This is a genomic window from Sediminibacillus massiliensis (genome assembly GCF_900156915.1).
GTDB lineage: Bacteria > Bacillota > Bacilli > Bacillales > Amphibacillaceae > Sediminibacillus_A > Sediminibacillus_A massiliensis.
This window is the reverse complement of the sequence record NZ_LT732535.1, coordinates 2,708,328-2,765,998: the sequence shown is the minus strand read 5'-3', so window position 1 is coordinate 2,765,998 and position 57,671 is coordinate 2,708,328. Positions and strand designations below refer to the sequence as shown.

53 protein-coding genes and 1 other annotated feature (2 of these 54 cut by a window edge) are annotated in these 57,671 nt (G+C 42.2%); of the genes, 39 read left to right on the top strand and 14 right to left on the bottom strand.

Annotation, left to right across the window (positions count from 1 at the left end; all coding sequences use genetic code 11):
• From CZ434_RS14315 to dnaA, 8 genes are all read right to left on the bottom strand, one after another.
• Window positions 1-273 carry the 5' portion of an HD-GYP domain-containing protein gene (locus CZ434_RS14315; RefSeq protein ID WP_179107279.1) on the bottom strand. Its footprint begins 825 nt before the window's first position, so 273 of the gene's 1,098 nt are visible here — the first part of the coding sequence; it begins with the start codon at window positions 271-273; its stop codon lies beyond the left edge, outside the window.
• A gap of 94 nt (window positions 274-367) precedes the next feature.
• Entirely contained in the window at window positions 368-2,935 is a 2,568-nt protein-coding gene (gene gyrA, locus CZ434_RS14310; protein WP_077623783.1) for a DNA gyrase subunit A, read from the bottom strand.
• 133 nt (window positions 2,936-3,068) lie between these two features.
• On the bottom strand, window positions 3,069-4,985 hold the full coding sequence (gene gyrB, locus CZ434_RS14305) for a DNA topoisomerase (ATP-hydrolyzing) subunit B (protein WP_077625202.1): 1,917 nt from the start codon (window positions 4,983-4,985) through the stop codon (window positions 3,069-3,071).
• A 43-nt stretch (window positions 4,986-5,028) separates the two neighbouring features.
• Complete coding sequence (gene remB / locus CZ434_RS14300) at window positions 5,029-5,313, bottom strand: extracellular matrix regulator RemB (protein ID WP_077623782.1); 285 nt, start codon at window positions 5,311-5,313, stop codon at window positions 5,029-5,031.
• A 16-nt stretch (window positions 5,314-5,329) separates the two neighbouring features.
• Entirely contained in the window at window positions 5,330-6,442 is a 1,113-nt protein-coding gene (recF, locus tag CZ434_RS14295; protein WP_077623781.1) for a DNA replication/repair protein RecF, read from the bottom strand.
• A gap of 73 nt (window positions 6,443-6,515) precedes the next feature.
• On the bottom strand, window positions 6,516-6,737 hold the full coding sequence (yaaA, locus tag CZ434_RS14290) for a S4 domain-containing protein YaaA (RefSeq protein ID WP_077623780.1): 222 nt from the start codon (window positions 6,735-6,737) through the stop codon (window positions 6,516-6,518).
• Window positions 6,738-6,984: 247 nt separating this feature from the next.
• Window positions 6,985-8,124 carry a DNA polymerase III subunit beta gene (dnaN, locus tag CZ434_RS14285; RefSeq protein WP_077623779.1) on the bottom strand — a complete coding sequence of 380 codons (1,140 nt, stop codon included), beginning with the start codon at window positions 8,122-8,124 and terminating at the stop codon, window positions 6,985-6,987.
• Between the two features lie 198 nt (window positions 8,125-8,322).
• Window positions 8,323-9,675, bottom strand: coding sequence for a chromosomal replication initiator protein DnaA (gene dnaA, locus CZ434_RS14280; RefSeq protein WP_077623778.1), 1,353 nt, complete (start codon window positions 9,673-9,675; stop codon window positions 8,323-8,325).
• A gap of 1,385 nt (window positions 9,676-11,060) precedes the next feature.
• Between dnaA and rpmH the strand changes: the two genes are divergently transcribed.
• The 12 genes from rpmH to CZ434_RS14215 all read left to right on the top strand — a co-directional run bounded on the left by rpmH (window position 11,061) and on the right by CZ434_RS14215 (window position 23,115).
• Window positions 11,061-11,195: a 50S ribosomal protein L34 gene (rpmH, locus tag CZ434_RS14270; protein WP_077623776.1), complete on the top strand. Its 135-nt coding sequence runs from the start codon at window positions 11,061-11,063 to the stop codon at window positions 11,193-11,195.
• A 175-nt stretch (window positions 11,196-11,370) separates the two neighbouring features.
• Window positions 11,371-11,712: a ribonuclease P protein component gene (gene rnpA, locus CZ434_RS14265; protein ID WP_077623775.1), complete on the top strand. Its 342-nt coding sequence runs from the start codon at window positions 11,371-11,373 to the stop codon at window positions 11,710-11,712.
• Between the two features lie 175 nt (window positions 11,713-11,887).
• Window positions 11,888-12,670, top strand: a complete 783-nt coding sequence (gene spoIIIJ, locus CZ434_RS14260) for a YidC family membrane integrase SpoIIIJ (RefSeq protein ID WP_077623774.1) — start codon at window positions 11,888-11,890, stop codon at window positions 12,668-12,670.
• The gene (jag, locus tag CZ434_RS14255; protein ID WP_077623773.1) at window positions 12,670-13,287 is read left to right on the top strand and encodes an RNA-binding cell elongation regulator Jag/EloR; all 618 of its coding nucleotides are present in this window, start codon (window positions 12,670-12,672) and stop codon (window positions 13,285-13,287) included. Before spoIIIJ ends, jag begins: the two co-directional genes overlap by 1 nt.
• A 413-nt stretch (window positions 13,288-13,700) precedes the next feature.
• Complete coding sequence (mnmE, locus tag CZ434_RS14250) at window positions 13,701-15,077, top strand: tRNA uridine-5-carboxymethylaminomethyl(34) synthesis GTPase MnmE (RefSeq protein ID WP_077623772.1); 1,377 nt, start codon at window positions 13,701-13,703, stop codon at window positions 15,075-15,077.
• A 60-nt stretch (window positions 15,078-15,137) separates the two neighbouring features.
• Window positions 15,138-17,027 carry a tRNA uridine-5-carboxymethylaminomethyl(34) synthesis enzyme MnmG gene (mnmG, locus tag CZ434_RS14245; RefSeq protein ID WP_077623771.1) on the top strand — a complete coding sequence of 630 codons (1,890 nt, stop codon included), beginning with the start codon at window positions 15,138-15,140 and terminating at the stop codon, window positions 17,025-17,027.
• 20 nt (window positions 17,028-17,047) lie between these two features.
• Window positions 17,048-17,764, top strand: coding sequence for a 16S rRNA (guanine(527)-N(7))-methyltransferase RsmG (gene rsmG, locus CZ434_RS14240; protein WP_077623770.1), 717 nt, complete (start codon window positions 17,048-17,050; stop codon window positions 17,762-17,764).
• Between the two features lie 154 nt (window positions 17,765-17,918).
• On the top strand, window positions 17,919-18,965 hold the full coding sequence (locus CZ434_RS14235) for an ATP-grasp domain-containing protein (RefSeq protein ID WP_077623769.1): 1,047 nt from the start codon (window positions 17,919-17,921) through the stop codon (window positions 18,963-18,965).
• Between the two features lie 297 nt (window positions 18,966-19,262).
• Entirely contained in the window at window positions 19,263-20,126 is an 864-nt protein-coding gene (noc, locus tag CZ434_RS14230; protein ID WP_077625201.1) for a nucleoid occlusion protein, read from the top strand.
• Window positions 20,127-20,277: 151 nt separating this feature from the next.
• Window positions 20,278-21,060 carry a ParA family protein gene (locus tag CZ434_RS14225; protein ID WP_077623768.1) on the top strand — a complete coding sequence of 261 codons (783 nt, stop codon included), beginning with the start codon at window positions 20,278-20,280 and terminating at the stop codon, window positions 21,058-21,060.
• Window positions 21,032-21,874, top strand: a complete 843-nt coding sequence (locus tag CZ434_RS14220) for a ParB/RepB/Spo0J family partition protein (RefSeq protein ID WP_077623767.1) — start codon at window positions 21,032-21,034, stop codon at window positions 21,872-21,874. The genes CZ434_RS14225 and CZ434_RS14220 overlap by 29 nt, the downstream gene beginning before the upstream one ends.
• Window positions 21,875-22,410: 536 nt before the next feature.
• Window positions 22,411-23,115 carry a DUF554 domain-containing protein gene (locus tag CZ434_RS14215; RefSeq protein ID WP_077623766.1) on the top strand — a complete coding sequence of 235 codons (705 nt, stop codon included), beginning with the start codon at window positions 22,411-22,413 and terminating at the stop codon, window positions 23,113-23,115.
• Window positions 23,116-23,142: 27 nt separating this feature from the next.
• Here CZ434_RS14215 and yyaC read toward each other — a convergent pair whose 3' ends face one another.
• A complete protein-coding gene (gene yyaC / locus CZ434_RS14210; RefSeq protein ID WP_077623765.1) occupies window positions 23,143-23,733 on the bottom strand; it encodes a spore protease YyaC in 591 nt (196 codons plus the stop codon).
• Window positions 23,734-23,818: 85 nt separating this feature from the next.
• On the opposite strand from yyaC, the gene CZ434_RS14205 reads away from it, so the two are divergent.
• The 9 genes from CZ434_RS14205 (at window position 23,819) to serA (ending at window position 31,954) form a co-directional block, all read left to right on the top strand.
• Window positions 23,819-24,838, top strand: a complete 1,020-nt coding sequence (locus CZ434_RS14205) for a YkvI family membrane protein (RefSeq protein WP_077623764.1) — start codon at window positions 23,819-23,821, stop codon at window positions 24,836-24,838.
• Between the two features lie 45 nt (window positions 24,839-24,883).
• The gene (locus CZ434_RS14200; protein WP_245830994.1) at window positions 24,884-25,765 is read left to right on the top strand and encodes a mechanosensitive ion channel family protein; all 882 of its coding nucleotides are present in this window, start codon (window positions 24,884-24,886) and stop codon (window positions 25,763-25,765) included.
• Between the two features lie 20 nt (window positions 25,766-25,785).
• Window positions 25,786-25,983 (top strand): DUF951 domain-containing protein, encoded by a 198-nt coding sequence (locus CZ434_RS14195; RefSeq protein ID WP_077623763.1) that lies wholly within the window; start codon window positions 25,786-25,788, stop codon window positions 25,981-25,983.
• Between the two features lie 232 nt (window positions 25,984-26,215).
• Complete coding sequence (ychF, locus tag CZ434_RS14190; RefSeq protein WP_077623762.1) at window positions 26,216-27,316, top strand: redox-regulated ATPase YchF; 1,101 nt, start codon at window positions 26,216-26,218, stop codon at window positions 27,314-27,316.
• Window positions 27,317-27,468: 152 nt separating this feature from the next.
• Window positions 27,469-27,759 (top strand): 30S ribosomal protein S6, encoded by a 291-nt coding sequence (rpsF, locus tag CZ434_RS14185; RefSeq protein WP_077623761.1) that lies wholly within the window; start codon window positions 27,469-27,471, stop codon window positions 27,757-27,759.
• A 12-nt stretch (window positions 27,760-27,771) separates the two neighbouring features.
• Window positions 27,772-28,242, top strand: a complete 471-nt coding sequence (gene ssb, locus CZ434_RS14180; RefSeq protein ID WP_077623760.1) for a single-stranded DNA-binding protein — start codon at window positions 27,772-27,774, stop codon at window positions 28,240-28,242.
• Between the two features lie 47 nt (window positions 28,243-28,289).
• Window positions 28,290-28,520: a 30S ribosomal protein S18 gene (gene rpsR / locus CZ434_RS14175; protein ID WP_077623759.1), complete on the top strand. Its 231-nt coding sequence runs from the start codon at window positions 28,290-28,292 to the stop codon at window positions 28,518-28,520.
• Window positions 28,521-28,662: 142 nt separating this feature from the next.
• On the top strand, window positions 28,663-29,145 hold the full coding sequence (locus CZ434_RS14170; protein ID WP_077623758.1) for an Hsp20/alpha crystallin family protein: 483 nt from the start codon (window positions 28,663-28,665) through the stop codon (window positions 29,143-29,145).
• A 208-nt stretch (window positions 29,146-29,353) separates the two neighbouring features.
• Window positions 29,354-29,588: a binding site (T-box leader), on the top strand.
• Window positions 29,589-30,367: 779 nt separating this feature from the next.
• The gene (gene serA / locus CZ434_RS14160) at window positions 30,368-31,954 is read left to right on the top strand and encodes a phosphoglycerate dehydrogenase (protein ID WP_077623756.1); all 1,587 of its coding nucleotides are present in this window, start codon (window positions 30,368-30,370) and stop codon (window positions 31,952-31,954) included.
• Window positions 31,955-32,547: 593 nt separating this feature from the next.
• Here the strand turns inward: serA and CZ434_RS14155 are convergent.
• The gene (locus tag CZ434_RS14155) at window positions 32,548-33,339 is read right to left on the bottom strand and encodes an HAD family hydrolase (RefSeq protein ID WP_077623755.1); all 792 of its coding nucleotides are present in this window, start codon (window positions 33,337-33,339) and stop codon (window positions 32,548-32,550) included.
• A 350-nt stretch (window positions 33,340-33,689) separates the two neighbouring features.
• On the opposite strand from CZ434_RS14155, the gene CZ434_RS14150 reads away from it, so the two are divergent.
• From CZ434_RS14150 to manA, 14 genes are all read left to right on the top strand, one after another.
• On the top strand, window positions 33,690-34,634 hold the full coding sequence (locus tag CZ434_RS14150) for a YybS family protein (RefSeq protein ID WP_077623754.1): 945 nt from the start codon (window positions 33,690-33,692) through the stop codon (window positions 34,632-34,634).
• A 31-nt stretch (window positions 34,635-34,665) separates the two neighbouring features.
• Window positions 34,666-36,639: a DHH family phosphoesterase gene (locus CZ434_RS14145; RefSeq protein WP_077623753.1), complete on the top strand. Its 1,974-nt coding sequence runs from the start codon at window positions 34,666-34,668 to the stop codon at window positions 36,637-36,639.
• Window positions 36,636-37,082, top strand: coding sequence for a 50S ribosomal protein L9 (gene rplI / locus CZ434_RS14140; protein WP_077623752.1), 447 nt, complete (start codon window positions 36,636-36,638; stop codon window positions 37,080-37,082). The genes CZ434_RS14145 and rplI overlap by 4 nt, the downstream gene beginning before the upstream one ends.
• A 123-nt stretch (window positions 37,083-37,205) precedes the next feature.
• Window positions 37,206-38,588, top strand: a complete 1,383-nt coding sequence (gene dnaB / locus CZ434_RS14135) for a replicative DNA helicase (RefSeq protein WP_077623751.1) — start codon at window positions 37,206-37,208, stop codon at window positions 38,586-38,588.
• A gap of 182 nt (window positions 38,589-38,770) precedes the next feature.
• Window positions 38,771-40,057 carry an adenylosuccinate synthase gene (locus CZ434_RS14130; protein WP_077623750.1) on the top strand — a complete coding sequence of 429 codons (1,287 nt, stop codon included), beginning with the start codon at window positions 38,771-38,773 and terminating at the stop codon, window positions 40,055-40,057.
• 299 nt (window positions 40,058-40,356) lie between these two features.
• The gene (gene yycF, locus CZ434_RS14125) at window positions 40,357-41,061 is read left to right on the top strand and encodes a response regulator YycF (protein WP_077623749.1); all 705 of its coding nucleotides are present in this window, start codon (window positions 40,357-40,359) and stop codon (window positions 41,059-41,061) included.
• Window positions 41,062-41,067: 6 nt separating this feature from the next.
• Entirely contained in the window at window positions 41,068-42,897 is a 1,830-nt protein-coding gene (gene walK / locus CZ434_RS14120) for a cell wall metabolism sensor histidine kinase WalK (RefSeq protein WP_077623748.1), read from the top strand.
• A complete protein-coding gene (locus tag CZ434_RS14115) occupies window positions 42,894-44,234 on the top strand; it encodes a YycH family regulatory protein (RefSeq protein WP_077623747.1) in 1,341 nt (446 codons plus the stop codon). The genes walK and CZ434_RS14115 overlap by 4 nt, the downstream gene beginning before the upstream one ends.
• Window positions 44,215-45,141, top strand: a complete 927-nt coding sequence (locus CZ434_RS14110; RefSeq protein WP_077623746.1) for a two-component system regulatory protein YycI — start codon at window positions 44,215-44,217, stop codon at window positions 45,139-45,141. Before CZ434_RS14115 ends, CZ434_RS14110 begins: the two co-directional genes overlap by 20 nt.
• A complete protein-coding gene (locus tag CZ434_RS14105) occupies window positions 45,141-45,938 on the top strand; it encodes an MBL fold metallo-hydrolase (RefSeq protein WP_077623745.1) in 798 nt (265 codons plus the stop codon). The genes CZ434_RS14110 and CZ434_RS14105 overlap by 1 nt, the downstream gene beginning before the upstream one ends.
• A 119-nt stretch (window positions 45,939-46,057) precedes the next feature.
• Entirely contained in the window at window positions 46,058-47,287 is a 1,230-nt protein-coding gene (locus tag CZ434_RS14100; RefSeq protein WP_077623744.1) for a S1C family serine protease, read from the top strand.
• Window positions 47,288-47,724: 437 nt separating this feature from the next.
• Window positions 47,725-48,885 (top strand): ROK family transcriptional regulator, encoded by a 1,161-nt coding sequence (locus tag CZ434_RS14095; protein ID WP_077623743.1) that lies wholly within the window; start codon window positions 47,725-47,727, stop codon window positions 48,883-48,885.
• Between the two features lie 19 nt (window positions 48,886-48,904).
• Entirely contained in the window at window positions 48,905-49,819 is a 915-nt protein-coding gene (locus CZ434_RS14090; RefSeq protein WP_077623742.1) for an ROK family protein, read from the top strand.
• Window positions 49,820-49,842: 23 nt separating this feature from the next.
• Window positions 49,843-50,799: a mannose-6-phosphate isomerase, class I gene (gene manA / locus CZ434_RS14085; RefSeq protein WP_077623741.1), complete on the top strand. Its 957-nt coding sequence runs from the start codon at window positions 49,843-49,845 to the stop codon at window positions 50,797-50,799.
• Window positions 50,800-50,845: 46 nt separating this feature from the next.
• On the opposite strand, the gene mgrA is transcribed toward manA, so the two are convergent.
• The 4 genes from mgrA to CZ434_RS14065 form a co-directional block, all read right to left on the bottom strand.
• Window positions 50,846-51,838, bottom strand: a complete 993-nt coding sequence (mgrA, locus tag CZ434_RS14080; RefSeq protein WP_077623740.1) for an L-glyceraldehyde 3-phosphate reductase — start codon at window positions 51,836-51,838, stop codon at window positions 50,846-50,848.
• A 116-nt stretch (window positions 51,839-51,954) separates the two neighbouring features.
• Window positions 51,955-52,314 carry a Lin0512 family protein gene (locus tag CZ434_RS14075; RefSeq protein ID WP_077623739.1) on the bottom strand — a complete coding sequence of 120 codons (360 nt, stop codon included), beginning with the start codon at window positions 52,312-52,314 and terminating at the stop codon, window positions 51,955-51,957.
• 107 nt (window positions 52,315-52,421) lie between these two features.
• Complete coding sequence (locus CZ434_RS14070) at window positions 52,422-53,999, bottom strand: Na+/H+ antiporter (protein ID WP_077623738.1); 1,578 nt, start codon at window positions 53,997-53,999, stop codon at window positions 52,422-52,424.
• Between the two features lie 123 nt (window positions 54,000-54,122).
• Window positions 54,123-54,482, bottom strand: a complete 360-nt coding sequence (locus CZ434_RS14065) for a Lin0512 family protein (protein ID WP_077623737.1) — start codon at window positions 54,480-54,482, stop codon at window positions 54,123-54,125.
• A gap of 127 nt (window positions 54,483-54,609) precedes the next feature.
• On the opposite strand from CZ434_RS14065, the gene rlmH reads away from it, so the two are divergent.
• From rlmH to CZ434_RS14045, 4 genes are all read left to right on the top strand, one after another.
• Window positions 54,610-55,089 carry a 23S rRNA (pseudouridine(1915)-N(3))-methyltransferase RlmH gene (rlmH, locus tag CZ434_RS14060; RefSeq protein WP_077623736.1) on the top strand — a complete coding sequence of 160 codons (480 nt, stop codon included), beginning with the start codon at window positions 54,610-54,612 and terminating at the stop codon, window positions 55,087-55,089.
• A gap of 217 nt (window positions 55,090-55,306) precedes the next feature.
• Window positions 55,307-55,825: a LysM peptidoglycan-binding domain-containing protein gene (locus CZ434_RS14055; protein ID WP_077623735.1), complete on the top strand. Its 519-nt coding sequence runs from the start codon at window positions 55,307-55,309 to the stop codon at window positions 55,823-55,825.
• 678 nt (window positions 55,826-56,503) lie between these two features.
• Window positions 56,504-56,788 carry a DUF4212 domain-containing protein gene (locus CZ434_RS14050; protein ID WP_077623734.1) on the top strand — a complete coding sequence of 95 codons (285 nt, stop codon included), beginning with the start codon at window positions 56,504-56,506 and terminating at the stop codon, window positions 56,786-56,788.
• A gap of 27 nt (window positions 56,789-56,815) precedes the next feature.
• A protein-coding gene (locus CZ434_RS14045) for a sodium:solute symporter family protein (protein ID WP_077623733.1) crosses the window boundary here: on the top strand, window positions 56,816-57,671 show its 5' portion. The gene runs 854 nt beyond the window's last position; the window shows 856 of its 1,710 coding nt (coding positions 1-856); its start codon is at window positions 56,816-56,818; its stop codon lies off the right edge, out of view.

Genomic DNA, 57,671 nt, shown 5'->3' with positions numbered 1-57,671 from the left:
TAACTCCATGAAGGATAGATTTTCTTGGGCCGCTTTTCTTTCATGTTTTTCCTGTGTGTTGCGGGAGTCAGTCGGATAATCTTCAGGAACAAAAGCGGTACCATCGGAAAGCTTGGAGGATACCTCTACTTCTTTAATTAAAAACCTTTGCAAAAATTCAATTAATTTTTCGTTTAAAACTGTTTTTTCAACAACTATCGGCCGGCCTGTTTTGCCAATTACATCTTTCGTGACAACACACCCCAGGACCAACTGCTCCGGATGCACTCTCATTTTCATCCCCCTTAAGATTCCTTACTGCTACTCGCCATGCAATTATAGATAGGGACTGGCCTTTGATCTAAGCCAGTCCCTAATTCGTTCCTAGTTATTCCTCGTCGTCCTCTTCCAATTCTTTCTCTTCTTGTTCATCCAGCAGTTCTTCTACCTTTTCTGGATCAACAGGAATTTGTTCATTCTCTTCGACCGTAGTTTCCGTTTCTTCCAAAACCTCTTCCAGTTCTTCTTCAGTTTCGATTTTGGCGACTGTAGCAACTTCTTCATCTTCTTGCAGTCGAATCAAGCGAACCCCTTGTGTATTTCTTCCGGTTACCGAAATTCCTTCGACAGGCATTCGGATAAGTACACCTGCTGCAGTAATGATCATGACATCTTCCTCACCGGTCACCGCTTTTACAGCAACGATTTTGCCGGTTTTTTCTGTTAAGTTGGAAGTGACAATACCCTTACCGCCACGATTGGTTATACGGTAATCAATCGCCGGTGTCCGTTTACCATAACCCTTGCTTGTAACATTCATTACTTGCAGCCCGTCTTCAATTATTTCCATCGATACGACTTTGTCATCGTCTCTTAATGAAATACCCTTAACGCCTGCTGCTGTCCGTCCCATCGATCTGATTTGATCTTCCGGGAACCTGATCAGATAACCATTTTGCGTACCGATCATGATATGTTGTTCACCATCGGTCAACCTGACGGAAATCAATTCATCTTCTTCCCGTAAGTTTAAAGCGATTAAGCCGCCTTTTCTTATATTGGCGAATTGGGATAACTTGGTCCGTTTGGAAATACCCTGTCTGGTCGTAAAGAATAAATACCAATCCTCGACAAATTCTTTGACGGTGATGACAGCATTGATCCATTCCTCTTTTTCTATTTCGATGAGGTTGATGACCGGTATTCCTTTTGCCGTCCTTCCGAATTCAGGAACTTCATATCCTTTCGCCCTATAAACTTTTCCTTTATTCGTAAAGAAAAGGAGGGTGTCATGGGTTGAAGTGGAAACCAAATGTTCGACAAAATCATCGTCATTCGTACCCATTCCCTGTATTCCTCTACCGCCCCGTTTCTGGGAACGATAAGTGGAAGAAGGAAGACGTTTGATATAGCCTTGGTGTGTCAATGTAATGACGACATTTTCCTCCGGTATCAGGTCCTCGTCCTCGATAAAGTCCGTACCGCCGATCGCTATTTGTGTACGTCGGTCATCGCTGAACCGCTCTTTGACTTCTGTCAGTTCTTCTCGGATGATTTCCAATACTTTCTCTTCATCAGCAAGAATTGCCTTCAGTTCGGCAATCAGTTTGATAAGGTCCTGATACTCTTGTTCGATTTTTTCCCTTTCCAATCCGGTCAGTCGTTGTAAACGCATGTCCAGGATGGCTTGTGCCTGTTTCTCAGAGAGTTCGAAGTTCGTCATTAATCCTTCTCTTGCAATGTCTGTTGTTTGAGATTGTCTGATAAGGGCAATGACTTCATCTAAATGATCAAGAGCAACACGCAGGCCTTCCAGGATATGCGCTCTCGCCTCTGCTTTTCGCAGCTCGTAAGCCGTTCTTCTCTTAATGACGACTTTCTGATGATCTAGATAATACTTTAGTGTTTGTTTCAGATTTAAAACTCGCGGATGACCGTCTACAAGTGCAAGCATGTTGATACCAAAAGATGTCTGCATAGCAGTCTGTTTGTAAAGGTTGTTTAATACCACATTTGGGTTGACGTCCCGGCGCAGCTCGATGACGACCCGCATGCCATTCCGGTCTGATTCATCCCGCAAATCTGTGATGCCTTCAATCCGCTTATCGCGAACAAGCTCTGCAATCTTCTCGATCAACTTTGCTTTGTTGACTTGATAAGGGAGTTCGTCAACGAGAATAGTGGATTTTCCGTTGGACTGCTCCTCGATCCGGGTCTTTGCCCTGATAGTAATCGATCCTTTACCGGTTTCGTAAGCTTTACGGATTCCACTTCTTCCAAGTATTTCACCGGCTGTCGGGAAGTCAGGGCCGAATATATGGTTTTCCATTAACTCTTCAATGGTGATATCTGGGTCTTTGCTCAGTGCCAGGACGGCGTCGATGGTTTCTCCTAGATTATGAGGCGGGATGTTGGTCGCCATACCTACCGCGATTCCCGATGCTCCATTCACCAGCAAGTTAGGAAAACGGGATGGAAAGACAATCGGCTCTTTTTCGGATCCGTCATAGTTATCGGTATAATCAATGGTATCTTTGTTGATATCTCTCAACAACTCCATCGATATTTTGGACATCCGCGCTTCTGTATAACGCATGGCCGCTGCAGAGTCACCGTCGACGGAACCAAAGTTTCCATGGCCGTCTACAAGCATATTCCGGTAACTGAAATCTTGAGCCATCCGGACCATAGCCTCATATACAGCCGAGTCGCCGTGTGGGTGGTATTTACCGATTACCTCACCGACGATACGAGCAGATTTCTTATATGCTTTGTCTGAATGCATCCCTAAATCATGCATAGCATAAAGAATTCGGCGGTGTACCGGCTTCAGGCCGTCTCTGACATCGGGCAGGGCTCTGGAGACGATGACACTCATCGCATAATCCAGAAAAGATGTTCTCATTTCTTGGCTAATATTCACTTCTTGTACTTGGGGACGTGGTTGATCCACCATAAGATTACCTCCTATCAGAATGAGGAAGAGAGACTGCAACAGGTGTCCCCCGGAATTTCGATCAGCTTCCGAAAGCCATTATAAACGGGCAGTCTCTGCATATTAATTTCATCAGATTTCTATTGTTAAAGAATTAAACATCCAGGTTTTTCACATACTGTGCATTGTCTTGGATGAAGTTTCTTCTCGGTTCTACTTTATCACCCATCAGGATATCGAAAATTTGGTCAGCATCCATGGCATCTTCCAAGCCTACTTGAAGCAGGGTTCTTGAGTCAGGATCCATAGTAGTTTCCCAAAGCTGGGTGGCATTCATCTCTCCCAAACCTTTGTAACGTTGAAGTCCTGGTTTAGGTGTTTTCGGAATCTCGTTAAGGATTCTGTCCATTTCTTTATCATTGTAGGCATAATAGGCTGCTTTACCTTGCTGTATTTTGTACAAAGGCGGTTGGGCGATATATACGTAACCATATTCGATCAATGGCCGCATGTAGCGATAGAAGAAAGTCAACAGCAGGGTTCGGATGTGAGCACCATCAACATCTGCATCGGTCATGATCACTATCTTATGGTAACGTGCTTTGGATATATCAAAGTCTTCGCCGATTCCCGTACCAAGAGCAGTAATGATGGTCCGAATTTCATTGTTTGATAAGATTTTATCCAAACGGGCTTTTTCGACATTGATGATTTTACCGCGCAATGGAAGAATTGCCTGAAAGTGACGATCCCTTCCCTGTTTTGCAGAACCGCCTGCAGAGTCACCCTCAACAATATAAAGTTCACTGATATTGGCATCTTTTGAAGAACAATCAGCGAGCTTACCAGGAAGGTTGGAAACTTCAAGCGCGCTTTTTCGCCTGGTAAGTTCTCTTGCTTTCTTCGCTGCTATTCTTGCTCTGGAAGCCATCAAACCCTTTTCGACAACAATTTTGGCTGTATCAGGATTTTCAAAAAGGAACTTGGAGAACAATTCACTGAAGGCTTGGTCTGTAACGGTCCGTGCCTCGCTGTTTCCCAATTTCGTTTTTGTCTGTCCTTCAAACTGCGGGTCTGGATGTTTGACGGAAATGATCGCTGTCAGGCCTTCCCGGACGTCATCTCCCGAGAGATTTGGATCTGTTTCTTTAAACATATTATTTTTACGGGCATAATCATTGATGACTCTGGTAAGTCCCGTTTTGAAACCTGATTCATGGGTTCCGCCTTCATAAGTATGAATATTATTGGCAAACGAGTAGATATTACTAGCAAAGCCATCGTTGTATTGCAAGGCAACTTCGACAGTCAGCTGTTCTTCTTCCTTTTCTGCGAAGAAAGGCTCATGCAGTACTTCTCTCGTGCGGTTTAAATGTTCCACATAGGACTTGATTCCACCTTCATAGTGGAATTTCTCGGGCTCTTTGTCTTCCCTTTTATCCTGGACACTGATTGTAAGTCCTTTGTTCAGAAACGCCAATTCCCGCAGCCTTTGGGCTAACGTTTCGAAATTGTATGTTGTTTCTTCGAATATTTCCGGATCGGGCTTGAAATGAGTTTTGGTCCCTGTCTTATCTGTTTCTCCGATTACTTTCAAATCCTCATTCGGCACGCCTCGTTTAAATCCTTGGTGATGGATCTTCCCATCCCGGTATACGTACACATTCAACTCACTAGACAAGGCATTTACAACCGAAGCACCTACACCGTGCAGTCCCCCGGAAACTTTGTAGCCGCCGCCTCCGAATTTGCCTCCTGCATGGAGGACCGTCATGATTACTTCAACCGCAGGCCGGCCTGTCTTTTCCTGGATACCAACAGGAATACCGCGTCCATTATCTGTGACGGTAATGCTGTTATCTTTCTCGATAATGACTTCGATTAGGTCACAATAACCTGCAAGTGCTTCATCGATACTGTTATCGACAATTTCCCATACCAGGTGGTGCAAACCTTTTACGTTCGTTGAACCTATATACATTCCTGGTCTTTTCCGGACGGCTTCCAAACCTTCCAATACTTGAATTTGACTTTCATCATACGATTGTTCGTTTAGTATATTGTCTGCCAATTCTTTCACCTACACTTCTTATTAAGGGTTATTACCTAGCGATTTATTCATCAAAAGACTCTGAGTAGTCTTCTAGTTTGCTTATGGTGGAAATCATACTGGCCCGTTTCTTTAGAGTAAGGACCGAGAGGGGACTGTAATAGATATACTCCTTCGTGATGACCAAGGATTTTACGGCTTCATCGGAAGGATCAAGTACCTTTTTGTTTTTCCGTTGATTGAACAGCATCTGTTCGTTAATAGTGGATGAAGATACCAGTTGATGGTCAATAATAGCCACTACATCTTCTGAACGGATAACATTGTCTGCCCCAATATGAATAAACACGTTTTTTCCCCCATTTCTATTTGACGATTCGTCCTTTTTCAATCCTGAACAATTCAGCTTTCTCAAGTGTCTCATGTTTGATTCCGTCCACACTTGTTGTGGAAACGAATGTCTGGACCTTTCCCTGAATGGTATGCAGTAAATGTGACTGCCTGAAGTCATCCAATTCACTCAAAACATCGTCTAAAAGGAGAATCGGATATTCGCCTACTTCATTATTGATCAACTCTATTTCCGCAAGTTTCAATGACAATGCCGTTGTCCGCTGTTGTCCCTGGGAACCATAGGTCTGTACATCTTTTTGATTTACCAGGAAAAACAAGTCATCCCGGTGGGGACCGATCAATGTATTCCCCCGTTCTACTTCTCTATTTTCCATTTCAGAGAATTTCTGGGTATATATACTAGTTATTTTCTCCCTATTCCACTCTTCTGATACCTCTACAGACCCATCATAATGAATTTCCAGTTCTTCCAGCCCTCTGCTGATCCCTTTATGGATCGGTGCTGCCCAATTTCTCAACAGCTTGAGAAAAGCAAATCGTTTTTCGACAATAATCGACGCATGCTGAATCAACTGGTCGGTAAGAACTTGGAGCATCGTCCGGTCAGATTGATGTTTCCTTTGAAGATCTTTCAGCAAGTGGTTCCTCTGTTTCAGGATTTTTTGATACTGACCAAGGTGGTATATATAAACAGGTTGTATCTGTCCTATTTCCATGTCAATAAAACGTCTTCGGACCTGAGGACTCCCTTTTACTAGGTTTAAGTCCTCTGGAGCAAACATGACAATGTTCAATGCTCCAATGTAATCGCTAAGACGCTTTTGTTCTAAGTGATTCAGCTTTGCTTTTTTGCCTTTGGAAGAAATGATGATTTCGAGTGGGAATTTCCTGTTTCTCTTGAACACACTTCCCTCTATTTTAGCATATTCTTTCTCCCATTGAACAAGTTCTTTATCTCTTGGTGTACGATGTGACTTGGAAAAGCCCAAAACATAGATAGCTTCCATCAGGTTGGTCTTGCCTTGGGCATTTTCTCCGATAATGACATTGATTTTATCATCGAATGTTAGCTCTAAATGATCATAATTACGGTAATTCTTAAGGGTTAGCTGATTAATATGCATCTAAATTCCCTTTCTTCCTACTATCCCCCGATAGCACGAGTACATCTATCTCTGCTAACAAGCTCCTTTAGAATCAAGGAGACTTAGCTACTGTAAAACTACCTACTTCTTCTATATCCACTGAATCCCCAGGGTAAAGCTTTCGTCCCCGGCGGCTCTCCAACTCACCGTTGACATATACTTCATACTCTGCAAGGAACAATTTCACCATTCCGCCTGTTTCCAAAACATTGGCCAGTTTCAAAAACTGACCCAATTGAATGTATTCTGTAGATATTTCGATTTGTTCGCTCATTTTATCACCTTATTTTTTTGCCTTCTATTTATTTTACTAAAGATTGGTTGAGAAGAAAAGGAAACGGTATAAAGATAAAACACATTTGCTCTTTTATTATTTATTTTACAATGCAGCTTATACAAGATTATTACCGGCCGGATTTTCCAACAGGTAAAAACTCTTACCGATGCTTAAAACGGTAAGAGTTTTGTCTGGAAAAGTTGATACTTTTATTAATATATGCTCACGCTCAACAAAGGGACGATTAATAAGTTCTGACCGGAAGAATCAGCTGTAGTATTTGATCATTATCTATTGGTCTGATGATAAATGGTCTCATTGCCCCTGTGAATTCAATTCTGACTTGTTCATTTTCGACAGCTTTTAAAGCATCCATCATGTATTTGGCACTGAACGAGATTTTCAATTCCTCACCCTCGATCGATTTAGCCGTTACTTCTTCTGTCACATTCCCGACTTCAGGCGAGTTACTGCTGATTTCCACTTGTGCATTTTGTTTTGTCATCAACCGGACGACGTTGTTTCTGCTTTCTTTCGCAAGCAAGGATGCCCTGTCGATTGATTGGAGCAATTCTTTGGTTGCACTGTGGACGATCGTTTTGCTTTGTTCAGGTATCAACCGTGAAGTTTCCGGGTAATTTCCATCCAACAGACGGGAAAGGAAGTACAGATGTTTCGTACGGAAAAGAACTTGGTTTTCCGTTACGCTTATTTCAATATTCTCCTGCGTGTCTTCAAGAATTTTATTCAGTTCATTCAAGCTTTTCCCCGGAATGACCACGCTGCTGAACTTCAAATTGGCTGGATCGATATCCAAAGGTATTTTTCTAGAAGCGAGCCGGTGACTGTCCGTTGCTACAAAGTTTAAGAAGCCTTCTTCGACTTTAACGTTGACTCCTGTAAGGATCGGTCTTGTTTCCACTGTGGATACGGCAAAAACGGTCTGCTTGATCAAATTTTTCAGTAAATCTGTGGGTAAATCAAAACTGTCTTCAGTATGAAGTTTGGGCAGTTGTGGATATTCATCCGCATCTTGTCCATTCAGATGGAATTCAGATCCACCCGAACGGATGGTTACTTTTAATCCGTCAGATTCGATTTCGACTGTCTTTTCTGGAAGTTTTTTAATAATATCAGGGAAATATTTGGCTTGTAAGACAATGCTACCAGGTTCGATTTGTTCGACATATACTATTCCGTCTTCTTCTGCAGGAATGAAAGATTCGATAGAGATATCGGAATCACTCCCTGTCAGGGTTATTCCATGGTTGGTTGCTTCCACTTTCACTCCGGTAAGAATAGGAATCGTAGTTCTGGGCGATATGGCTTTCATTACATTCTGCAAACTGTTCATTAACTCATCGCGTTGAATGACAAATTTCATAAAAATAAATCCTCCTAAGGGAAGTATATTATATATTTATTATTAATAAAAAAATAGTAGTAATAGTAATAGGGCATGTGATTATGTGGATAACTTTACAACAACCAGGGAAACAAAGCCTATCCGGCTGTGGATAGACTGTTAGTAAGTGTGGACGGGTTATTCACGTTATACACATGTGGAAAAGGCCGTTTCGTTTTAAATAGACTTCAATCTTTCCTTAATTTCTTCTATTTCTCTTTGCAGTGCATTATCCTGACTGACCATTTTCGAAATTTTTTCATGAGCATGAATGACGGTGGTATGGTCACGTCCCCCGAATTCTTCCCCAATTTTAGGAAGGGAATAATCCGTAAGTTCCCTAGTTAAATACATGGCGATCTGGCGCGGAAAAGCGATCGATTTCGTCCGTTTCTTTGCCGCAAAATCCTCCAGTTTCACATTATATTTTTCCCCGACTATCTCCTGTATTGCATCTATCGTAATTACTTTCGGTTTGGAGCTCGGAATTATATCTTTCAGTGCTTCTGCAGCCAGAGAAGCGTCAATATCCTGATTTGTCAGGGAAGAGTAAGCGACTACCCGGATTAAGGCTCCTTCAAGTTCCCGAATATTTGTGTCGATTTGGTTGGCAATATAAAGCATGACTTCGTTTGGTATATCTAATCCTTCCGCCTTTGCCTTCTTTCTTAAAATGGCAATCCTTGTTTCTAAATCAGGAGGAGTAATGTCGGTAATTAATCCCCATTCAAATCGTGAACGCAGCCTGTCTTCCAAAGTAGGAATTTCTTTCGGCGGCCGGTCACTTGAAATGACGATTTGCTTGCTTTCTTCATGCAAAGTATTGAATGTATGAAAAAATTCTTCTTGTGTTTGTTCTTTCCCGGCCAAGAACTGAATATCGTCAATTAGTAAGACATCGACATTTCGATATTTATTGCGAAAATTGACAGCTTTGTTATCACGGATCGAATTGATGAATTCGTTAGTGAACTTTTCCGACGACAAATAAACCACTTTCGCATTTGGATTATGATCGAGTACATAATGGCCGATTGCATGCATAAGGTGGGTTTTACCTAAGCCAACCCCTCCATAAATGAATAAAGGGTTGTAAGCTTTTGCCGGAGCTTCTGCGACGGCCAGCGACGCTGCATGGGCGAATCTATTTCCAGAACCGATGACGAAAGTATCAAATGTATATTTGGAGTTAAGCATCGATTTTGGCGATTCACCGTTGTCTGTTTTCTTCTTATCAGGAACTTTTTTCACCGGTGGTTTGACTTCATCAATTTCATTCATCGTTTCCGGTATGATGAATTTCGTTTTGAGTTCAGCACCAGTGACCTCGAATAAAGCATCTGAAATTAAATTTGTATAACGGCTTTCCAGCCAATCACGTGCGAACTCATTCGGTGCCGAAATGATCAGTGTGTCTTCCTGGAGTGCATCAGCTTTTGTGTTTTTCAACCAGGTGTCATAGCTTGGTTTACTGATCTTTCCTTCGATGGTTTTCAGCGTGTTTGTCCATAATTCTTGTATGTTTTCCAACCGGTCGTCACCCCTCCCAAACGGAATATAATTATCAATGAGCGGACTAATTAAAGCCCTTTTTTTAAATGCTGCAGATCAGACAATGTATGTTCTTAAAGTGCACAGAAATAAAAAACCTCTCGCAATCTTTCCTGGTTTCACTAGAAGAAAGATCGAAAGGTGTGAGAATTTACCAATAAAAGATGTGGATAATATAATACGGTCATATCGGGGTATGAATCAGGTTATCGAAGTATTCCACAACATTGTTGATAACTTTAAAAACAGGGTTGTGTGTAAATGTCCACAGACTATCCACAATCTGTGGATAATGATAATCGGCCAATATAGTTTTCAACTGTTAAAACACAAATATGATATCAAATAAAAACGGATGACGCAATGGTTTTTCGACAGTTATCCACAAAAACTACAGGTTGTAGACAAAGAATATCCACAGCACTATATTTTGTGATTAAATTGTCGATAGGTGTTGTGGAAAAATAAATGTGGATGGAAAAAATGTATACATGCCCTGTGGATAAAAAATATGATATAGTAATTCGTAGTTCTAGTCGATCTTCTTTTTACTTTTTAAGAAACGAAATTAAATTGACTGTTGAGGGAAAATGCGATAGTAACAATTCTATTTTGTGAAGATTTCTCTTCTTCTGATGTTAATTGAGTAACCCGACGCTGCGGAAAAATACTCGCTTTCCGTGGGGAACGCTTCAGTTCGGTGCAAAAAACGCCCCTGCGGGATCTTCAGACTGTTCCTTTCCCACTGGAGTCTCGCATTTTTCCTCCGCTTGGATTGGCATTCTGTTTAAGCAAGAGGAAATACCAGTTGAAGAGTTATAGAGATTTTTCTACTTAAAATACAGAAACCCACAGGATAAGGAAGGCTTCGTCAGCATTACATCGCACGAAGAAAAAATTGATTTGTATCTTCGGGGAGACTACGTGTTCTGACTCCGTTGTTAGGTGCTTTCTGAATTTTGTTTAGGGGGATACGTCATATACGCAAACTAAACATATTTTAGGGCCACTTATCGCCTAATCAGATATCTATCCAAAGCGGAGGAAAAATGCGACACTCCTGGGGAAAGAGCAGCTTCCGAAGACCCCGCAGTGAGCGCTTTTTGCTCAAGAGGAGGCTGAGGTGCTGCCCCCGGAAAGGGAGTATTTTTCCGTAGCGCTGGACTACCACTCAATTCCAAAAGAATGGAAGAAAGCCATAAAAAGTGATGTCGTAGTTTATGGATATTATGTACAAGCAACAATCATTAAATAACGGTCTTCTTTCTAAATCGAGTTGACAGAAGAAGTGTTTATTACTTATAATAAGTTGGACTGTCTTTTGAATAATTGAATTTTTAAATCCTCAGGGAGGTGTATTATAGATGAAACGTACATTTCAACCAAATAATCGTAAACGTAAAAAAGTTCACGGCTTCCGTAAGCGTATGAGCACAAAGAACGGACGTAAAGTTCTAGCTCGCCGTCGTCGTAAAGGAAGAAAAGTATTATCTGCATAGGCCACTGACAATTTCAGTGGTCTTTTTTTTCGTATCAGTATCTTGCTGGCTGTTACGATCGTACAAGCAATCAGTCGGTCCAATAGAGATTGCATATTAATGCAGTTAATAGATAAGATAAATTTATGCTCTGTTGGCTAAGAGGGCTGTATTCTCAAATGGAGGGAATCCACCCATGAAAAAAGCTCATCGGATGAAGAAAAACGAAGAGTTTCAACATGTATTTAAAAAAGGAAAATCGTTTGCTAATCGTCAGCTTGTGTTATATTTTTTGAAAAAAGAGCAACAACCTCATTTTCGGATTGGCCTGTCGGTGAGCAAGAAAATAGGGAATGCTGTGGTCCGCAATCAGGTAAAGCGCTATCTCAGACAAGCTTTCCTTGAACTTGAAGATCAAATCCATCATCAGTATGATTTAATTATCATCGCAAGAACCCCTGTCAAAGACATGGATTACCATCAAATCAAGAAAAGCCTCATCCATGTTTTGTCGAAATCCAGGCTGCTTTCGAAATAGTTCCTAATTTATATAGAAACTAGAAGAGTATAAATGGTAGAATACAACTTAGAGGCTGTTCAACGATGGAGAATGGATTGCTGGTCCAGCAATATCAGAAGATAGCATTCTTATTTAAGTTTATGAACAAAATCTTTAATATATCCACCAGGAAGTCGAGTAAGGAGGAAGTAAATTGCGCAAAAAGGTCTTTTTATTGATGGCCTTGACCTTAGTACTAGGCCTGCTTTCCGGTTGTACGGAAGTGGACCAAGATATTACGAGTGAAAGTGAAGGAATTTGGAACGTTTATTTCGTTTATCCTTTATCTTGGTTAATTACTTATGTAGCTGAAATGTTTAATGAGAATTATGGATTGTCCATTGTCATTGTTACTATTTTAATTCGTCTGGTGTTGTTGCCTTTGAACATCAAGCAATTGAAAAGTTCCAAAGCAATGCAGGATATCCAGCCTGAATTACAGAAAATAAGAGAGAAATATAGTTCCAAAGATGCTAATACACAGCAAAAGTTACAGCAGGAAACGATGGCGCTTTTCCAAAAAAATGGTGTAAACCCGCTTGCTGGTTGTTTGCCATTGATCGTGCAGATGCCGATATTGATAGCCTTTTACCATGCAATCATGAGGACTGCAGAAATCAAAACGCACAGTTTCCTATGGTTCCAGTTGGGAGATCCAGATCCTTTCTTCATCCTGCCGATTGTTGCTGCAGGGGCGACTTTCTTGCAGCAAAAATTGATGATGGCTGGCACCAATACAACGCAAAACGCCATGATGCCGCAAATGACGATGATGCTTTATATGATGCCGATCATGATTGGCGTCGTAGCTGTGTTCTTCCCGTCAGCATTGGCGCTATACTGGGTAGTCGGTAACATCTTTATGGTATTGCAAACACTATTTATTCGTAAACCGATGATGAAAAACACTGATCCTGAAACAGGAGGAAGCAAATAGTGAGACAAGTAACTGCTACTGGCCAAACAGTTGAAGATGCGGTCCAATCAGCATTGAAGCAGTTAAACACCATAAGGGACCAAGTTGATGTCGAGATTATTGACGAAGGGAAAAAAGGCCTGCTAGGTTTGTTTGGTTCCAAGCCGGCAATCGTCAAAGTCTCTGTTCTGCAAAACCCGATTCAGAAAGCTGAAACGTATATAAAACAGGTAACCCAACAATTGGGTGCAGATGTCGAAGTGTCTTCGTTTGTGAATGGGAAAGAAGTGACATTCGAACTAACAGGCGACAAAATAGCCATTTTGATAGGAAAAAGGGGACAAACCCTCAATGCTCTGCAATATTTGCTGCAGCTTGCATTGAATAACAGTGCGGATAAGTATTATACCGTCCATTTAGATGCAGAAGGATACAGGGGGCGGAGGAAAGAAACATTACACAACCTAGCCAGCCGATTAGCGGAAAAGGCAATCAGTACGAGAAAAGAAGTCTCTTTAGAACCGATGCCTTCGTATGAAAGAAAAGTCATTCATACTGCTCTTCAGCATCACGATAAAGTAACAACACACTCTGCTGGGGAAGAACCTAACCGGCATGTTGTCATAAAACCATCTTAAATAAAGGTTTTTGAAGAAGTCTCTTACCCAGAGGCTTCTTTTTTTGTGCCTATTGCTGTATGTATATTTGAATATCCTTGCTTGGGAAAGGAGACAATGAGGGAATAAGCCAAACTCATGTAAAAATAATGACCGATTCCAGGTTTCCATTCTATATATTATCCACAAAAAGTGGTAAAATATTTTTTTGGATGCAAATGTGGATATTGCTATTTTCGACCGCATCCCTTTATTCACATGTGGATAACTTTTTTGTTTTAACATAAAACAGTGTGTGGATAATTAGTTTTTCAAAATAGCGGATGTGTGGTATTCTAATACGTTAGTGGTTGATTAAAAGCACTAGCAAACAAATGAATGAACAGAAATCATTTATATATAAATCATTTTTTTAATAAGTGGAGGTGAAACGCATGGATACAGATACAATTACTGCCATCTCGACCCCGATTGGAGAGGGAGCAATCGCGATTGTCCGTTTAAGCGGTCCTGAAGCTATTTCAACTGCTGCAAAGCTTTTTGACGGAAAAGATTTGACCACGGTAGATTCCCATACCATTCACTATGGAAAAATCATTGATCCGTCTACCAACGAAGTGGCTGAAGAAGTCATGGTAACAGTCATGAAAGGACCTAAGACATTCACCAGGGAAGACGTGGTCGAAATCAATTGCCACGGCGGACTGGTTTCTGTCAATCGGTTATTGGAAATTGTCCTGCAACAAGGAGCAAGACTGGCAGAACCCGGTGAATTCACCAAGCGGGCGTTCTTGAATGGCAGGATCGATCTGTCTCAAGCCGAGGCTGTCATGGATTTAATCCGGGCCAAAACCGATAAAGCCATGAATGTAGCACTAAAGCAAATGGATGGCAGGCTTTCTCAACTGATTCAAAAGTTAAGACAGGAATTATTGGAAACAGTCGCCCATGTGGAAGTGAATATCGATTATCCCGAATATGACGATGTAGAAGAAATGTCCAATAACATGATGATGGAAAAAACAAGAGAGGTCTATCGGGAAATTGAACGTTTACTAGAAGTAGCCAAGCAAGGTAAGATTCTAAGAGAAGGATTAGGTACAGCTATTATCGGACGTCCCAATGTAGGGAAATCTTCTCTGATGAATGCGCTTGTACATGAAAACAAAGCAATCGTAACCGAAATTCCCGGCACAACAAGAGACGTAATAGAAGAGTATGTCAATGTCCGGGGCGTTCCGCTAAGACTGGTTGATACGGCTGGAATCAGGGAAACAGAAGATATAGTGGAAAGAATCGGTGTCGAGAGATCGCATCAAGTCCTGAAGGAATCCGATTTGATTTTGCTTGTCTTGAACAACGGGGAAGAGTTGTCCGAGGAAGACCGCAATTTGTTTAAGGCTGTAGAAGGTTTGGAAGTCATTGTAATTGTCAACAAGACGGATTTACCAAGGAAAATCGATGTTGACGAAGTGAAGAAACTGGCTGGTGACCAGCCGGTTATAACAACGGCCCTTATAGAAGAGAAAGGGATAGATGATTTAGAAAAAGCTATTTCTGAGACTTTCTTTGAAGGGGATTTAGATGCTGGTGACTTAACGTATGTTTCCAATGTCAGACATATACAGTTGTTGAAGCAGGCACTTGAAGCTCTGAACGATGCAATGAATGGAATGGAAGCGCAGATGCCGATTGATTTAGTGCAAATTGATGTAACAAGGACATGGGAAATACTCGGAGAGATAATTGGGGATACGGTTCACGAAAGCCTCATTGACCAGTTGTTTTCCCAGTTCTGCTTAGGAAAATAGACGATAGGATGAAGGATTATATACCTGATTGCTATCTTTAAATAAAAGGAGAGACAGCAAATGACTTATGATGCTGGACATTATGACGTAATAGTAGTCGGGGCCGGCCATGCTGGTTGTGAAGCTGCAGTGGCGTCCGCCCGCCGTGGTGCTAAAACATTGATGTTGACGATGAACCTGGATATGGTCGCTTTCATGCCGTGCAACCCTTCAGTCGGTGGCCCTGCCAAAGGTGTTGTTGTTAGGGAAATAGACGCATTGGGTGGAGTAATGGGTAAAGTGATCGACAAGACGTATATCCAGATGAGGATGTTAAATACCGGCAAAGGCCCTGCAGTCCGTGCATTGCGTGCACAAGCGGATAAACCTCTGTATCAAATGGAAATGAAAAAAACGCTTGAAAACGAACCGAATTTGACCATGAGACAAGGAATGGTTGAACGATTGATCGTGGAAGATGGTGAATGTAAAGGAGTAGTTACAGAAACAAAGGCTGCTTACTATGCAAAGTCCGTAGTGGTAACCACCGGAACATTCATGCGGGGACGTGTCATCATTGGTGACCTTTCCTATGAAAGCGGACCTAACAATCAACGTGCCTCAACAGCCCTTTCCGAACATTTGGAGGAACTGGGAATCAAACTTGTCCGATTCAAGACAGGAACTCCACCAAGGGTGAACAGTCATACGGTTGATTATTCCAAAACGGAAATACAGCCTGGAGACGAAAATCCACAACATTTTTCATATGAGACAACAGAAGCTATTCAGGAGCAGATACCTTGCTGGCTGACTTACACGAACGAATTCACTCATAAAATCATTGATGACAATTTAAGCTTGTCAGCAATGTATTCCGGTATGATCAAAGGAACCGGCCCGCGTTATTGTCCTTCTATCGAAGACAAAGTGGTTCGGTTCAATGATAAACCCCGCCATCAAATATTCCTTGAGCCAGAAGGAAGGAACACGGAAGAAATTTATGTGCAGGGACTATCGACCTCGCTTCCTGAATATGTACAGAAAGAAATGCTCAGAACGATTCCCGGATTGGAAAAAGCTGAAATCATGCGTGCCGGTTATGCGATAGAATATGATTCCGTCATACCTACACAGCTATGGCCAACTTTGGAATTGAAAGAAATACCGGGATTGTTTACAGCTGGCCAAATTAATGGCACATCAGGTTATGAGGAAGCATCCGGACAGGGAATCATGGCAGGAATCAATGCAGCTGCGAAAGCACTTGATATTGACACCTTGATTTTGGACCGCTCCCAGGCATATATCGGTGTATTGATAGATGACCTTGTTACAAAGGGAACCAATGAACCATATCGTCTTTTGACTTCCAGAGCGGAATACCGTTTGCTTTTGCGGCATGATAATGCCGATCTGCGGTTGACTGACATTGGTTACAAATTAGGCTTGATCAAACAAGACCGTTACGATTTGTTCAATGAAAAGAAACGCCTGATTGAGGAAGAAAGAAAAAGACTAAGCAAAGTCATTTTGAAACCGGAAGACCATGTGCAAGAAGTGATCAGTGAGGCTGGGGGAACACCGTTGAAAGAAGCGGTAAAAGCTTCTGATCTTCTAAAACGGCCGGAAATGACTTATCGACTGATCCAAAAACTGACCAAGGCAGAGAAAGAATTGCCGGAAGGTGTAAAGGAACAGGTCGAAATACAGACAAAATATCAAGGATATATCGAGAAATCGAACCAGCAAGTCGAAAGAATGCAGAAAATGGAAAACAAAAAAATTCCGGAGAACATCGATTACGACGCAATTGGCGGAATAGCCACAGAAGCGAAAGAAAAGTTGAAACAAGTCCAGCCGCTTTCTGTTGGGCAAGCTTCCCGCATTTCCGGTGTAAACCCGGCTGATGTTTCCATTTTACTCGTTTATATCGAACAGGGAAATGTAACCAGAGTATCTAATCAATAAGCATGTGAAAGGATTATTGAATGAATATACAAACCTTTCTGAACCATCTAAAAGAACAAGGCATTGAATTGAACGACAAACAACTGCAACAGTTCGACACTTATTTCCGTACCCTGGTAGAGTGGAATGAAAAGATGAATTTGACCGCTATCACGGACAAAGAAGAAGTTTACGCCAAACACTTCTTTGATTCTGTTTCAGCAGCGTTTCACTTTGACTTTTCAGGTCCTCTGCAAGTTTGCGATGTCGGTGCAGGAGCGGGCTTTCCGAGTATTCCTTTGAAAATTTGTTTTCCTGACTTAAAAATCACCATTGTCGATTCATTGAAGAAAAGAATTGCCTTTTTGAATCATTTAGCTGCCCAATTGGAGTTGAGTGACGTTGCTTTTTATCATGACCGGGCAGAAACATTCGGGAAAAACGCGAAGTTTCGGGAACAGTACGATGTTGTTATGGCAAGAGCTGTGGCAAGAATGTCTGTATTGAGTGAACTTTGTCTGCCGCTTTGTAAAACGAAAGGAACTTTCATTGCAATGAAAGGTCCTAATTTAGCCGAAGAGCTGAAGGATGCTGAAAGTGCCATCCAGTTGCTTGGCGGTGAGCTGCAGGAAATCCACACCTTCGAGTTGCCAGAAGATAATGGAGAGCGAAATATAGCGACTATTACCAAAAATAGAAAGACCCCGAATAAGTACCCGAGAAAACCTGGAGTGCCTAATCGGACGCCAATAGAATAGATTTTAAGAGCTGCCTGTCACAGGCAGCTCTTTTATTATGACAACCTTTTATACTACATTTGTTTAACTATTTTATTACAAAGGTTTGCAACCTTTCCCAGGTGGGGATACAAGTAGTACTAAAAACAAATAACACAAGGTTGGAGGAGCTATTATGAATATATTAATAACGACTGGTGCTAGAAGGATAGATTTCATCGAGTTTTTTAAAAATGCATTAAAGGAAGCAGGCATATCCGGAAACATTGTTGTGGTTGATTCCGATTACAACGCCCCTTCACTCCAGGCGGCAGATTACGCATACGTCGTACCGAAACAAGCCGATGATGATTATATAGATGAATTGTTGAAAGTATGTAAAGAAAGAGAAGTCGACGTTTTAGTGCCTCTCAATGACTTAGAAGCACCAAAAATAGCCGCAAGTAAGCAGCTTTTTACAGACAAGGGAATCACAGTACTTGCCCCTGATCAGGATATCGTCGACAAAGTAAGGGATAAAGGGAAGTACACGCAGCTGTTGGGACCATTCGGTTTGAAAACACCAAAGACATACTTCACTGTGGAGGAAACGGAAAAGGCCATCAAAAACAACGAGGTGGATTTTCCATTTATTGTAAAACCAAGGAATGGTTCGGGGTCGATTGCTATGGAAATCGTGCATAACCTTGATCAGTTAAATTCAGCCTATAAGCTGGCAGTACAACGATTGGAGGAATCTGTACTGGATACAGTCACTGATAAAAATTCAGAAGACAATGTACTGATTCAGGAAGTTATCGAAGGAGAAAAATATAGTCTCGATGTCGTCAATGACCAGAATGGTAATTATTTAACCTCTTTTGCAAGGAAACAACTTGCGATGAGGGGAGGAGACATTGATAAAACAATTACGAGCAATAATGAAGATATTCTGTCCCTGGGCAGGAAATTAGGTGAAAATCTCAAACATGAAGGTTATTTAAATACCGATGTTTTTTATGATGGCAAAGAATATTATGTTATTGATATAAATCCACGATTTGGTGGTGGCTATGCCTTCTCACATGCTGCGGGGGCGAATATACCTGCAGCATATATCGCCAGTCTGGCCGGGAAGGAAATTAAACAGGAATGGCTGGAATCAACCCCTGATGTAGAACTTGCCAGATATGATGTTGTCACACAAATAGATGAAACAAAGGTTAAATACAAAAATTCATAATGCTAGATTGTTGGAGAACCTGGCCTGATTTCAGATAGGCCAGGTTCTTAATTGCCCGAAGGTTTGCCTTTCTATGAATTTGAGTTTCTTACATAACAGGGAAATTTTAAAAAATTACAAACAACAACCATACTTTTCCCGATAGATATATGATAAAATGATAGAAGAAACTGAGATGGCTAATAATGCGCAGCAGCTTCTGTCTGCAGCGCTTTTTTCTGTCTCCATTTGATTGTTTCACGTGGAACAGGTCATCTGAGACAGCCAAGGATCGTTTAATAAAGGTGGTGTCTGATGGTGTTACACCCTTTCAGCCGTATATTCGGACTAGGAGATAAATCAGATTCAGAAGTGCAAGAAGAGTATCATCCGGATGAAGTAATCCAACTTCCCGTAAAACAAATTGAACCTAACCGTTATCAGCCTCGCTCCATTTTCAGCCAGGAAAAAATAGAAGAGCTGGCACAAACCATCCATACCCATGGAATGATTCAGCCAATCGTTGTTCGTAAAATAGAACAACAGGAGGACAGCTATGAGCTGATTGCCGGTGAAAGAAGATGGCGTGCTGTTCAATACTTGGAGTGGGAAAAGGTTCCTGCTATTATTCGGGAAATGAGCGACACCGAGACAGCTTCTGTGGCATTAATCGAAAACTTGCAAAGAGAAGAGTTGACGGTTATTGAAGAAGCCAGGGCATATGAGCGTTTATTGGAACTTCATGGACTCACGCAGGAAGCATTGGCACAGCGTCTTGGAAAGAGCCAATCCACTATTGCGAACAAAATGAGGTTGTTGAAACTTCCGGAGAAAGTTCAAGTTGCTTTGCTGGAAAAAAAGATTACAGAGCGCCATGCCAGAGCGTTGATTGTATTGAAAGAATCGGAAAAACAAGAAAAAATTCTAGAGGAAATCATTGAAAAGAGTTTGAATGTCAAACAGACGGAAGAACGGATTGCCAAACTATTTGATGATAAGCCTAAAAATAAAAAGCCAAGATTGAAAGGCGTCAATAAAGACATGCGGATTGCGATGAATACGATCCGCCAGTCTCTGAATATGGTATCTGATACGGGTATCAATTTGGAAACCGATGAAGAAGATTATGAAGATTATTATCAAATTACCATAAAGATTCCAAAGAAAAATACGAAAGAGTAAATCCCCATCTGTTCCAGGTGGGTATTTTAATACCGTGTCAGACAGAAAAGATTACAATCTATTAACAATTCATAAAATGGAGAAATAGCTCGTCCAGAAAAATGAAAAAATGGTAAAATAAAATAGTATTTAGTCTTAGGTAGGTGACACCATGGGAAAAGTAATCGCCATTGCGAATCAAAAGGGTGGCGTAGGAAAGACTACTTCAGCAGTTAATTTAAGTGCATGTCTAGCATATTTAAACCATAAAGTGCTGCTTGTCGACATCGATCCTCAAGGAAATGCGACTAGTGGAGTGGGGATAAATAAAGCTGACGTGGAGCATTGCATCTACAATGTGCTGGTTGATGACTTGGAAGCTGAAAAAGTACGCGTTCCTACAACCGTAGAAAACTTGGATATCATTCCTGCAACAATTCAACTAGCCGGTGCTGAAATTGAATTGGTGCCGACAATATCGAGAGAAGTTCGTTTGAAGAAAGCAATTGATAGTGTGAAGGATCAATACGATTATGTAATTATCGATTGTCCACCCTCCCTTGGGTTATTGACGATAAATTCATTGACTGCATCTGACACTGTCATGATCCCAGTGCAGTGTGAATATTACGCGTTGGAAGGGCTCAGCCAGTTATTGAATACGATAAGACTTGTTCAAAAGCACCTTAACAAACAACTGATGATAGAAGGCGTTTTATTGACTATGCTGGATGCCAGGACCAATTTGGGTATTCAGGTAATTGAAGAAGTGAAAAAATACTTTCAAGATAAAGTCTACCAATCTATTATTCCAAGAAATGTAAGACTTGGAGAAGCGCCTAGCCATGGCCAGCCAATAATTATATATGATCCGAAGTCTCGCGGGGCGGAGGTTTATTTAGATTTAGCAAAGGAAGTGATCGCTAATGGCGAGAGGGTTGGGGAAAGGTATTAATGCTTTTTTTCCTGAGTTAGATACAAAAAAGGATGAGTCGGTCCAGGAAATTCCTGTGAAAGAGTGCAGGCCGAATCCATATCAGCCACGAAAAACTTTTCATACCGAGTCGATTGAGGAATTAAAGGAATCGATTATTGAGTATGGAATTCTTCAACCTTTAATTGTTAGAAAGAGTATAAAAGGTTACGAAATCGTTGTCGGGGAGCGGCGTTTTCGGGCTGCAAAAGAAGCTGGGCTTGCTCATATCCCTGTTATCATAAAAGAATTGAACGATGACAAAATGATGGAACTCGCTTTGTTGGAGAATTTACAGCGAGAAGATTTATCGCCGATCGAGGAAGCGACAGCTTATGCCAATTTGATGAAAGAGTTGAAAATTACTCAGGAAGAATTAGCAAAACGGCTTGGCAAGAGCAGGCCGCATATAGCTAACCTGGTCCGATTGTTGACCTTGCCGGAAGAAGTGGCGAATCTCATTAATAATGGAGAATTGTCCATGGGACATGGACGAGCCTTACTTGGATTGAAAGATAAGGAAAAGTTGTTGTCATTGGTGGAAAAAATTCAAAAAGAATCGTTGAATGTACGTCAGGTTGAACAACTTATTATCCAGATAAACGAAAAGGTTCCTCAAAAAAAGAAACGGGAAAAATCAAAAAAAGACGTGTTTCTATCTGAAAGAGAAAATCTCTTAAGAGAGCATCTCGGAACAGGAGTGACCATCCAGAGAGGGAAGAGGAAAGGGAAAATAGAGATTGAATTTTTCTCCAACGAAGATCTGGAAAGAATCTTAGGTAAGTTTCAATCATAAATAAACGGCCGGGCTTGAGCATTGGATACTAATTCCTTTGGTTCAGGCTTTTTTTATGCTATATTTTTATAATCTTAAATTTATTTTCTCTTTTTAGATAAACTACGACATAATTTGGTGTGGCTTCCTCCCATCCTTTTCGGATTGAGTGGTGAGCCGTCGCTGCGGAAAAATACTCCCTTTCCGGGGGCAGCACCTCAGCCTCCTTGAAAATACAAAGCCATTTTCTGCGTGCGATGATTCGCTGTCGAAGCCTTACTTGTCCTCGTGAGCAAAGTGCTTTCACTGCGGGGTCTTCGGAAGTGGCTGAGGCCGTGCCCATGGAAAGCGAAGTGTTCTGCCGCAGCGAGTACCAACACTCAATGAACATCAGAATGAGAGAAAACGTCACAAAAGTAATTTTCACTAGTTCGCAGTTTCTCTCAACTATGAAATGAAAACAACAATGTACATAGAAAGAGTCAATTTGAAAAGTGTTTTTTCTTTCTTCGTTTCACATGAAACAGCAGTAAAATTACATAGATGGAGATGTAACAATGGTACTTCTTGGAACAATCATAAATGGCATATGTATCATCTGTGGATCAACGATCGGGTTGTTTTTCACAAAGATTCCTGAACGTCATAAAGAAACAGTCATGCACGGCATCGGCTTAGCAGTGGTATTAATTGGAATGCAAATGGCTTTTGAGACAGAGAACATCGTGGTTGTACTGCTCAGTCTGTTATCAGGGGCGATCATCGGTGAATCACTTTATTTGGAGAAGAAACTAAATGATGCAGGACAGTGGATTGAAAGCAAATTTCAATCCAATAAAGAGGTAGGAGTTGCCCAAGGCTTTATCACAGCTTCCTTGATTTTCGTGATAGGGGCTATGTCTGTAATCGGTGCGTTGGACAGTGGTATCCGCGGTGATCACGAAGTATTGATTACTAAATCTATTATTGACGGCTTTGTGGCCCTGGTTTTGACAACGACTTTAGGTTTCGGAGTTGTATTTTCCGTTATTCCTGTGGTTCTTTATGAAGGCAGTATAGCCCTTCTTTCCACCCAGATCGACCGCTGGCTCCCGGCAGAATTTCTGGAAGGGTTTATTGCAGAAATGACAGCAACAGGGGGCTTGATGATTGTCGCTATCGGTTTGAACCTCTTGAAGTTGACTCATATCCGAGTGGCGAATTTGTTACCTGCTCTTTTGACAGTCGGTTTTATCTACTACTTATATGGTTTATTCCTGTAAAAGAAGCCAGCAGCAAACTGCTGGCTTTTAACGTGCTTCCAATGGATAGACTTTTGCCTGGGTCAACTTTTTATCCAATTGATAGAGTACGTCAGATAGTTTGCGGGCCATTTGCATGACAGTATTCAGCCGTGTGTTCTGCAAAACAAAGAATTCCATATAGCCACTTACATTGACCACCCCTGTCAAATGAATATCTCCGACGTCGGGAAGTGGCTTTTTTAAGGCAGCTCCAGGTTTTAAAGGTCCTGGCGCCAAGACGATTGAACCGATCGAGTTCACACGGCCGAGGCATGCATCGATGGCTATAATAAAGGCTTCGGGATGTTCTTGATGAATCAATGCCATCTTTTCTTCTAAATTTACGGCATGAATCGGTTCCTCAAGGGTGCCATAAACAGAAATCATTTTCGTGTTTTTTTCATTAAGTAAAGTACCTGTCAAAGGGCCTAGTGAGTCACCGGTGGAACGATCGGTACCCACACACACTATGACAATTTCTTTCACATCTTCGGGTAGTAAATTCCATATACCTGTTCCGAGTTGTTTATTTATCCCCTCGTCATTAAAGTGAAAACGTCCTTCTTTTTTGCCGGAAAATCTACTTTTTAGATTCATAGCTTATCCTCCAGAAACATATTGGTATTAGTATACGGATTTTTCTTGATTTCTATACCTAACAAGAAAAGAAGGTGGCAGAAATATGTGGAGCGCAGGCTTGAAGTGGATGTTTTTAATAGTAGGCACAATGATTGGCGCGGGATATGCTTCGGGCCGGGAATTATGGCAGTTTTTCGGAACAGAAAGCGGACTGGCTATCCTGTTGTTTACTATATTATTTACACTCAGTTGTTATGTAGTCCTGAAAATTTGCTATGAGAGTGAGTCTACCCATTACATACCCGTGCTGAGGATGATCGTAGGAAAACGATTATCTATTCTTTATGATGGGATGATCATTTTGTATCTGTTCTCTACCACTGTTATTATGCTTGCCGGCAGCGGAGCCACCTGGCATGCATTCAACTTTCCTTATTGGTTGGGAATTATGGCGATATCCATTCCGTTGGTCGGAGTGTTCATTTGGGATATAAAAGGGGTTCTATCGTTGAACAGCATCATCCTCCCCTTATTGATAACCGGTTTACTGTCCGTATTACTCATTTTTTCCATCCAACATTCATTGACCTTCATTCCGGACATAGCCAAACAAAGAAATTGGCCAGCCGCATTCCCCTTTACTGCCTTGAACATTTTGCCGTTGATCGCCGTACTTGGCGCTATCGGAAACCAAATGAAAAGCAAAGGGGAGGTATGGATTGCCAGTATTGGAAGTGGTTTGGTATTAGGTGTCATTTCCTATATTTACAACAACAGCCTCGTCCAAATATCGGATGAAGTACTCCTGTATGAGATTCCTTTATTCGCCATTCTGAAACATTATCCATATGTGATGTTTTTGTTTTTGTCGATATTACTCTGGCTTGCAATTTTCACCACGGCAGTGTCTGGTACTCTGGGACTTATAACCAGATTCCGTGACAAGCTCCATACACCTCTTTGGATCCTGGCTTTTGTAACCGTCCTGTTCATGCTACCTCTTACCACGATTGGTTTTTCAACCTTAATAGAATATCTATACCCGCTCTATGGGCTATTAAATCTCTATGTTTTATCCTCGATTATTTTGTATCCGGTCGTAAATCGCTACAAAAATCCTTAAAAAATGATAAAATGACTAGTATCAAAATCTGTTGGGGGAGAGAACGTGGACGTTTTAAAGACCGAATGGAGCAAACTTGTAGAAAAAGTCTCGGGTCCGGAACTTTGGATGACATTGGGTAAGGGTTTTTTGCAAATCATTGTCATTTTAATCCTTGCTACACTTATTGTCCGGGTAGGATCTTCTTTGGTCGTGAAAATTTTCAGCAGACGTGATACTGGCCCGTTCCGAATTTCGGAACGAAGAGAAAATACACTGAGAAAATTAGTTCAAAATACATTGAAATATGTTGTTTATTTCACTGCTTTTGTGATGATTCTGGATACATTGACAATTCCGATCGGGGCGCTGCTGACCGGCGCCGGGGTAGCGGGACTTGCGATAGGCTTTGGGGCCCAAAACCTTGTCAGAGACATTATTTCCGGTTTTTTCATCATTTTTGAAGACCAATTTTCCGTCGGAGATTTCATTCGTACTTCCGGGGCTGAGGGCTTTGTGGAAGAAATAGGTCTCCGGACAACAAAGGTCCTAAGCTGGACAGGAGAATTGAATATAATCCCGAATGGAAATATTACGCAGGTTATTAATTATTCGATCCATAACAGTATTGCAGTAGTGGATGTGAATGTACCATATGAAGCAGATATTCCATTTGCGGAGAAGGTCATTCTCGATTTGATCGAGGGAATGCCTCAGCAATATCCCCAGCTTATCGCAACCCCTGAATTGCTGGGTGTACAGACATTGGAAACCTCCCATGTAGTATTGCGGGTAATTGCCGAGGTAAACCCTATGGAACATTGGGAAATGGCACGGATATTACGTAAAGAAATCAAGGGACGGTTCGATCAACACGGTATAGATATACCTGCACCTCGGATGGTAATGTATTCTGGGGAAAAGCAGCAGGGCGATCATAATAGATAAAAATCGTGAGGTGGACAATAATGCAGGAAAAGGAATATCAATTGAATGATGTCGTCCAAATGAAAAAAGCACATCCTTGTGGGGAAAACCGTTGGAAAATCATCCGGATGGGAATGGACATAAGGATAAAATGTGAAGGCTGCGGACACAGTGTGCTCATTCCGAGAAAGAAGTTCAATAGTAAGTTGAAGAAGGTATTGGAACGAACAGAAGAGTAATAGTGTGGAATGCAGCATTGTATAGACTGGTTGTTTCACGTGGAACAATTTCATGCAATCAAGACAGTCATCACTAGTTGTTTATAATAATATAGATGGATCAACCAAAAACAAGGAGAATCAGCCTCCTTGTTTTTCAATTATGATAACTTGTCATTTGGAAAAAGTGTATCTATAATTGGAATGACTGAAACGTTCATATGAGCGATATCCTTAAGGAGTGGAAGTTTTTATGGCTTTAACAACAGGAATTGTCGGTTTACCGAATGTGGGCAAATCAACGTTATTTAATGCGATAACCCAAGCTGGAGCAGAATCGGCAAATTACCCATTTTGTACAATAGATCCTAACGTAGGAATAGTAGAAGTACCGGACCATCGTCTTACTAAATTAACAGAGTTGGTGAATCCCAAGAAAACTGTGCCGACTGCTTTTGAATTCACTGATATTGCAGGTATTGTAAAAGGGGCGAGCAAAGGGGAAGGTTTAGGAAACCAATTTTTGTCCCATATTCGCCAGGTGGATGCCATCAGCCATGTTGTCCGTTGTTTTCAGGATGAGAATATTACACACGTTTCCGGGACAGTAGATCCAATTTCAGACATTGAAACGATTAATCTGGAATTGATCCTCGCTGACTTGGAGACAGTGACGAAGCGCTTGCAGCGTGTTGAAAAAATGGCCAGACAAAAAGATAAAGAGGCAGTAGCCGAATTCGAGGTGCTTTCTAAATTGAAAGACGCTTTGGAAGAAGAAAAACCGGCCAGAGCAGTGGAATTCACAGAAGAGCAGCAGAAGTTGGTCAAAGCCTTGCATTTATTGACTAACAAACCAGTTCTTTATGTGGCAAATGTAGGAGAAGATGAGCTGCTTGAAGCGGATCAGAATGAATACGTTAAACTAGTCCGGCAGTTTGCTGCAACAGAGAATGCCGAAGTAATCGTCATCAGTGCAAAAGTCGAGTCAGAAATTGCAGAACTAGAAGGGGAAGAAAAGGCTGAGTTTCTTGAAGAGCTTGGAATTAAGGAATCCGGTTTGGATCAGTTGATCAAAGCAGCTTATCAGCTGTTGGGACTAGCGACTTACTTTACTGCCGGTGAACAGGAAGTCCGTGCGTGGACATTCCGAAAAGGAATTAAAGCTCCACAAGCAGCAGGCATTATCCACACAGACTTTGAAAGAGGCTTTATTAGAGCAGAGACGGTTTCCTATGATGATTTGGTTGAGGCAGGTTCGATGAACGCCGCGAAAGAAAAAGGGAAAGTTCGATTGGAAGGTAAAGACTATTTGGTGAAAGACGGGGATGTCATCCATTTCCGCTTTAATGTGTAAGGAAGGATACTTCTTTGAAAGCACAGTTTTTATCGGTGCTTGCGCATTCTATTTATCTTTGATATAATACAGCATTGTGAGTAATGAAATGATATTACTCCTTGCTCCTTTTAAAAAAAGGAGCCGCTAAGTCCAAAAGGAGGTGCAAACGGATGAGAAACTATGAAATCATGTACATCGTCCGCCCAGACATCGAGGAGGAAGCTCAAACAGCTTTGATTGAGCGTTTTAACAACATTCTTACTGATAATGGAGCGGAAATCGATAAAGTTGACGAGAAAGGCAAGAAACGTCTTGCTTATGAAATCAACGACTATCGTGATGGCTACTATGTATTGATTAACTTTAAAGGCGACCAAAACGCCATTAACGAATTCGATCGTCAAGCGAAGTTCTCTGATGACATTATTCGTCACATTGCTATTCGTGAAGACGAACAATAAGGAGTGGTTCTGATGTTAAATCGTGTCGTACTTGTCGGCAGGTTGACGAAGGATCCAGACTTACGCTATACACCAAATGGAGTAGCAGTGGCTAATTTCACGTTAGCCGTCAATCGACCTTTTTCTAACCAGCAAGGAAACAGAGAAGCCGATTTCATTAATTGCGTTGTATGGAGGAGAGCCGCTGAAAACCTGGCAAACTTTATGAGTAAAGGAAGCCTAGTTGGAGTGGACGGACGCCTTCAGACCCGCAGCTTTGATGGACAAGATGGTAAGAGAGTGTTTATTACCGAAGTCGTGGCAGATACTGTTCAATTCCTTGAAACCAAAGGTTCTTCCCAAGGTGGAGGACAAGGTTCATCTGGATTCCAGCCGAATCAGAACCAATCAAACAACAATGACTATTCAAGACAGAACCAAGAGGATCCGTTTGGAGACAGCGGAGAACCTATTGATATATCAGATGATGATCTACCGTTCTAACGGTAAAACGGTAGCTTAAAACAAATAATCTAAAGGAGGTAATAGCTATGGCAGCTCGTCGTGGTCGTGCAAAACGTCGTAAGGTTTGTTATTTCACAGCGAATGGTATCACGCATATCGATTACAAGGATGTTGATTTGCTAAGACGTTTCGTTTCTGAGCGTGGAAAAATTCTTCCTCGTCGTGTAACTGGAACTTCTGCAAAATACCAACGTAAATTGACTAGAGCAATCAAACGCGCTCGTCAAATGGCTCTTTTGCCATACGTGACTGAGTAATAGAGAAGGAATCCCCATAACCTGAGGTTATGGGGATTTTTCTTGTCTAGGGGTAGATGTCGGGTCATTCGTCTGCACCTGTTTCCCTTCACCGTCATAGTTTATATAGGGAATATATCATGATTGGGGAAGGGGGATTATCATGGAAGACCAGCATAATAAAAGAGACAGGGACAGGGAACTGAGGCGACCTGCCATGAACAATCCAATGCAGCAAATGGAAGAATTCTTTATGAATGCCTCACAAAACAGGCTATTGGATTCCATTGATTCATTTTTGCAAAGGCCTTTTTTTGGAAAGGGCAGTATCCCGATTGACTTGTTCGAGACTGAAACGGAATGGGTTATACAGGCAGACCTTCCCGGGGTGAAAAAAGAGCAAATCAATATCGAAGCTTTCAATGAACAAGTCAAAATAGCAATTACAGATACACGGGAAAAGGAAGAAATAAACGAAAAAGGCAATTATTATCGCAGAGAGAGACGCATGCAGGGCGCAGAAAGAATTGTACAACTGCCCTATACGGTCCGGAAACAGAAAATAAAGGCAAAATATAGGGATGGCATTCTGGAAATCAGAGGGCCGAAAGAAGAAAGAAAGTATAACCAGATAGAAATTGACTGATATTACCCGACACTTCTAAACCAGAGATTAGAAGTGTCTTCTGTTATTTTTCATTGCTTTTTTACAACATACGGAAAAAACACTGTTACCAACGAAGAGAACGTTTGCAAGTCGTGTTGTTTGTCTTCAAGCCAAAAATTAAATTGACGAAATATATTGACAATAATGATATTTCTGCTATGATAAATTCAAAATTCAACTTAATACATAAACTATGTAGAAGAAGACAATGCCGTTATGTTACGAAACTTCAGAGAGCTGGTGGATGGTGTGAACCGGTGTTTCTACTTAACAGATAGCACTTTGGAATAGATAGATTGAAGCACGAGTAGATCTGTCCGGTTCATGCCCGTTACCCATGGCGCCAATGAAGGCTGTCCTTGCAAAAAAGGGCAGTGAAAAAAGGGTGGTACCGCGTGAACTATAAACTTTTCGCCCCTTGCCAAAGCAAGGGACGGGAAGTTTTTTATTTTGGCTGTAAAAGCTTTGATAAGCTTCGGCTTAGAGGCAAATTGCGACATAACTCTCAGTGTGGCTTTCTTCCACCCTTTTCGAATTGAGTGGTAGTCCAGCGCTACGGAAAAACACTCCCTTTCCGGGGGCAGCACCTCAGCCTCCTCTTGAGCAAAAAGCACTCACTGCGGGGTCTTCGGAAGCTGCTCTTCCCCCATGAGTGTCGCATTTTTCCTCCGCTTCGTTAGATTTTCTGAATAAGTGAGAAGTTGTTCTAAAGTATGTCTAACATAAGTATTCCTAACATCAAAATTCAGAAAATCCCTACCAGCGAAGGCAGAACATGCAGACTCCTGTGGGAACAGCAAGGGTTTTAGATGGGACGAATAATCGCAGTCCCACGAGTCCGAACACCCCGAGTGATGGGTCTGCGTCTTCCAGTTCAGCTTCGTAGCGAATTCCTCGACCCAAGGGAGCAGGGAAGCTTATTCAAGTAGCCCCCTGGCTGAGGCCGTGCCCGCGGAAAGCGAAGTGTTCTGCCGTAGCGGTCGTGCAGCAGTCGACTGATTAGGATGAGGCCAGTTATGTCGCAGTTTATGGTTTATACGCCCCACGCAAAAATAAAAAATGGGCTTTTGGTTGTAAAGAGGAAGGAGCGTGGTTATTTGTCAGGTGTCTTATAAATGGGTAGTATAGAACGATAGAAAAGAAACTGAAAAACGAAAACGAAAAAAGAAATTCGTAGGATAAATACTTAGGAGGTCTAACCATGGCGTTTAACATACTAATCAGCGATCCACTTAGTGAAGAAGGCATTCAGCCGCTTCGGGCAGCAAAGGATATGAATGTCGTAGTAGAAACAAACTTGACTCCAGAGCAACTTGGCAGCAAAATTGGAGATTTTGATGCATTGATTGTCAGAAGCCAGACCCAAGTCACAAGGGATATCATCACAAAAGCCACTAAATTGAAAATCATCGGAAGGGCTGGTGTCGGAGTCGATAATATCGATTTAGAGGCAGCCACAGAGCATGGAGTAATTGTCGTAAATGCACCGGATGGAAACACCAACTCAGCAGCAGAGCATACAATGGCCATGATTATGTCGCTTGCTAGAAATATTCCACAGGCGTACTACTCATTGAAGAACCAGAAATGGGATAGAAAAAAATATGTAGGGGTGGAGTTGAAAAATAAAACCCTTGGTATTGTAGGGCTCGGCCGGATTGGCGCTGAAGTTGCTTACAGAGCGAAAGGGCAGCGTATGAATGTAGTTGCGTATGATCCGTTTTTGACCGAGGAAAAGGCCGAAAAGATGGGCATCGGGTACGGAACATTGGAAGAAGTGCTGCAAGCAGCTGATTTCATTACCGTCCATACACCACTATTGAAGGAAACAAAGCATCTGATCAACGCGGAGGCTTTTGAAAACATGAAGGAAGGCGTGCAAATCGTCAACTGTGCGCGGGGCGGCATAATTGATGAAGATGCTCTCTATGAAGCCATATTATCCAAGAAAGTAGCAGGAGCGGGCTTGGATGTTTTTGAAGAAGAGCCTGTTTATGATCATAAGTTGTTGGAACTTCCCGAAGTGATTGCCACTCCTCATCTAGGGGCCAGCACGGTTGAAGCACAGGAAAGTGTCGCTGTAGATGTCAGTTACGATGTGGTCAGCTTCTTAACCGGGGGTCTTGCCAAGAACCCTGTCAACCTGCCATCTGTACCGAAGGAAATCATGACAAGGATAGAACCATACTTCAATTTGGCAGAAAAACTGGGCCGGTTCTTGACCGATTTGACCGAGGAGGTTACAGAAGAGATTACAATCTATTATTCTGGCGAGCTTTCTGAGCTGGAAACGGCTCCTCTGACACGAAACACAGTAAAAGGGATATTGAAACGCCATCTGGGCGAGCATGTTAATGATGTCAACGCTTCTTTCCTTGCGGAGAAAAAAGGAATCCGGATTAATGAACACAAAACGACAACCACCAAAGGTTTTACCAATTTGCTGACCGTTGAAGCCAGAACGAAATCAGGAACCAGGCAGGTGTCAGGGACCCTTTTGAACGGGCTTGGTCCAAGAATCGTCAAAGTGGATGATTACATCGTGGATGTCACCCCGGAAGGACACATTGTGTTTATCCATCATAAAGACCAGCCGGGAGCGATTGGAAGAGTAGGAAGCCTTCTTGCAGAGCAGGATATCAATATTGCAACCATGCAGGTGGGAAGATCGAATGTCGGTGGGGATGCAATCATGATGCTGACCATTGATAAACAATTGGAAAAAGAAGGACTGGAACAGCTCCAACAGTTGGCGGACATATATGATGTCACCGGAATTGACTTATAAAAAAAGACTGTTTTCAAAAAGATCGTTTTTTCTGGATTACCATAAACTGCGACATAACTTGAGTGTGGCTTCCTATCATCCTTTTCGGATTGAGTACTGAGCCGGCGCTGCGAAAAAACACTCGCTTTCCGTGGGGAACGCTTCAGCCAGGGTACTACTTGAGTAGGCTCCTTTGCTCCCTTGGGACTGCGATTACTCGTCCCACCGAAAACCATGCGCCGAGGAATCTTACTACGAAGCGATACTAGAAGACGCAGGCGCATCACTGCGGGGTCTTCAGACTGCTCCTTTCCCACAGGAGTCTCGCATTTTTCCGCAGCTCGGTAAAGTTTTCTGATTAGGTGAGAAGTGATCTTAAAAGTATGTCTAACATGTGGTATTCCTTAACAAAACTTTCAGAAAGCCCCTGACAGCGAAGTGTTCTGCCGCAGCGAGTGCATGCGCTTAACAATCATTAGAATAACAGGAAATAAAAATGTCACTATGTCGCAGTTTCCCTCAAGATGAAATTAATAAGCAATAATACTTACGAAAAGATTCTAAAAAAACAAGCACTCCACATGGCGGAGTGCTTGTTTTTTTATGTGTAGAAGTCATTCCTGGTTAATTTTATCAAGAATGGGAAAAAGCTCATTGAGATGGTTGATTTCAAAGGTAGGCGTCACATCACCTGCAGCCTTGTGGTTGCGGTTGATCCAGACGGACCTGATTCCGGCACGGGAAGCACCGAGTATATCTGTCATCAAGTTATCGCCGACCATCACTGCTTCCTCCTTATGGATAGATAAACTCTCAAGGGCATGCTCGAAAATGGAAGGATCGGGTTTGCCTTTACCGAAACCACCGGAGATGATGATGCTGTCGAAGTAGGGACCGATTTCCGGTGTGAGCTCCAGCTTCGTATTTTGCAAATCTGGCGAACCATTGGTTAGCAGCAAAAGCTTGTATTTCCCATGAAGGTTATCAAGAACCTCAAAAGTTTCTTCATATGTAAAAGGATGTTTCTTCCTTTCGACAGGGAACCTTTCTGCCAATTCATAGGCGAATTCCCGGTCGTCGATTCCAAGGGATTGCAGTCCCTTTCTCCAGGCGTCTTTCCGGTAGATGGGAACGATTTCTTTCATTTTGCGAAAATTGTCTTCCTCGTCGAGAAAGTTTCCCCATAAACCTTCAAACGGATTGATGCCTATCATTTTGGTGAACTCATAGGTTTCATAGGAAGCATATAACTCCCTCGCGTGTTCCCTTACGGCTTGTTCCAATTGTCCGGGATCAATGTCATATCTCTGAGCTGCTAACTGGCACGTTGCAGAAAATGCAGCTTCCACACTTTTTTTGTCCCAAAGCAGCGTATCATCCAAATCAAAAAGGATTGCTTTCAACATGTCTGCTCCCCATCCTTTCTACTTTTTAAGATAACGTTAGCTTACTAAGAATCGACAAATAAGTAAATGGAGAAGCGGTCTTTTTCGGATATATTTCCAGTCATCGTTTTTTCATATCTATTGGAGATAGAATAAGTATGATTTGTAAATGTCCGTTTGTATCGTTTATAATCGGTTAGTAGACGAAAGGAAAAGTAATGCCGGATATGTATCCAGGCATCCTGATAATCTAGTCAGCACAGCACACAGGAGCTGTGCTTTTTCTGAAATAAGGATGTTGCTTGAAAGAGAACTGGAAGGTTTTCTTTTTTAGGTAGCAGAATGAGTTGAACGAACGAGGTGCCACATAAGTGAAGAATCAAACATTATTAAAACAGGGTGCAGTATTAACTGCTCTTTATTTACTATTATTATTTATCACTATCTTCGTCCCCTTTCTGGAAATGATTGCTCTATTTATTCTTCCTTTGCCATTTCTCCTCTTTGCGTCGAGACAAGGCTGGAAACCCGCAGCCATGATGGTGGTCGCAGCCGCCATGGTTTCTTCCTTGTTTGTCACAGTTGTTTCTTTCCCCCTAACCGTTATGGCTGGATTGGGAGGAGGACTGATCGGGAGTGCCATTCACCAAAGGTTGAGTCCATATGAAACGTGGGCTAGAGGCAGTATTGGCTTTGTAATAGGGCTGGTTACAACTTTCATCTATATTCAATGGTTGTTTTCCATCAATATTGTCCAGGAAATCAATCAGTCTGTAGAGGAATCGATGGAGACAAGCCAGCAATTATTGACCGATTTGGGCATGAATCTAACGGAACAGGATATGAGCATGATCACCGATCAGATGAATCAAGTGATCAATCTGCTGCCGGTAATTCTGGTTGTCATTGCTGTTTTCTTTGGTTTTCTAACCCAGTGGATTGGATATAGACTGATTAACCGCTTGGACAAACAAGAGCTGAAGTTTCCGCCATTCCGGAACTTCAGACTTCCACTGGCCGTCCTATGGATTTATTTTGGCGGTCTTTTGGTCACCTGGATAATGTCGGAACCTGGTTCTGCTCTCTATACAGGGGCTGACAACGTTGTCCATTTGGCAGGATTGTTTATAGCTTTGCAGGGGTTGTCTTTTGTATTCTTTTATGCAAAAAACAAAAAATCAACGAAGGCACTACCAATTATTGCTATTATAATTGTTATTCTTTTTCCTATTATAGGACTGTATCTTATGAGAATCTTAGGTATAATTGATTTAGGATTCCAATTAAGAGATAGATTGAATAATAATCAAAATTAAGCTCAGAAAAGAGATTTAGGAGCTGACTTTTATGCCGGAACAATTTAAAAAGCCAAAAATGGGCAGTCATCTGCTGGTGATTTATTCTTTGTGCTTAGTATTCCTTGTACTGATTTGGTATTATCAATGGATGCTGGGCATTATCATGACTGTTTTTTTGGCGGCCTCTTTGTTTTATAGCATTAGGCAGGAACAAGTATTGATCAATGAAACAGAGGAGTATATTTCGACGCTTTCCTACCGGGTCAAAAAGGTCGGGGAAGAAGCATTGCTCGAAATGCCGATTGGGATTGTGCTGTTCAGTGAGGATTATCTTATTGAATGGACGAATCCTTATATGAACCGGTTGAAAGAAGAAGATACACTTGTCGGAAAACCGCTCAGCGACCTGTCGGATGAGTTGATACCGCAAATAAAGGATAATAAAAATGAAATATGGCTTGGGATTGCTGATTACAAGTTTCAGGTGCTCTATAAACGCGATGAAAGGCTCCTTTACTTTTTCGACCGAACCAAGCAGACAGAAATCCAGAACCTATATCATAATGAACAGACTGTGATCGGCATCATCTTTCTGGATAACTATGAAGAAATTACCCAGGCGATGGATGATACAGCAAAAAGCCAAATAAACTCGAAAGTCACGTCGATTTTGAATGAATGGTCGACTGATTACGGGATTTATTTGAAAAGAACTTCACAAGAACGTTTCCTTGCCGTTATGAATCAGCAGATTCTAGGCCGGCTCGAGAAAACCAAATTTGAAATTTTAGATGAAGTCAGAGAACTGATTTCCGATAAAAATGTTCCATTGACCCTGAGTATCGGCGTCGGTCTTGGCGGGGTATCCATCCCTTCTCTCGGAGAACTTGCCCAGTCGAGTCTCGATCTTGCCTTGGGCCGTGGTGGAGACCAGGTTGCCATTAAAGAAGAATCAGGAAAGGTGCGTTTCTATGGCGGAAAAACAAATCCGATGGAAAAACGTACGAGAGTCCGGGCCCGCGTTATTTCCCATGCCATGAAAGAACTTGTCAAGGAAAGTGATCAGGTTTTAATTATGGGTCACAAGTCACCCGATATGGACTCGATCGGTTCTGCTATAGGTATTTTGAAAATAGCCCAGGCCAACGATGTACTTGGGAGAATCATTATGGACCCTGAGGACATCGATACAGGAGTTCAGCGCTTGGTAGAAGAAATCAATGCGAATGAGGAATTGAGCAATTACTTTGTAGATCCTGACGATGCATTGGACACAGTTACGAAAAACACGCTGCTGGTAGTTGTCGATACGCACAAACCTTCCATGGTCGCCGAAGAGAAACTGCTCAGCAAAACAGAGCATGTTGTCGTGATCGACCACCATCGCCGTGCAGAGGAATTCATCAATCATCCAACGCTCGTCTATATGGAACCATATGCTTCTTCTACTGCTGAGTTGGTGACGGAGCTGCTTGAGTACCAGCCGAAAAATCTTAAATTGAGCATGTTGGAATCGACCGCACTGTTGGCGGGTATCATCGTTGATACGAAAAGCTTTACACTTAGGACTGGTTCCCGTACATTCGATGCAGCTTCCTATTTGAGGTCAAAAGGCGCCGACACCGTATTGGTGCAGAAGTTTATGAAGGAAGAACTGGATGTATTTGTGAAGCGGAGCCGTTTGATTGAACATACGGAGATATACCGTGACGGGATTGCGATATCTGAGGGTGAACCGGGAGAAACATTCAGTCCGGTCCTCATTGCGCAAGCTGCCGATACACTGCTTACCATGAGTGGCATTGTAGCTTCCTTTGTCATTTCCGAAAGGTCGGATGACCGGATTGGAATCAGTGCCAGATCGCTCGGTGATGTGAACGTCCAGGTGATCATGGAAAGAATGAATGGAGGCGGGCATCTGACGAATGCCGCCACCCAGTTAGATGACACAACAATTGAGGATGCAAGCATCCAGTTGAAAGAGATTATCGATGAGTATTTTGAAGGGGGAGACTCAGAATGAAAGTAATCTTCGTGAAAGACGTAAAAGGTAAAGGCAAAAAAGGTGAAGTGAAGAATGTTTCTGACGGATATGCCCGTAATTATCTTTTGAAAAACAACATGGCTGTGGAAGCCACCGGTGGAAACATGAAGGCATTGGAAGCCCAGAAAAACAAAGAAAAACAGCAAGAACAAGAAGAAGTGAACGAAGCGAAACGATTGAAAGAGCAACTGGCTGACCTGACGGTTGAGCTGAAAGCAAAATCAGGGGAAGGCGGCAGATTGTTCGGATCCATAACGAGCAAACAAATTGCCGAAGAATTGAAGAAAACCCATAAAATCAAGTTAGATAAGCGAAAAATTGAATTGGATAATCCGATCCGCGCTATGGGTTATACAAATGTTCCTGTGAAAATCCATCCGGAAGTGACAGGAACCGTGAAAGTTCACGTGACAGAAGAGTAATAAAAACAGATTCAGATCATATAAAACTAGTATCTGATTTAAAAGTTTTCAAATAGGAGCTGCTTTTCCACTTGAGTGGATGGCAGCTCACTTTCTCTTCCCAAAATTAAAGGAGGAACAGCAATGAGTGAAGTATGGAATGACCGTACACCCCCTCATAATATCGAAGCAGAACAGGCTGTTTTGGGAGCAATTTTTTTGGAGCCTGATGCTTTGTCGAGAGCATCCGAGGTATTAATGGCAGACGACTTTTACCGTGCCAGCCATCAAAGAATTTTTGGTGTGATGATGAATCTGTCGGACAAAGGGGAACCTATCGATTTGGTTACAGTGACAACTGCCCTGTCCAATGCCAAAGTTTTGGATGAAGTGGGTGGAGTCTCTTATTTGAGTGATTTGGCCAATTCTGTACCGACAGCAGCGAATATAGAATACTACAGTAAGATTGTTGAAGAGAAAGCTTTGTTAAGAAGGCTGATCCGCACAGCAACAGATATCGTCACAGACAGTTTTTCGAAGGAAGATGAAGTAAGTGACGTTTTGAACGAAGCGGAAAAAAACATCCTCGAAGTATCGCAACGGAAGAATTCCGGGGCGTTTCAAAATATAAAAGATGTCTTAATAGATGTCTATGATAATATCGAACAGCTACACCAACACAATGCGGCGATTACGGGAATCGGCACTGGATACCGGGATCTTGACCAGATCACTTCCGGCTTCCAGCGAAACGATTTGATTATCATCGCAGCCCGTCCATCTGTAGGGAAAACGGCATTCGCTCTTAATATTGCCCAGAATGTCGCAATCCACGCCGAAGAGAATGTTGCCATCTTCAGTCTCGAGATGGGAGCTGACCAGCTGGTGTCCCGTATGCTTTGTGCGGAAGGGAATATTGATGCACAGCGGCTCAGAACAGGAAGTCTTGAAGCGGAGGACTGGGGCAAACTGACCATGGCAATGGGGAGTCTCTCAAACGCCGGAATTTTTATTGATGACACCCCTGGTATCCGTGTCAGCGAAATCAGAAGCAAATGTAGAAGGTTGAAGCAAGAGCATGGCCTTGGCATGATATTGATCGATTACCTGCAGTTGATCCAGGGAAGCGCCAATTCCAAGGAAAACAGACAGCAGGAAGTTTCAGAGATTTCCAGGTCCTTGAAGGCCTTGGCAAGAGAATTGAATGTACCGCTGATCGCCCTTTCTCAGTTATCCCGTGGTGTGGAATCCCGTCAGGACAAACGACCAATGATGTCCGACTTGCGGGAATCCGGAAGTATTGAGCAGGATGCCGACATTGTCGGGTTCTTATACCGGGATGATTACTATGATCAGGAATCAGAGAAGCAGAATATCATTGAAATCATACTTGCAAAACAACGTAACGGCCCGGTCGGCACTGTAGAGCTGGCTTTTGTGAAAGAGTATAATAAATTCGTAGATTTGGATCATCGTTATCAAGAGAGCGATATTCCTCCCGTTGGAGCAGCCGGGGCGGGAACTTAATATTCTAGTAAGAAACAAGCAGGCAAACTATGCCTGTTTTTTTTCTTGAAATCTAGTTAATACGAACGAAATTTTAATTGTATTCGATTAATGTTCGTATGTTCAATTGACACAGTTGATATTGATTGATAAACTAACTTTGTCAAACATAACGAATAAATTAAAATGGCGGAGGTGCCTGTATGTCCTCAGTAGTTGTAGTAGGAACCCAATGGGGCGATGAGGGTAAAGGTAAGATAACGGATTTTTTGTCACAAAATGCAGAAGTGGTGGCTAGATACCAAGGTGGTAACAATGCCGGCCATACGATCAAATTCGATGGCATTACGTATAAATTACATTTGATTCCTTCAGGGATCTTTTTTAATGATAAGACGTGTGTACTGGGCAATGGCATGGTCATTAATCCAAAAGCACTGTTAGAAGAACTGAAGTATTTGCACGAGCGGAATGTGGATACAGACAATTTGCGTATCAGCAACCGTGCTCATGTCATTCTTCCATACCATTTAAAGCTGGATGCTCTTCAAGAAGAAGAAAAAGGTGTCAATAAGATAGGTACAACCAAAAAAGGAATCGGTCCTGCCTATATGGACAAAGCGGCCCGTGTAGGTATCCGGATCGCCGATTTGCTTGATAAAGAATCCTTTAAAGAGAAAGTAGAACAAAACTTGAAAGAAAAGAACCGTCTGTTTGAGAAGGTATATGAAACAGACAGGATCGAAGTGGAAGACATTGTGGAGGAATACTATGAATACGGCCAGCAGCTGAAGAAGTATGTATGCGATACTTCCGTTGTCCTGAATGACGCATTGGATGAAGGGCGCCGAGTGCTTTTTGAGGGAGCTCAGGGAGTCATGCTGGATATCGACCAGGGAACATACCCGTTTGTGACTTCTTCCAATCCGATCGCCGGTGGTGTGACAATTGGCTCCGGTGTCGGCCCGTCAAAAATCGATCATGTTGTCGGTGTATCCAAAGCATATACGACCCGTGTCGGCGACGGTCCATTCCCGACAGAACTTCATGACGAAATTGGCGAGCAAATCAGAGAAGTAGGCAGGGAGTATGGTACTACCACCGGGCGTCCGCGTCGCGTCGGATGGTTCGACAGTGTCGTAGTAAGACATGCACGTCGTGTCAGCGGCATAACAGACTTGTCTTTGAATTCCATCGATGTGTTGACAGGTATCGAAACAGTGAAAATCTGTACAGCGTATCGCTATAAAGGGGAAATTATCGACGAATTCCCTGCCAGTCTGAAACAATTGGCAGAATGTGAACCTGTATATGAAGAAATGCCTGGCTGGAAAGAAGATATCACAAACGTCAAAAGCCTCGGCGACCTTCCGGAAAATGCGCGTCATTATGTAGAGCGGATTTCTCAATTGACAGGCATTCCACTATCCGTCTTCTCGGTTGGCCCGGACAGGTCACAGACGAATGTTGTTCGCAGTGTTTACAGCTAATCGTCAAAGGCTGACATATAAATACATGGACTAGACAAAATGTCCCTGATGATAGTAAAATAAGAGAGATAGATTATATCTATTTCATAAGAAAACAGCCCGTTATGTAATGCTGATAAATAAATAACAACGATGATTATTACACCAATGCAGCCCTTGTCAAACTGATGACAAGGGCTTTTGTACAGTTACTTGTCTACGGGAGGAATTCCGGCAGTCTGGGTAATTACAAAGACAATCAGAAAGAAATGCGATAGAATGTCATTATCATAAGTATGCGGAAAAGGGATGTGAAATACATGAGTCAGAAGATTCTTGTAGTAGACGACGAAAAACCGATTGCAGATATATTGAAATTCAACCTCGAGAAAGAAGGATATGATGTAGTATGTGCATATGACGGGGACGAAGCGATTGAATTGACAGAAAAAGAAAACCCGGACTTATTGCTGCTTGACATCATGCTTCCAAACAAGGATGGAAATGAAGTCTGCCGTGAAATAAGAAAAAACCACACGATGCCGATTATCATGATCACTGCAAAAGATGCTGAGATTGACAAAGTGCTCGGGCTGGAACTTGGAGCAGATGACTATGTCACCAAACCGTTCAGCAACAGGGAAGTGATCGCAAGGGTTAAAGCAAACCTTAGAAGACAGCAAGTGGTACCGGAAGACAATGCAAAAGCCAATAAGGACATCAAAATCGGCAGCCTGGTCATTCACCCTGATGCCTATACGGTGACAAGAGATGGAAGCCAAGTAGAATTGACCCACCGGGAATTCGAACTTCTTCATTATCTTGCCAAACATATCGGCCAGGTGATGACCAGAGAACATTTGCTTGAGACCGTTTGGGGATATGACTATTACGGAGACGTCCGTACTGTAGATGTTACAGTTCGCCGGCTTAGAGAAAAGATAGAGGATAATCCTAGTACACCAGTTTGGATTGTGACACGAAGAGGTGTTGGGTATTATTTGCGCAGCCCGGAACAGGAGTAATGTTTTATGAAGAAAGTAGGCTTTTTTCAGTCTATTCGCTTAAAATTCATTATTATTTATATTTTGTTATTATTGCTGGCGATTCAAGTGATCGGAGCCTATTTTGCCGAAAATCTAGAAGAAGAGCTGTTAGGGAACTTCAGGGAATCAGTCGATGAACGGGTCAGGCTGCTGACCTACAATCTCGAAGAACAGTTCGCTAAAGAACGGCCGGAAGACGGGAGCGGCCCGACACTTCAGGATGACATACAGCAGCTGCTTTACGATTTCGATAGTGAAGAGATCACCAATATCCAGATAATTGATGAACAGTCACGGATAATCGGGACAAGCCAGCTTGACAGAAGCCAGCTGGGCAGACTGGTGACAGGCGATTCAAGAATAACGCGTGCACTTATATATGGACGTTCCGACTCGACCATTATGCTCAACCGGAATACGGAAAACCGGACGCTTGTCCGGGTTTTCCCGATTGAAAACGGCGGAGAGCCCGTCGGAGCTGTGAAGATGGAAGCTTCGATCGAAGAAGTCTATGACCAATTAAAGGAAATCAACCGGATTTTCGCCAATGGGACGATTCTTGCCATCACCATATCCGCATTGCTTGGTATACTCGTAGCCCGTACGATAACCAAGCCGATTACGGAAATGAGAAAGCAGGCTAAAATCATGTCAACCGGAGACTTTTCCCAAAAAGTCAACGTGTATGGCGGCGATGAAATCGGCCAGCTTGCGACTACCTTTAACGATATGAACGATAAACTAAGACTGGCACATCTGACGACAGAAGGGGAAAGAAGGAAACTTAGTTCCGTATTGTCGAATATGTCAGATGGCGTCCTGGCGGCTGATAAGGACGGAACCGTCACGCTTATCAATGAACCGGCAGCAAGACTGCTTAACAAAACATTTGAAGAGGTAAAAGGCCAACAATTGATCGAAGTACTGAATCTGGAAGAAAGAGGCGCTGATCTATCTGAATTCCAGGAAACAGGCTCATTGATCATCGATTTTAGCGATGAGGAAGAATTCTTCTTGATTAAGGCTAACTTCTCCGTTGTTTTGGATGAAAGTGAACAGGTTACCGGATTTATTACCGTAATAAGTGATGTTACCGAACAGGAGAAAGTCGAAAGGGAACGCAGGGAATTTGTATCGAACGTTTCACACGAACTGCGTACACCATTGACCACCATGCGGAGTTATATAGAGGCACTGACAGACGGAGCATGGAAAGATGAGGAAATCGCTCCGAGGTTCCTCGATGTAACACAAAATGAAACAGACAGGATGATAAGGCTTGTCAATGATCTTCTTCAGCTGTCGAGGATGGACCATAAAGAAAGCAATCTCTATAAAGAGAAAGTAAACTTCGTGTCTTTCTTTCATCAAATCATCGACCGCTTTGAAATGAATAAGTCGGAAGATATCATACTGGAAAGAAAACTTCCGAATGAAGATATCTTTGTCTGGCTTGATAAGGACAAAATGACACAGGTAATTGACAATATTATTTCCAATGCGATTAAGTACTCCCCTGAAGGAGGAAAAATCAAATTTGGGTTATCCAAGGAAAGAATGAGAATCAAGGTGAGCATCTCTGATGAAGGGATGGGAATCGCCCCGGAAAAATTGGATAAGATTTTTGAAAGATTTTACCGGGCGGACAAAGCACGTTCAAGAAAACTTGGGGGAACAGGTCTTGGCCTTGCCATAGCGAAAGAAATAGTAGAAAGTCACCAAGGGCATATATGGGCTGAGAGTAAAGAAGGAAAAGGGACGACTGTCCTCTTTACGCTGCCGCTGATGAAGAAGAAGCGGGGGAATGCAAAATGAGTATCGAAGCAATAAAGTCTGCAGTCTTAGTCGGTCTTATTGCGCTAAGCTTGCTGCTGACCTTTGCTATATGGAATTTTCAACCGGAATATGACGAACTGGAAGATAACAACGAGGTCGCATACAATACGAAGTTAGATGGAATCGAAGAGACGAAAAGAAGTCTTATCGAGCCATCTCAAATTGTTTTTCATCGTGCCGGTGATCATTATTCATTCATGGAAAAGAGCGAGCAGAAAGATTTTTTTGATGGAATGATGCAATGGTCTCTCGATCATTTCAATACGGTCACCGACGAGGAAATGCCTCCTGAGGACACACGTATGGAAGTGATCTTCCCGACCCCGTTGCCTGCCAATATTATTAAAGATTTATTTAATACCGAGCAGCAAGAAGAAATATTGGGAAATGCTTTCAATCGAATTTATCTGAGTTATCGGGATGTCGATGACCAGCCGACTGTCCGCCTCTATTTTCTAAACACAGAAACTGGAAACGGAATTTCCGCCCAAGTATTGAATACAGGAGTCAGAGCCCAGGTATCTGATGCTTTCGACACGGACAGTCTGGCTGAATATTTGATTTTTGAACAAGAAGACATGCCGTCGCTTTATCTGCCTGCAGAGTCTCTGGAATTGGAAAGAAAGGCTTTCTATGCACAGTCAATCGACATTGATCCGTTGATTAATGTATTGTTCCGTGACCCTTCCGTTGTCCGCAGTAATTTTATCAACGGCGGTGAGACATATACAGACGACAGGAGAGAGATGAAAGTCTATAATTCGAATTATATGGAATTCATCAACCCGCTAACGACAGACTTTGTCCAAATGGATGAAAGAGAATTGATCAACCAAAGCATGAGTTTCATCAACAACCATGAAGGCTGGACGGCAGGAGAGGATTACGAATTCAACTTATTCGAGTTGAGCAGTACGAGTAATACAGTGACCTATCGTTTAGCGTACAAGGGATTGCCTATCTATGATAACGATAACCTATCGACAATATCGGTTACTTATCGGGACCAGGAACCATATGAGTATATCAGGCCCACCATTCAGCTTGGGGCCCCTCTCGAAGAAGGCAGACAGACTGTCACATTGCGAAATGGCAGTCAAATCAGGGAAATCTTGCAGGAAAGCAAGGAATACAGTTCTAAAACCATTGTCGATATCGGGATCGGTTATACCATGGAAAAGGATTCCCCGGACAATCCCTACTATATCTTATCTCCAGAGTGGTTTATTAAAACCAATCTGGGCTGGGAAGTAGTGACAACGGATGACTTAACATTGGACAGGGGAGGGCAAGGTTTTGCAATGGAATCAAATTAAGACATTATTCATCCTCTGTTTTTTGATCCTGAATATTTTTCTTCTGCAGGAATTTGTGGAAAAAAGAGAACAGGTGGATTTGGAACTCCTTTCCGACTCCTCCACAGAAGAAAAAATAACGGATAATATAAAAGGCTTGGAAGATCTTTCTGATGAAACAGTCAATGAGTCATATATTTCTGCTAAAAGGAAACAGTTTACTTTGGAAGACGTTGAAACACTCGAGGATAAAACAGAACAGGAAGCTGCCATCATTAACGGCAATGTCCTATATTCCAAATTGGAAGAACCAATTTCCTTGAGTGAAGACACGACGAATGATCTTGTCCAGGAAACGTTGGAAAGCACCGTTTTATCCGGATCCAACTACCATCTTTGGAACCGGAATGAAGATACGAATACGATGATATTTTTCCAGCACAATCAAGATTTGCCGATATATTACAGCCAGACAGCTTATGTACTATTTATCATGAATGAGCAAAATCAAGTGACGCATTACATTCAAACAATGCTGGAGGATATCGAGGAAGGCGAACCGAAACAGTTGATCAAACCAAGCGATGCGGTGGCCAATATCTACTCAAAGGGCAGTTTGAAAGTAAATGATGAAGTGACCGCCGACAAATTAGGATATTATCAAGCTTTGAGTTCGACGGAAAATGAAGTGCAAGTGTATGCTCCTACTTGGAAGATTACGATAAATGGAAACCAGGATTATTTCGTCAATGCAGTGGAAGGTCATTCCCTGTCGAATGGGGATATTTCTTTCCTGCAAAAGACGGCGGATGGGTTGCTGACAGCTTCTCCTGACACAGAAGAAACGGAAAATGAGGAAGCGCTGGTGGATGAAGTGTCTACGTTGCTTGAGGAAATTTTGGAAATAACAAGGGTGAGTGGAGAATAATGACAATAAGTTTCAGTGTACTTGCATCAGGAAGTACCGGAAATGCATTTTATATAGCTTCTGAGAGAGAAAAGATATTGGTTGATGCCGGCTTAAGCGGAAAAGAAATGGAACGTTTGCTGGCAGAAGTGAACATCGATCCGAATGAGATAACGAGACTGCTGGTGACACATGAGCACAGTGATCATATAAAAGGGCTCGGAATCATGGCAAGAAGGTACAACCTCCCTATTTTCGCGAATGAAAAAACATGGAAAGCAATGGAAGGATCGATAGGCAAGATATCCCTTGATCAAAAATTTCTTTTCAACATGGAAGAAACAAAATCGTTTGGCGATATCGATGTAGAGTCTTTCGGCGTTTCACACGATGCTGCAGAACCGATGTTTTATACCTTCCATCACAATAAGAAAAAAGTGGCTCTTGTGACAGACCTTGGCTATGTATCCGAAAGAATTAAAAAAACAGTGGAAAATGCCGATGCCTATATTTTTGAGTCCAATCATGATGTTTCGATGTTACGGATGGGTCGATACCCATGGAACGTGAAAAGAAGAATCCTAGGCGACAGCGGGCATGTTTCCAATGAAGACTGTGCACTTGCTTTAAGTGATATCATTGGCAATGAAACAAAGCGTATTTATTTGGCACATTTAAGCAAAGATAACAATATGAAGGAATTAGCCCGAATGTCTGTGGAAAACTATCTGAATGATAATGGATTTACCATAGGTGATAAAATCAGCTTGCATGACACAGATCCAAAAATGCCCACACCATTATATGAAGTGGTTTAACCATTCAGCTAATTAGGGAAAAAATCAATGGATAGATTAACATTCAAGCAGAGGATTGTCGTCAAAGGGGGATAAAGCCCATATCTCCCTTGTCTGACAAATAAGAAAGGATGTGTGCCATGGGTTATTATGATGATCATACCAAGCCTGAGCGATCGGGGAAGAAGAAGTCAAGCTGGTTGATCCCGTCCTTCGTGGGCCTGGTTATCGGCGTAATACTTATTATACTGGCATTGCCGACATTGCTGGAATCCAATTTACTTCCATACGACATAGCGACACAAGAGGAGGGAAGCCGGCTTTCACAAGACAATGCTGCAGGCAATAGTTCAGCTGGACCCACCCAGAATGTCAATGTCGACATTTCCACACAAGTTACGGAAGTGGTAAGTGAAGTCACTCCTGCTGTAGTCGGAATAGTGAATATCCAGTCCCAGTCAAATTTATGGCAGCAACAGGAATCCGGGGAAGCTGGAACAGGTTCAGGAGTAATATACAAGACTGAAAACGACCGGGCATATGTGGTAACCAACCACCACGTAATCGAAGGGGCAGATGAAGTGGAAGTCGTATTGTCCGATGAGACTCACGTTTCCGCAGAATTACGGGGCAGCGATCTGTTTACAGACCTTGCAGTATTGGAAATGGACGCAGCTGAGGTAGACAAAGTCATCGAACTGGGCAGTTCTGAAAATGTCAATGTGGGCGAGCCGGCAATTGCAATCGGTAACCCATTAGGATTGATGTTTTCCGGATCAGTGACACAAGGTATTATTAGTGGCAAACAAAGGGCAATTCCTCAAGATTTTGATAGTGATGGCCGTGCCGACTGGCAGGCTGAAGTCATCCAAACAGATGCTGCTATCAATCCAGGGAACAGCGGTGGAGCATTGATCAACATGAATGGGCAGTTAATCGGAATTAACTCGATGAAGATTGCTCAGTCTTCTGTTGAAGGGATCGGATTTGCTATACCGATTGATTCTGCTGTACCGATTATTGAGCAATTGGAACAGGAAGGCACAGTTACACGTCCATATTTGGGCGTTGAAGCTTATTCACTTGAAGAAGTAGCCCAAGTAGAATGGCAGCGGACATTAAAGCTTCCAGAGGACGTAGAAGGCGGAATTTACTTAAGAAGCATTGAACCTATGTCACCAGCCGACCAGGCGGGTCTTCAGGAACTTGATGTAATAACAGAGCTGGATGGTGAACCGATACAAGATGTCATCGGGCTGAGAAAACATTTATATCAAGAAAAACAAGTGGGAGAAGACATGACGATCACTTATTATCGTGATGGAGAACAAAGGGAGACAACCGTCAATTTATCTTCTCAAGAGTATTGATTGAAAAGAACCGGGTTTAGAGATAATCCGGTTCTTTTTTTGTGCCCATGTGAATAACCAGAACCATTATTCACACCCTGTGGATATAAATGTAGATAACAAACCATATGTGGTGGCGAACATTTATTCTTCCACAAAATAAAGGCCGGGGGGTGTGATTATGTGGATAAGTTTAGTGGATAACTTGTTCACAGGGTGGGGAAAAGTCCTCTTTGATGCGGATAAGAGCTTCTGTGAATAAAATTGTGTATAACTTTTTAAGAAGAATGGACTAGATTCGACAAGGATTTTGTCCACATATTGATTTTTTTGTCGATACATAGTAACCTGAACTTATTAAAACCATTTTAAAAAGTTATTGCCAAAGAAAGGGGGAGTAATCGATCAAAGATAATTCATTTACATACGCAGATAAAGGGAAAAAGACAAATCGCAGCATGTTATTAAATCAGCTGTTCAGACATGCTCCAATCTCAAAAGCTGAGCTTGCAGAAATTACGGGTTTGTCTTTTATGTCTGTCTCGAACATCATCAGTGAACTGGAACGAGAGAATTTGATAGAGGAAAAGGGGATTGGCTCGTCCAAAGGAGGGCGGAAACCGACACTCTACCAACTGCATACCCGTGCTCATGGCATGTTGTGTGTTGATATTAGTGTCGAAGAAGTCAATGCAGCAGTTGTGGATTTTACAGGCAGCATAATCAAACGTGCTACAAGTGGATATCAACAAACTGCAGATGGATTACTAGAAACTCTCTACGAATTGCTCGATGCCCTATTCATTTCCGAATCAGATAACATAGCAATCCATGGAATTGGTGTCTCTTCTCCAGGTCCGATTGATAAAAAGAATGGAAAAATCTTATCTCCCCCAAATTTAGAAAAAGTGCAGAACGTAGCAGTAGTCGAAGCACTGCAAGATTGGTTTCAACTTCCCACTCTTCTCGAAAAGGATGCAAATGCTGCTCTTTTTGGTGAATATTGGTTCGGCAAGAGTATAGGCCATAATAATATATTTTATGTGCTTGCCGACCAGGGAATAGGAGGAGCACTGCTTTTTCAAAAAAAACTGGTACAGGGATTCCTGAGTGGAGCGGGAGAAATAGGACATCATGTAATCGACGTAAACGGTCCGAAATGCAGTTGTGGAAATCATGGTTGTTTAGAGACCTTTGCCTCTGGCATCGCCATTGTGGATAAAGCCAGACAGGCATTCGAGAAAAATAAAAATAACTCCTTTCCAGAATTAACAAGCAGCGAACAGATAAATTTTCCGTATTTAATACGAGCTGCTGTCAAAGGAAACATACTTGCCACGCAATTATTGGAGGGAGCTGCCAATTTTCTTGGTACGGGTATAGCCAATATGGTCAATTTGTTCAATCCCGATGAAATTATTGTTGGCGGTTCTTATATTCATGGTTACCCAAAAGCGCTGGAAACCATTCGTTACATTGTAAAAGAGCAGAGTTTGTTTGATAAAGAAGGAAAAACAGGATTAAGGATTTCTGAGTTCACAGAATATTCCCAGTTGATCGGGGCTGGGGCAGTTGTAATGGAATATATTTTCGAAAATCCAGAGCGCTTGCTTACTTAATATAGGAAAAGGTGATGACATGGCATATGCAATAGGGATAGATATCGGTGGCACAAAAGTGGCGCTGGCATTAGTAGACGAGTATGGTAAGGTAAGAGAACAAAGTAAAATTCCGACAGATACATCCATCGAACCGACGGCCATGATTGCGAAAATCAATCAAGAAGTGGAATCCTTACTCAAACAAGCAGCAGTTTCCTTGGAAGATATGGACGGAATAGGGATTGGTTCCCCTGGACCGTTGGACAGTAAAAACGGAATGATTTCCTGTCCTCCAAATCTTCAAAACTGGCGGGACGTGGATATCGTAGCACAAGTCAAAAACCATTTCGGCCTTCCAGTCATCCTGGAAAATGACGCCAATGCCGCAGCCATGGCAGAAAAGTGGCTGGGTGCAGCAAAGGAAAACGACAATTTTGCTTATGTTACGATTAGTACAGGAATAGGTGCAGGGCTGTTTGCAGATGGTAAATTGTTAGGTGGAGCCAGAGGAAACGCCGGGGATATCGGCCATACCGTTGTCGATCCCGCATACGGCAGATGCCCATGTGGACAATATGGCTGCTTGGAATTCATCGCTTCAGGAACAGCCATAGGAAAAAGGGGATCGGAAATAGCCGGCAAGCCTTTAACTACAGAACAAGTTTTTGATTTGTACCACCAGCGAGATGAAAAAATACAAACCTATATTGAAGATGTCTTTCAAAAAATAGGCATAGCGCTTGTATCTTTAATCAACACCTTTGATCCGGAGAAAATAGTCCTTGGTGGCGGGGTATCAAAGGTGGGCGAACCTTTGTTTTCTGCCGTTCGGGCATATGTCAGTCAGTATGCCTTAAATCCAGCCGGCAGGAACACGGAAATTGTCCCGGCAGAGTTAGACCAGAACGCCGGAGTGGTCGGAGCTGCAGGCCTAGTATTTAATTTGAAATAAGAAGTCGACAGGGAGGCAATAACATGTATAAGGAACCGATATTTTTAGAACCAGTTTTTCAGGAACGAATATGGGGAGGACAGAAACTGAACACGGAATTCGGATATGACATCCCTTACCAGCATACAGGTGAGGCCTGGGTTATCTCCGCCCATCCAAACGGGCCAAGTAGAATAACCAATGGGGAATTGAAAGGCATGACATTGTTGGAAGCATGGCAAAAACATGGCAGCCTGTTTGGAAAATCAGATTCAAACAAAGAAGATTATCCTTTATTGGTAAAAATACTAGATGCGGCCAATGACCTTTCTGTCCAGGTCCATCCAGATGACAAATATGCCAGAGAAGTGGAAAATCAACCATACGGAAAAACGGAGTGCTGGTATGTGGTCGATGCAGAAGAAAACGCAGAAATAATTTTTGGCCATCATGCCCAGACAAGGCAAGAGTTCAAGGAAATGGTAGATAACGGGCAATGGAACGATTTGCTCCGGAAAGTGAAAGTGAAGCCGGGCGATTTCGTTTATGTTCCAAGCGGCACGATCCACGCCATCGGTAAAGGAATTGTTATTCTCGAAACCCAGCAAAGTTCGGACATCACCTATCGGGTATATGATTATGACAGGACAGATGATCAGGGAAATACAAGAGAATTGCATTTGGATTCTGCCATCCCCGTTTCGACTGTTCCACATGAAACAATCGATATCGCTCAGAAAGAAGAATTGCATGCCGGGTTGAAGGAGAAATGTTTAGTCGAAGAACAATACTTCACCGTCTATCATTGGGATTTGGATGGAACGGCAGAACAGAAACGAAAAGGTGACTTCTTGCAAGTCAGCGTTCTCTCTGGAACAGCCAGTCTGTCGGTCAATGGCCAAGATTTTGACATCAAAAAAGGAGATCATTTCCTGCTCCCGCAATCGATTGAAGAATACCGATTAAAAGGGAACGCCCAATTTATCGTATCTCATCCATAGTTCAGAGTAAAACAGCGCCGAATGATCCATTCAGGCGCTGTTTCGATTATTTAAGGATATCTTCAATTGTATTTAATTCCTCTTGGGTAAAGGCGGAATTATCCAATGCTTTCACATTTTCTTCGATTTGCGAAACCTTACTTGCTCCGATCAATGCCGAAACGACGGACTTCTCCTGTAAAATCCAGACAAGTGCCATTTGTGCAAGCGACTGGCCGCGCTGTTGAGCGATTTCGTTCAGTTTTTGCACCTTTTCGATAGTTTCAGGATTGATATCTTTTTCGTTTAAGGACTTGATGTATTGTTTAGCTGCTCTGGAATCTTTCGGAATACCGTTTAAATACTTGTCTGTCAACAGACCTTGAGCAAGCGGGACGAAAGCGATGCACCCAGCCCCACGCTCTTCGAGAAGCTGTGTCAATCCATCTTCCACCCATCGGTTCAGCATGGAGTAAGATGCCTGGTGGATGATGAACGGGGTTTTTTGCTGGTTCAGAATATCGATCGCTTTCTTTGTATCTTCTACCCCATAGTTGGAAATGCCGACATATAGTGCTTTTCCTTGGCGTACGATCAAATCAAGGGCTGCCATCGTTTCTTCCAGCGGTGTCTCGGGGTCCGGGCGATGATGGTAAAAGATGTCGACATAATTGAGATTCATACGGGCTAGACTTTGATCAAGGCTTGCGCAAAGATATTTCTTAGAGCCCCAATCCCCATATGGACCAGGCCACATGCCGAAGCCGGCTTTGGTGGAAATCACCATTTCATCACGATATCCTATAAAATCCTTCTTCAAGATGCTGCCGAAATTTTCTTCCGCAGAACCGTGTGGTGGACCATAATTATTGGCCAAATCAAAATGGGTAATCCCAAGATCAAATGCACGTTGTATCATTTTACGCTGATTTTCAAACACATCCTCGCCGCCAAAGTTGTTCCACAATCCCAGCGAAATCGCAGGCAGCTTCAATCCGGAGTTGCCGCATCGGTTATAAGGGATCGATTCATATCTGGTTGAGTCAGGTATGTAAGCCATTCAAACTTCCTCCTATAAAAAACATTCACCATAACTTCTTTCGACAATTTGGATGAAAACCCTTTAAAATACAACAAAAAACCTCCCCCATGCATAAAGGGGGAGGTTCCATTCCACTAATATCCTACTTCAACTGCTGCATTGACCATATACATTAAGTCATTATCGTCATTTTCCTCTTCCAGTATGATTCCGCTGGAAGTTGCCATTCCGCCTTCGGTGACTTCGACCGTAGCAGAACCGTAAGGAATCAATTTCCTTATTTCCTCTTTATCGACTTCCTGACGGTCGAGAGGAACGGCAAGTTTTACATTCACTTTTAAATTTTCGATAGATTGATCAGGTAAGCTCTTCTCAATGCCCGGCATAGAATTAGGCAAAATTGCGTCTTCAACTGCCCGTGCCGCTGCTTTCGTAATATTTTGACCATGAACATCAATACCGGTACCTGTCTGCACAAATAAAAGTTGATCCATATCGAACTCTCCTTTGCAGATGATTATCCAATGTTCCTGAGCAGCAACTCCATATATAATCCGATTCCCGTTCTTTGTCCATTAGAAACATTGGATTCGTCCAGGTATTAATGGGATCCTTCCATCTCTACCAGCTTGTTTGTTATCTTGCCTATCTCTTGTTCAGCCACTTCCGGGGAAATGATTCCTTCTGTCAATAGATGCTCAATCGCTTCATGCTGGGCGTATAAAGAATGCTTTTTCAATGTGTTCATCTGTTTTTGTTTCAACTCTGGATATTTATTATAAAGTTCCTCAATTTTTGTTTGTAATGTATCGAGCTGTTGCTTGTATTGGCTAAGGACTTCCTGTGTGACGATTTCAGTCGTCATGAAATTATCTTCCAGCTTTTTCACTTCAAAGATAGCGATTTTCAGTGCATGGGCCTGGGCAATGAGTTCTTCATATTCGTGATACCCTTTTTCCTTTTTGTTCACCCCTAACCAGGATATTAGCGGTTTTATGGATAGCCCTTGTAAGACAAGCGAGAACAGGACGATGCTGAACGCAAAAATAAGTACTTCTTCACGACCGGCAAAATCCCTTGGAAGACTTAAGACAAGCGCTATTGATAAAGATCCCTTTAACCCGCCCCAGTTCAAGGTATGTTTCCAGGATGCCGGTACATCTTTAATAAAAGCAAGGCTGGTGTACACGGCAGCACTTCTTGCCACAAGTACAAGCAGAATTGCCAAAGCTATAAATCCCCATTTATCCGTCATGTCGATTCTGGTAATTTCCAACCCTACCATCAGAAAGACAATCGAATTCGCCAGCAAGGTAATAACATCCCAGAAATTGTTGATGTTTAGTTTGGTAGTAGGGCTCATGCCGATTTTGGAACCATAGTTCCCAAGGATAAGAGCTGACACGACGACCGCAATCACACCAGATGCTTCTACGCTTTCTGCCAACAGAAAAGCCCCATAAAAAAGAATGATACTGAAGATGATTTCGAGCGGGTAGTCATCGAAATATTTGGTAAGCCTGGATACGGCATAACCCAATGCACCACCGATCATAAGACCAAGTGAAACCACTTTGATGAACTCCCATAATCCGTAACCAAATCCCAGTAATCCCAGCTCTGTATAGGAAAGTAAATAAAAAGCGGAAATGTTGAACAGCACGACCGCCAGCCCGTCATTAAACAAGCTTTCTCCTTCAATGATGGTGGCGAGCCGTTTATGGACGCCGACGCTTTTGAAGATAGACAAGACACTGACCGGATCGGTCGCACTCATGACAGCGGCAAACACAAAGGCAGCGGGCAGTGTCAATTGTAAGAGCCACATTGAAGAAAAACCGATGATGATGAACGACAACAGTGTGCCGGCAAACGCCAATGCGATAATCGGTGTTTTATTTTCCCGTAAGTGGGAAAATGGCAGTTTCAAAGCTGCCTCCCCAAGCAAGGCAGGCAGGAAAAGAGTGATAATGGCGAAATTGAATATTTCTCCTTCGGTAGCGAAGTCTTTCAGAGGTTCAAGTACAGGCACGTTAATTAAACCTATGATTGCTCCCACGATGACCAGGGCAATGGGATACGGCTGCTTGAATTTCTTGGCGATTGCTGTGATTCCTGCAGCTATCATGACTAGAATCAGGCCGATAGAAAAAATATGGTGTAAATCAAACTCATGCATGTCCATCCTCCTAGCTTGGTTAAATACAAGTTATAGTCTTGATTTTCCCTAAATGAGTAAAAAAATTCCTTGCGTAACAACATAAGAAGACAAAAAAGGACTCCAATATCGGAGCCCTTTCATTTAATAACCTACTTCTACCGAAGCATTGACGATGTACATTAAATCGTTTTTATCTTCTTTGTCTTTCAGAACGATACCGCTGGTTGTAGCCATTCCGCCGTCCATCACTTCGATACTTACTGTTCCATAAGGAATTTCCTGTTTGATTCGTTCATGGTCCAGTTTTTCCTTATCAGTTGGAACCGCAAGTTTAACTGTTACCTTCATGTTATCGAGAGATTGATTTGGTAAGTAATGGCGAATTCCCGGCATCGAATTATAATGAATGGCATTTTCTACAGCCCGGACAGCCGCCTTTGTAATATTTTGTCCATGGACATCGATGCCTGTCCCTGTTTCGATAAAGATAATTCTCTCCATTTTATAGCCTCCTAATGTTAAAACTGGATCTCTATTAAGCGTAAGCTATGAGGAAGGCTAAATCAATTAGGGGAATTTCAGGAGATTTGATAAAATGAAAGTAGCATAGCAAAGGAATGAATGATAAATGAAAATTTCTATTATTGCAGTTGGCAAATTGAAAGAAAAGTATTTAAAGCAAGGAATCCAGGAATATGTGAAGCGGCTGGGAGCTTATGCCACAATCGAAATCATCGAAGTACCGGATGAGAAAGCCCCGGAAAACATGAGCGAGGCAGAGATGGTAGAGGTAAAACGGAAAGAAGGAGAAAAAATCCTCTCCAAAATTTCGACAGATTCCTACGTTATTTCCCTGGAAATAATGGGCGATATGTTAACTTCTGAACAATTGGCAGCCAAACTAGATAAATTGGCAACCCACGGCAAAAGCAAAATCGCTTTCGTGATCGGCGGATCATTAGGATTGAGCGACCAAGTGCAAAAACGCAGTGACTATGCTTTGTCATTTTCCAAGATGACATTTCCGCACCAGCTGATGCGTTTGGTGCTCGTGGAGCAGGTGTATCGGTCGTTTCGGATAAATAGGGGGGAACCGTACCATAAGTAAATGATGTTGTCTGAGTTGATATTAATTAAGTATTGGTCCTCTAAGATAGCCAAGATAATTCCGAGTAATTAACAGCCGAATTATAATTCAAGTTAGAAAATGTTAATGCTTGCCAGCCATAAAGAACTTTTACATCTATGTTTCAATTCTGTTAAGACCTCCAAAAGAAATAGCCTTCTATGCGATATCTTTAGCAGATAAAACATAGGAGGTTATTATGATTAAACATTTAACACTAGTCACATTACTAACTTTTGGATTCATTTTATTTGCAGGAGAAGTATCTGCAAGCAGCAAGTACACGGTTCAATCCGGCGATGTATTGTCGGAAATCTCAATGGAACATAATGTTAGCGTAGATTCTTTGCTGGAGTATAACTCCTCCATTACCAACCCGGATGTTATTTTTTCCGGACAAACGATCAAGATTCCTGACGCAAAGGGAGAAACCTATAAAGTAACTGCTTATACGGCTGGTTATGAATCAACCGGAAAACAACCAGGAGACCCGGCTTATGGCATTACAGCATCGGGAACCAAAGTCCAGGAAGGGGAAACGATTGCCTGTCCGCCATCTTTATCGTTTGGTACAGAGGTGTACATTCCTTACTTTGATGAAACATTCACTTGTGAAGATAGGGGAGGAGCCATCACACAAGGACGGATGGACATATATATGGAAGATGTAAAAGAGGCATTGGAGTTTGGTGTCAAGGAATTGAAAGTAGTATATTAGGATAATCTTTTTACATAGAAACCAGGTCCCCAATCATCACAGCATGAGCTGGGGTAATTGGCGATCTTGTTGTAAAATCATTCAAAATAATATCTAATAAATAAGCACTTATCCCCGATTTGGTTCAGTCGACGACCTCCGGGTGCATGAGTTACCGGTTTACTCCTTTTCCAATATCAGGGATAAGTCATCTGATTACAGAAAGAAAAAGCTAATGACCAAAGGAAGGAATATCGAATTAATTATCGAAATAATCTGTATAGTACCCCAAGAAACATTTATACACTTGCTATGAAGGGATGAAGGGAGAAGATGTGGAGAAAAGTGAATTTCCGAGATGGAATTTAAATATTTTTTTCTATTAATCGCTATAACACGAATGACCTTAGACCAACTTTAAAAGCACCCTCGCCTCACACCTCTGATTAACACTACATTTGTTAACAATAATGATGGAACAAATGTTTCCGAATTCATACCATTGGTTACTAGTACGCCATTTTCCATATTTCAATACACATCAAACATCGCACAGGATTGTCTACTATATTGAAAAGAGGCTTAAAGATTTTCACTTTCCAGCAAGGAGGTGGTTAATCGCGAATAAAATGTAAGCGTTTTCTATAGGTGGAATACTGTCGGATTGTTGGACGAAATGTAATTAAAGGAGGATAGACAATGGGAGAACCAGAAAAGGTACAAACACTTGATGATAAACAAAATTGGTATTGGAAGAAAAACATCAAGTTTATATCGGTTTTGCTAGTGATTTGGTTTCTTGTTGGCTTAGGCGGAGGTGTACTTTTTGCTGCTCCTCTCCATGAAGTTCCGTTTTTCGGCGTGACGTTATCATTTTGGATTGCCCAACAGGGTGCTATTTTGGTATTTATCCTGTTAATTTTGAGTTATGCCATCAGAATGGACAAATTGGACAGGGAGTATGCCGAAAAGAGGGAGCAATAAAAGAACAAGTTTGATGGAGGGATGACATTGAGTGTAGAAGCAATCACTATTATCATGGTGTTGTTTACATTCGGCCTCTATACTGTGATTGGCTGGTGGTCGAGGGTAAGGGATACTTCCAGTTTTTATGTGGCAGGACAAAATGTGCCGACCGTTGCAAACGGGGCAGCAATTGCGGCGGATTGGATGTCGGCTGCATCATTTATCTCCATGGCAGGGCTCGTAGCCTTCTTGGGATATGACGGAACCATCTACTTGATGGGATGGACTGGCGGTTATGTTCTTTTGGCATTATTGCTGGCACCATATTTAAGGAAGTTTGGGAAATTCACTGTACCGGACTTTATCGGGGACCGTTTTTACTCAAGTTCCGCCCGGACAGTCGCGGCAATAGCGACGATTTTTATTTCGTTGACTTATATTTCAGGACAGATGCGCGGGGTTGGCATTGTCTTCAGCCGGTACTTGCAAGTAGATATTATTATTGGTGTTTTGATTGGAATGGCCATTGTCGGTTTCTTTGCTCTTCTTGGAGGGATGAAAGGAATCACTTGGACACAAGCTACGCAGTACTTTGTCATCATCATTGCCTTTTTAATCCCTGCCATAGCCATTTCGCTCCAGTTAACGGGAAATCCGGTGCCGCAACTTGCCCTAACCGGCAGCGATATTGTCGAACGGTTGACTAACATCCAAATCGATCTTGGGATGACAGAATATATGGCACCGTTCACCGACTTATCCATGCTCAATGTATTTATGATTACATTGGCGTTAATGGCGGGGACGGCAGGGCTTCCGCATGTCATTGTTCGTTTTTATACGGTTAAAAATGTCCGGGCCGCGCGTTGGTCTGCGGTATGGGCAATCATTTTTATCGCAC

Coding starts and splice junctions, on each gene's coding strand:
- gyrA (WP_077623783.1), bottom strand. CDS start 2,935: ATGGTGGATCAACCACGTCCCCAAGTACAAGAAGTGAATATTAGCCAA.
- recF (WP_077623781.1), bottom strand. CDS start 6,442: ATGCATATTAATCAGCTAACCCTTAAGAATTACCGTAATTATGATCAT.
- yaaA (WP_077623780.1), bottom strand. CDS start 6,737: ATGAGCGAACAAATCGAAATATCTACAGAATACATTCAATTGGGTCAG.
- dnaN (WP_077623779.1), bottom strand. CDS start 8,124: ATGAAATTTGTCATTCAACGCGATGAGTTAATGAACAGTTTGCAGAAT.
- rpmH (WP_077623776.1), top strand. CDS start 11,061: ATGAAACGTACATTTCAACCAAATAATCGTAAACGTAAAAAAGTTCAC.
- rnpA (WP_077623775.1), top strand. CDS start 11,371: ATGAAAAAAGCTCATCGGATGAAGAAAAACGAAGAGTTTCAACATGTA.
- mnmE (WP_077623772.1), top strand. CDS start 13,701: ATGGATACAGATACAATTACTGCCATCTCGACCCCGATTGGAGAGGGA.
- mnmG (WP_077623771.1), top strand. CDS start 15,138: ATGACTTATGATGCTGGACATTATGACGTAATAGTAGTCGGGGCCGGC.
- rsmG (WP_077623770.1), top strand. CDS start 17,048: ATGAATATACAAACCTTTCTGAACCATCTAAAAGAACAAGGCATTGAA.
- CZ434_RS14235 (WP_077623769.1), top strand. CDS start 17,919: ATGAATATATTAATAACGACTGGTGCTAGAAGGATAGATTTCATCGAG.
- CZ434_RS14225 (WP_077623768.1), top strand. CDS start 20,278: ATGGGAAAAGTAATCGCCATTGCGAATCAAAAGGGTGGCGTAGGAAAG.
- CZ434_RS14220 (WP_077623767.1), top strand. CDS start 21,032: ATGGCGAGAGGGTTGGGGAAAGGTATTAATGCTTTTTTTCCTGAGTTA.
- CZ434_RS14215 (WP_077623766.1), top strand. CDS start 22,411: ATGGTACTTCTTGGAACAATCATAAATGGCATATGTATCATCTGTGGA.
- yyaC (WP_077623765.1), bottom strand. CDS start 23,733: ATGAATCTAAAAAGTAGATTTTCCGGCAAAAAAGAAGGACGTTTTCAC.
- CZ434_RS14205 (WP_077623764.1), top strand. CDS start 23,819: ATGTGGAGCGCAGGCTTGAAGTGGATGTTTTTAATAGTAGGCACAATG.
- CZ434_RS14195 (WP_077623763.1), top strand. CDS start 25,786: ATGCAGGAAAAGGAATATCAATTGAATGATGTCGTCCAAATGAAAAAA.
- ychF (WP_077623762.1), top strand. CDS start 26,216: ATGGCTTTAACAACAGGAATTGTCGGTTTACCGAATGTGGGCAAATCA.
- rpsF (WP_077623761.1), top strand. CDS start 27,469: ATGAGAAACTATGAAATCATGTACATCGTCCGCCCAGACATCGAGGAG.
- ssb (WP_077623760.1), top strand. CDS start 27,772: ATGTTAAATCGTGTCGTACTTGTCGGCAGGTTGACGAAGGATCCAGAC.
- rpsR (WP_077623759.1), top strand. CDS start 28,290: ATGGCAGCTCGTCGTGGTCGTGCAAAACGTCGTAAGGTTTGTTATTTC.
- CZ434_RS14170 (WP_077623758.1), top strand. CDS start 28,663: ATGGAAGACCAGCATAATAAAAGAGACAGGGACAGGGAACTGAGGCGA.
- serA (WP_077623756.1), top strand. CDS start 30,368: ATGGCGTTTAACATACTAATCAGCGATCCACTTAGTGAAGAAGGCATT.
- CZ434_RS14155 (WP_077623755.1), bottom strand. CDS start 33,339: ATGTTGAAAGCAATCCTTTTTGATTTGGATGATACGCTGCTTTGGGAC.
- CZ434_RS14145 (WP_077623753.1), top strand. CDS start 34,666: ATGCCGGAACAATTTAAAAAGCCAAAAATGGGCAGTCATCTGCTGGTG.
- rplI (WP_077623752.1), top strand. CDS start 36,636: ATGAAAGTAATCTTCGTGAAAGACGTAAAAGGTAAAGGCAAAAAAGGT.
- dnaB (WP_077623751.1), top strand. CDS start 37,206: ATGAGTGAAGTATGGAATGACCGTACACCCCCTCATAATATCGAAGCA.
- CZ434_RS14130 (WP_077623750.1), top strand. CDS start 38,771: ATGTCCTCAGTAGTTGTAGTAGGAACCCAATGGGGCGATGAGGGTAAA.
- yycF (WP_077623749.1), top strand. CDS start 40,357: ATGAGTCAGAAGATTCTTGTAGTAGACGACGAAAAACCGATTGCAGAT.
- walK (WP_077623748.1), top strand. CDS start 41,068: ATGAAGAAAGTAGGCTTTTTTCAGTCTATTCGCTTAAAATTCATTATT.
- CZ434_RS14115 (WP_077623747.1), top strand. CDS start 42,894: ATGAGTATCGAAGCAATAAAGTCTGCAGTCTTAGTCGGTCTTATTGCG.
- CZ434_RS14105 (WP_077623745.1), top strand. CDS start 45,141: ATGACAATAAGTTTCAGTGTACTTGCATCAGGAAGTACCGGAAATGCA.
- CZ434_RS14100 (WP_077623744.1), top strand. CDS start 46,058: ATGGGTTATTATGATGATCATACCAAGCCTGAGCGATCGGGGAAGAAG.
- CZ434_RS14095 (WP_077623743.1), top strand. CDS start 47,725: ATGTTATTAAATCAGCTGTTCAGACATGCTCCAATCTCAAAAGCTGAG.
- CZ434_RS14090 (WP_077623742.1), top strand. CDS start 48,905: ATGGCATATGCAATAGGGATAGATATCGGTGGCACAAAAGTGGCGCTG.
- manA (WP_077623741.1), top strand. CDS start 49,843: ATGTATAAGGAACCGATATTTTTAGAACCAGTTTTTCAGGAACGAATA.
- mgrA (WP_077623740.1), bottom strand. CDS start 51,838: ATGGCTTACATACCTGACTCAACCAGATATGAATCGATCCCTTATAAC.
- CZ434_RS14075 (WP_077623739.1), bottom strand. CDS start 52,314: ATGGATCAACTTTTATTTGTGCAGACAGGTACCGGTATTGATGTTCAT.
- CZ434_RS14070 (WP_077623738.1), bottom strand. CDS start 53,999: ATGCATGAGTTTGATTTACACCATATTTTTTCTATCGGCCTGATTCTA.
- CZ434_RS14065 (WP_077623737.1), bottom strand. CDS start 54,482: ATGGAGAGAATTATCTTTATCGAAACAGGGACAGGCATCGATGTCCAT.
- rlmH (WP_077623736.1), top strand. CDS start 54,610: ATGAAAATTTCTATTATTGCAGTTGGCAAATTGAAAGAAAAGTATTTA.
- CZ434_RS14055 (WP_077623735.1), top strand. CDS start 55,307: ATGATTAAACATTTAACACTAGTCACATTACTAACTTTTGGATTCATT.
- CZ434_RS14050 (WP_077623734.1), top strand. CDS start 56,504: ATGGGAGAACCAGAAAAGGTACAAACACTTGATGATAAACAAAATTGG.